This is a genomic window from Pseudomonas sp. GM_Psu_1, assembly GCF_026544185.1.
Taxonomy (GTDB): Bacteria; Pseudomonadota; Gammaproteobacteria; order Pseudomonadales; family Pseudomonadaceae; genus Chryseomonas; species Chryseomonas oryzihabitans.
The window spans coordinates 1-55,206 of sequence record NZ_JALNUX010000017.1; the positions used below are offsets into that span (position 1 = coordinate 1).

Below are 55,206 nucleotides of genomic sequence, written 5' to 3' on the forward strand. Positions count from 1 at the left end.
GCTCCTCCCCTGTCCAAGGACCGCCCATGACCACCGCCCGCCCCATCGCCCTCGTCACCGGTGCCTCCCAGGGCATCGGCCGCGCCGTCGCCCTCGGCCTGCTGCAGGACGGCTTCCGCGTGGTCCTCGCCGCTCGCCGCGCCGAACCCCTGGAGGCCCTCGCCGAAGAGGCGCGGCAACAGGGCGGCGAAGCCCTGGCGGTACCCTGCGACGTCACCGATGCCGCCAGCGTCGAGGCGCTGTTCGCCCGCATCCGCGACACCTATGGCCGCCTGGACCTGCTGTTCAACAACGCCGGCGTCGGCGCCCCGGCGGTGCCCATCGACGAGCTGGAGCTGGACGCCTGGCACCGGGCGGTCAACACCAACCTCACCGGCGTCTTTCTCTGCAGCCGCGCGGCCTTTGCCCTGATGCGCGCACAATCGCCCCGCGGCGGGCGCATCATCAACAACGGCTCGATCTCCGCCCACACGCCACGCCCCTTCAGTGCGCCCTACACCGCGACCAAGCATGCCGTGGCCGGGCTGACCAAGGCCCTGGCCCTGGACGGCCGCGCCTTCGATATCGCCTGCGGCCAGATCGACATCGGCAACGCCGCTACCGAGATGACCGAGCGCATGGCCAACGGCGTACTCCAGGCCGACGGCAGCACCGCCGTGGAGCCGCGCATGGACGTCAGGCACGTCGCCGACGCCGTCCGCTACATGGCCAGCCTGCCGCTGGACGCCAACGTCCAGACCCTGACGGTGATGGCGACCAAGATGCCCTATGTGGGGCGGGGCTGAGGGGTTCCACGTGGAACCCGAGCAGACAGGGAGCACGCCATGAGTTCAGCCGAGATCCTCTCCTTCTGGCGCGCCGCCGGCCGTCGTCAGTGGTTCAACGGCGGCCCTGCCTTCGACGCCGAGTGCCGTGTGCGCTTCGCGGACACGCACCTGGCTGCCAGTCGCGGTGAATGGGACGGCTGGGCCGCCAGCGCCGAAGGCGCCCTGGCCCTGTGCCTGCTGCTCGACCAGATCCCGCGCAATATCTATCGCCACAGCGGCCACGCCTTCGCCACCGACGGCCTGGCCCTGCAGCACGCGCGACAGGCGATAGCCGCCAGCCTGGATCAGCAGGTCGAAGCCGAGTTGCGCGCCTTCTTCTATCTGCCGTTCGAGCACTCCGAGAACCTGGCCGATCAGCAGCGCTCGCTCGAACTGTTCGAGGCCCTGGGCATCGAGCACTACCGGCGCTATGCCGAGGCCCATCGGGAGGTGATCGCCCGCTTCGGCCGCTTTCCCCATCGCAACCGGGCGCTGGGCCGCATCAATACGCCGGACGAACAGGCCTGGCTGGATGCCGGCGGCGGTTTCTGAAGACCCAGGGTTCAGGCCAGGCGGCGGGCATCGCGGCGGATCATCTGCGGCGGTACGCCGAAGCCGCGCATGAACACCTCGCGCAGATGACGGCGATCGCGAAAGCCGGTCTCGCGGGCGACCGTTTCCAGCGAATGACGAGTCTGCTCGATCATCAGCCGCGCCGCCTCCAGGCGCAGCCCCTCGATGGCCTTGGCCGGTGACTGCCCCGTCTCGGCGGTGAACACCCGGCTGAATTGCCGCGGGCTCAGATGAGCCACCTCAGCCAACTCCTCGACACTCAGGGCGCGGCTCAGGTGCTGCCGGGCGTAGGCGAGCGCGGTCTGGATACGATCCGACTTGGGCGCCAGGGCCAGCAGCTCCGAATGCTGGGTCTGACCGCCCGAGCGAAATTGCTGCATCACCAGGCGATGCGCTACCGAACGGGCCACGTCCATGCCCAGGTCCTTCTCCACCATCCCCAGCGCCAGATCCAGGCCGGCGGTCATGCCGGCGGAAGTCCATACCGGACCATCGACGATGAAGATGCGGTCTTCCTCGACGCGGATCTGTGGATAGCGTTCCTGCATGGCCCGGGCGAACGACCAGTGGGTGGTGGCCCGGCGCCCATCGAGAAGGCCAGCCGCCGCCAGGGCGAAGCCGCCGGTACAGATGCCGGCGGTGCGCCGCGCCTGGGCGCCGGCCTGGCGCACGAAGTCCAGCAGCGTCGGCGATGGCTCGGTGGCCAGGGGCGTCAGGTTGCCGACGATGAACCAGGTATCGGCGCGGCCCGGCGTACCCAGGGCTTCGGTCTCCACCAGCAGTTGCTGTGAAGAACGCACTAGGCCGCCCTGCTCGGAAAAGATCGCCTGGGTATAGAAGGGCTCGCCCAGGACCAGATTGGCGAATTCGAAAACGCTCTGGGTCGCCAGCGCCATCACCTGGAAACGCTCGCCCAATACATAGCCGATCCGGTGCATGGCTGCTCCTGATGTCCTAAATCATGACTATAAGCGTCATTTGCGCCATCGACCAGCGCGCTCATCATGGTCTCACACCCACCCCGGAGACACGATGATGACCCGCTCCCCACAAGGTACTGCCCTGATCACTGGCGCCTCGTCCGGCATCGGTGCCCACTACGCCGAACAACTGGCCCAGCGCGGTTACGACCTGATCCTGGTCGCCCGGGATCGCCAGCGCCTGGATGCCCTCGCCCAGCGCCTGACCGACACGACCCGCCAGAGCGTCCAGGTCCTGCCGGCCGACCTGGCCGACCCTGCCGCCCTGGCCGAGGTCGAGCGCACCCTGCGGGAAGACGCCAGCCTCACCCTGCTGGTCAACAACGCCGGGATGGGTACCCACACGCCGCTGCTGCAGAGCGATCCGGCGCAGATGCTGCGGATGATCGCCCTCAACGTCACCGCCCTCACCCAGCTGACCTATGCCGCCGTGCCCGCCTTCGTCGCCCGCGGCCGTGGCGCCATCATCAACGTCTCCTCCATCGTCAGCCTGGCGCCGGAGTTGCTCAACGGCGTCTACGGCGGCAGCAAGGCCTATGTCACGGCCTTTACCCAATCCCTGCAGCGCGAGCTGGCCGGGACCGGCGTGCGCGCCCAGGCCGTGCTGCCCGGCGCCACCGCCACCGACTTCTGGGCGCGCGGCGGCCTGCCGCTGGCGCACCTCGATCCGGAGATCGTCATGAGCCCGGCCGACCTGGTCGCCGCCGCCCTGGCCGATTTCGAGCGTGAGGTCGCCATCTCGATCCCCTCGCTGCACGACCTGTCCCGCTGGGAGACCTACGAAGCCAGTCGCCTGGCCATGGCCGACCAGTTGTCCAGCCGCCAGCTCGCCCCCCGTTATCACACCGCCCATTGATCTCGATCCCGAGAGGAGCACACCCCATGAAACTGACCGACAACACCGTCTTCATCACCGGCGGCACCTCCGGCATTGGCCGCGCCCTGGCCGAGGCCCTGCACCATCGCGGTAACCAGGTGATCGTCGCCGGTCGCCGCCAGGCGCTGCTCGACGAGATCGCCGCCGCCAATCCCGGTATGGATACCGTGCTGCTCGACATCGGCGACCCGGCGCAGATCAAGGCCGTCGCCGCCGAAGTCATCGCCCGTCACCCCAGCCTGAACGTGGTGATCAACAACGCCGGCATCATGCCCTTCGACGATGCCGGCGCCGGCGATCTGGACGATGCCCAGGCGGTCCAGCTGGTCACCACCAACCTGCTCGGCCCGGTGCGGGTGAGCGCCGCCTTCATCGAGCACCTCAAGCGGCAGCCGACGGCAACGCTGATCAACAACACCTCGGTGCTGGCCTTCCTGCCGCTGGCGGCCACGGCGCTCTACTCCGCCACCAAGGCGGCCTTGCACTCCTACACCCTGTCCCAGCGCTTCCAGCTGCGCGACACCTCGGTGCAGGTGCTGGAGATCGCCCCGCCGTGGGTGGACACCGACCTGGTCCACAAGAGTGGCGACAGCCGCGCCATGCCCCTCGACGATTTCATCGCCGAGACCCTGGACAAGCTGGCCACCGCCGAGACCGAGGTGCTGGTGGATCGCGTGGTGCCGCTGCGCGCCAACCCCGGTCCCCAGGAGCACGCGCTGATCAACCAGTTCAACCTCTCGCTGGTCGAGAACCCCATCCCCGTCGCCTGACCTCGGCACGCCGGCCGCCTTCTGCGGTCGGCGTGCGTTCTGGAGCCTCCCATGTCCCCACTTCCCTTGCCCGGGGCGCTGCGGCCCCTGAGCCTGGCCTACTTCGTCCAGGCGGTCGGGGCGCTGTCGGTCGTCGGCTGCCTGCAGGCGATTTCCCGCGAGTGGCACCTCAGCGACAGCCAGAGCGCCTACCTGCTCAGCCTCTTCGGTATTACCTTCGCCCTGGCGGCGCCCTTGCTGCAGATACTGCTCGGCCATTGGGCGCGGCGTACCCAGGTGCTCGGCGGGCTGCTGCTGTTCAGCCTGGCCGCCCTGCTGCTCGCCTGCGCCGCCGATTACCCGACCCTGCTGGTCAGCCGGGTGCTGATGGGTGTGGGCGCCGGTTTCATCGGTCCGGTGCTGGGCGCGCTGGGCGCCGGTCTGGTCAGCCGCGAGCAACAGGGCAGCGCCATCGCCACGGTGCTGCTAGGGCTGAGCCTGGCCAGCCTGGTGGGTCTGCCGCTGAGCGCCTGGGTCGCGACGGCCCTTGGCGTGCGCCCGCTGTTCGCCGGCATCGGCGGACTGGGGCTGCTCACCGCCTGGCTGATCTTCAGGCAGGTGCCCGATCGGGTCCCGGGCGAGCGCATCGCCCCGGCCGTGGTCGCGCGGCTGCTGACCACCGCCCACTCGCTGCACGCCTTCCTGGTGGTGTTCTTCATCGCCGCCGGGGTGTTTTCCACCTACGCCTTCCTCACCCCCATCGTGCGCCAGGACTTCCACGGCAGCGTCGCCGATGTCTCCCTGGCACTCGCGGTGCTGGGTGTCGCCGGGGTGCTGGGCAACCTGCTGGTGATCCGCGCCGCACGCCGCTTCAGTGCCGAGCGGCTGCTGCTCGGCGGCCTCCTGCTACTGGCCCTGGCGCTCTCGATCCTGGCCCTCGGCCAGGGCCGCTTCGTGGCGCTGCTCCTGGGCCTGGTGGTCTGGGCGCTGGCCACCGACATCCTCTGGCCGTCCCAGCAGAGACGTATCCTCGAACAGCTTGCCGAGGTACGGGGCATCGCCCTGGCGCTGACCGCCTCCTTCATGTTCTGCGGCATCGGCGTCGGCACCTTCGTTGCCGGGCAGGTCTATCCCCGCCATGGCTTCCAGGGACTGCTGCTGACGTCACTGGCTTTCCTGCTGCTGGCGCTGTTCAGTCTGCAGCGCTCCAGGCGCACGGCGACCGCGCCGCCGCTGCCGGCCTGACCCGGCCATGAAAAAGGCCCCTGACCGGGGCCTTTTTCATGCTCAGGCGGCGGGCGGAAAGTCCACTTCGGTCGCCGCCAGGTTGTTGAGGTAGTTGGTCAGGGTCAGCAGGCTGACCTGCGCCACCACCTCGACGATCCTGGCATCATCCAGACCGGCTGCGTGGGCGGCCTGCAACTGCTCGTCATGCAACTGGCCACGCTGCTCGGTCACCTCCCGCGCTAGGCGCGCCACGGCGCTGAGCGTACCCGCCCGGGCGGCGGCCAGCTCCGCAGCGGTCAGGCCGGTCTTGCCACCGAAGAATTCATGGGCCGCCAGGCAATAGTCGCAACCGTTGACCGCCGAGGCCGCCAAGGCCACCACCTCGCGCTCCTGGGCGCTGAGTCCGCTCCTGCCCAGCGCCTGGGCCAGCGCCAGATAGCCTTTGAGCGCTGCCGGCGAATGCGCCAGGGTTGCGAAGGCGTTGGGTAGGAAACCGAGGCCTTTCTGGATGCCCTGCAGGGCGGTTTGCGCCTCGGCGGAGGCCTGGTCGAGGGTAAGGGGGGCGATACGGGTCATGAGGGTGCTCCTTGGGTTGCGGCCTGGTCATCAGGCGTGGAACCAGATTAGGCGGGGCGACTTGACGCCTGGACGCCCAGCGTCCAAACATCGCGACAGATCGTCCAAATCGGTGCCTCGTCCATGGATCGCCTCGCCGTCTTGCTCGACCACTTCGCCTTCACTGCGGACAGCTACCACCAGGGCGCCTTCTGTGGCGTGAGCCGCCATGCGGACGGTGAAGCCACCGGCCAGGTCCACCTGCTGCGCGGCGGACGCCTGAGCTTCGCAACCGCACGGGGCGAGCGGCAGGACCTGGTCGAGCCCAGCCTCATGCTGGTGATCCGCCCGCGCGCGCATCAGCTGAGCACCCCGGACGATAGCCCTGCCGAGCTGGTGTGCGCCTCGCTGGCCTTTCGCGGTGGTCCGGATAACCCGCTGACCCGCGCCCTGCCGGATTACCTGGTCAGTCCACTGCGCCAGCTGCCAGGTCTCGCCGCCAGCGCCGACTGGCTGTTTGCCGAGGCCTTTGGCAACGACTGCGGGCGCGGTCTGGTGCTCAACCGCCTGTTCGAACTGATGATCATCCAGCTGCTGCGTGAACTGTTGACCCGCCCCAGCGCCACGCCTGGCATGCTCGCCGGCCTGGCGGATCGCCGGCTCGCGCGTGCCCTGACCGCCCTGCACGAACGACCCCAGCAAGCTTGGACCGTAGCCGAGCTGGCGGGCCTGGCCGGCATGTCACGCGCGGGTTTCGCCGCACATTTCCAACGTGTCGTCGGCAGTGCCCCAGGCGACTACCTCACCCGCTGGCGCATCGCCCTGGCGCAACAGCGCCTGCAGCAGCGCCGCCCCCTGGCGCTGATCGCCGACGAGGTCGGCTACGAAAGTCCCTCGGCCCTGGCCCGCGCCTTTCGCCGCATCATTGGCGCGAGCCCGACCGAATGGCAGCGGGCACAGGCCTAGGCCTTGCCGACAGCCGCCCCATCCCGCCACTCCACCACCAGATCCGCCCGCGCCCGGTCGCCGTCGATCAGGCGTGCATTGGGCTCGTCGGTGCTCGCCACCCAGGCCTCCGCGTCCGCGCGGCTGCGGCCGAAGTGCATGTGCCGGGCGACCAGCCGCTCGCGACGCTCCGCGGGATCGACGCGCACGTACCAGCACTCGTCGAACACCTCGGCCACATCGCTCCAGGGCGCCTGGGTCAAGAGCAGGTAGTTGCCCTCGCTGATCACCAGTTGGGTCTCGGCGTGGACCGGGATGGCATTGGCGATGGGTTCTTCGATCTCGCGATTGAACAGCGGCGCATAGACGGTCTCGCCGGCCACCGGCGTCTTCAGCCGCTGTAGCAGGGCGCGATAGCCGCGGGCGTCGAAGGTGTCCGGCGCGCCCTTGCGCTGGGCGCGGCCCAGACGCGCCAGCTCGCGATTGGCCAGGTGATAGCCGTCCATGGGCACCACCACGGCGCGCTCGCCGAGCGCCGCCGCCAGGAGCTCGGCCACCGTCGACTTGCCCGCGCCCGGCGTACCGGCGATGCCCAGCAGGCGGCGTCCCCCCTGGGCCAGCAGCGCCTCGGCGCGGGCGAGGAGTTCGGCGGGGAGTTGCAGGCCATCGACCGGACGCTGACTGCTCATGCCGGCACCCCCGGTAGCGCAAGGATGGAAACGACAGGCAGGCACGGGAGAGCGGTCATGGCGGAGGTTCCGGCAGTGGGGATCGCGGCACGCTAGCACCCCGCGGAGCGGGTCGTCGACTCGGCACCGACACCGCCGGAAAGCCATCACAGTCTGTGGCCCGGCGAGGCGATCCCGGCCGCTCCCCCTCGGCATCCACCCGGCGCTCTCGTACACTCCGCTTCCTATCGGCCGTGCGCCGCCGTGAGCCTCATGCAAAGGGATTTGGTCACCATGAAGAAACCGCTACTTACCACCCTCGCCGGTGTGGCCCTGGTCGCCGTCGGCACCGCCGTGGGCGGCGCCTGGTACACCGGCACCCGGCTGGAAGGCGAATTGCGCCAGGCCGCGAGCCAAGCCCAGCTGGCCCTGCAGGCGCAACTGCCCGAGTACCCCTTGCAACTGCAGCTGGTCGAGTTGCAGCGCGGTATCTTCAGCAGCACCGCCACCTTCAGCCTGAGCGTACAGGCCGAGGATCGACCGCCGGTGGAGGTGCTGCGGGTGCTCGACGACATCCAGCACGGCCCCTTCCCCCTGACCCGCCTCAAATCCCTGCAGCTGGCGCCGGTCATGGCGGTCAACCGCGTCACCCTGGCGCGCACGCCGCTCACCGCCGATCTCTTCACCCTGGCCAAGGGCGCCGAGCCCGTGCGGCTCGACGCCACCCTGGGCTACGACCGCACGGTGGACGGCGGTCTGACCCTGGCCGCCCTGCACCTGGACCAGCCCCAGGGCGCGGTGGCCTTCTCCGGCCTGACCGCCACCTTCGCTACCGACATGGAGGCCAGCCGGCTGCGCCTGGACAGCACGGTCGGCCAATTCAGCCTCAATGTGCGCACACCGGATGGCTGGGCCAAGCTGGAGACCGAAGGCTTCGGCCTGACCGGCGACAACCGTCGCAATGCCGATGGCTTCTGGCTCGGCCCGGGGCAGTTGCGCCTCGGCCGCCTGCTGCTGGCCATGCCCGGCAAGCCGGCAGTCGAGTTGCGGGATCTGCAGCTCCAGGGCGACACCCAGCAACAGGGCCAGCAACTGGCGGGCACGCTCAACGCCAGCCTCGGCCGGCTCGACATCGCCGGCCAGACCCTGGGCAAGGCGACCCTGAAAAGCCACTACAGCAATCTCGACAGCCCGGCCCTGGCCCAGCTCAATGCCCTGCTGCAGCACCTGCAGCTGGATACCGAGCAGGGCCTGGATCCCACCACCCAGGCGACCCTGCAGCAGCACCTCGGCGATGTGCTCGCCGCGCGTCCCCAGCTGGTGGTGGATGAGCTGCGCTTCGACACCCCTGGCGGCAGCAACCGCCTGCACCTGGACCTGACCCTGGCCAAGCCGGCGACCTACGATCTGCCGCCGGAGCAACTCGCGGCCCAGCTGCTGGCCGGTCTCGATGCGCGCCTGTCGGTGGCGCGGGGCAGCCTGGTGGATGGCGTGCTGTTCCAGGCGGGCGCCCAGCGCAGCCAGCCGGCCATGCAGCAACAGGCCCAGGCCACCGCCGAAGCCCTGGCGGGCATCGGCCTCAACAGCGGCCTGCTCAAGGCCGAAGGCGAGGATCTGGTGGCTACCCTGAATTACAGCGCCGGGCGGCTGCTGCTCAACGGCCAGGAAGTCCCGCCGGAACAGCTGCTGGCCCTGCTGGAACGCCCGCAACCCGCGGCACCCGCCAAACCCCAGGGCAAGGCGCCGAAGCGCTAGCGGATGCCGGGCGGTTGGGCTTCGACGATGGCGCCGTCTCAGCCCAACCTACACAGCTCCCGTGGGCTGGGTTGAGCCCAGCGAAGCCCAACAACGCCCGGCCACCCCAACCGCCCTACTTCAACTCCAGCCCGCCACTGGCCTTGTTTAGCTCGCGCAGGTGCTTGCCGAGCAGTTCCAGGTTGGCTTCGGTCAGGTCCAGGCCATCGCGGGCCTCCGGCGAGAGCAGCTGGCGAACCTCGTTGTTGAGGGTGTCCCGGAGGCTGCGCAGGTGCGCCTGGCGCTTCTGGCTCTCGGCGGTCAGCTGCTCCCACTCGCCCGGCTGCGGCAGGCCGTAGCCGTCGGTGCCGAGCAACTCGGCCGGACGACTCAGGTAGCCGCTGTCCTTGAGGATCTGCTCCAGGGCGCCACCGGCCTTGCCGAAGCGTGCCTTGTCCACCGCGTCCTGGCCCAGGTAACGATCCTTGAGCTCGGTCTGGGCCTGCAGCAGCGCCCGGCGATAGGCTGCCTGCTCCAGCAGCAGCAGGGCGGCGCTGGCGCGCAGGTCGGCACGCTGGAATTGCTCGCGACGCTGCTGCGGGGTCAGCGCCAGCCAGGCCTCGACATCCGCCTGGGGCAGCTGCAGGCGCTCCCGCGCCACCTTGAACATCGCCTGGAAACGCTCGCGGAAGCTGTCGAAGCGATAGCCCAGCCGCAAGGCCTCGCGCGGATCGTCGAGCACCGAGGTGTCCACCAGGTCCTTGAACCTCAGCGCATCCATCAGGCCCGTCGGGGTGATGACATCGAGCTGGGCATCGGCCAGGCGCGGCACCCCGTCGTGCAGCAGCTTGAAGGTCTCCACCGCGCAGTTGTTGGTCACGAAGTAGTACTGGCCGTCATAGCTCCAGTGCACCTGGGCGGTCCGCTCGAGGAAGTCGGCGATCTCCGGGCGGGTCAGCTTGAGCGGCACGGATTGCAGGCCGCGCAACTCCACCTTGGTGTACTCGTCGACCACCTGGGCCAGCGGCAGCACGAACAGCCGCGACGGATAGGAGCCGGTCAGGCCGCGCCAGCTGGAGAGCTGGACGTCGTTGACGAAGGCGCGGAACGACAGCACCAGGTGGTATTGCAGATCCAGCCGGCAATTCGGGCCACGCGGCCGACCGGGGGCGCAGACCACCAGGCGCAGCATGCTGTGCCCCCAGCGGCTCATGACCTTCTCGTTGCCCTCGGCCAGCAGGTAGTCCACCGCATAGACCCGCTCTGGATCGAGCCAGCCCAGGGGCGCCTCGCCGAAGTCGTTGCCGGCGTTGAGATAGGGATAGCGCCCCGGACAGGCATCGTGCTTGGGCGACCAGCCGAAGTGCTCGGCGAAATAGCGCTGCAGCGCCGGCCGCCGGCAGGCGTAGCTGGGGTCGAGCAGGAAGTACTCCATGTTCACCGCCACGAATTCCTTCGGGTTGGTGACTTCATAGAGATCGGGACTACGGGCGATGAAGAGATTCTTCGACTCGCGATTGCCGTGCTTGCGCGTCTTCACCTGCCAGCCGGCCAGGTCCAGCAGCCGTGGATCGTCGGACAGGGTATAGCTGCGCCCGGCCTGGCCCTGGCATTTCACCGGCAGCTGGTCGGAGGTCAGCCCCAGGCCGCCGCAGGAGAGGATCAGCTGGCGCTGCTCGGGCGTCCAGACGCGCTCGCGGTCATAGAAGTGGGTCAGCTCGTGCAGCACCGTGGCCAGCAGCTCGCGGTGCTGGGTGCCATGGGGCCGGCCGGTCTGGATGCGGGTGTCGCTACCGTCGACCAGGCTGGGCAGCAGGCGGCGATTGAGCAGCAGATTGCGCCGGTCCGCTTCGCCATAGGCTTCTTCCAGCAGCTCGCTGCTCCAGCGCACCGGGATGCGCTCGTCCAGCGCTGCCTTGAATCTGGGTGGCAGCAGGGCCTGGGCTTCATCCAGCAGTTGCTGGGTCGCCTGGATCTGCGCGGGCGTCAGGCCCTGGGTATCGAGTTCGAGGTGCAGGGCGGCCTGGGCCCCACCGAGGGCCAGGCCGGCCGCGAGGCCGGCCAGCCACTGCCGCAGCCGGCCGGCGCGGTTCTTCACAGTGCCAGGATGGCCTGGGCCAGCTGCAGGTCGTTGGCCTGGCGCGCGGCCGGGAACTGGTCGCGCAGGCTGCGGAAGGCTTCTTCCAGCTGGACGCCACGGATGTCGCCGTCGGTGGCGACAAAGCTGGCGGCATCGCCACGCGCGGCCTGGATCATCTTGGCGTCGCGGATGGAGGTGGTGGTATCGGAGGTGAAGTCGATGCTGCGCTGCAGCGCCCGCACCACGATGTTACTGGTGGCCACCAGGGTCTGGGCCTGAGCCAGGCTCGAAACGCCCAGGGTCAGGGCAGCGGCGATAAGCAGGGAACGGCGCATGGATACTCCAGGGATGTCACGGAATTGAAACGGACTACTGACTCAGAATCGCCTGGGCGAGTTCCCGGTCTGAGGCGTGCAGCGCCGGATCGGCTGCGCGCAGGGCGCGGAGGGTTTCCTCCAGCTGAGCGCCGCGCAGGGCGCCGTCGGTGGCGACGAAGGCCGCGGCATCGTCACGCGCCGCCAGGACCAGCTTGTTCTGGAAGGGGCCGGTGGTGAGCTGGCTGGTGCCGTAGATGGTCTTCACCAGACCCTCGGTGGTGGAGTCGAACGCCAGGACCGGCGTGGCGAGACAGAGGCCGAGCAACAGCGCGGCAGAACGACGGATATGCATGGATGACGACCCTCCGGTGGCAGATGGTCGCCAAGGCTAACGCAGCCCCCCGCTCCGGGCTAGCAGCCACGGGGTACGGGGGTATCGCGGTGTTGCCCGTCAGATGGCGAGAATCGCCTGGGCCAGCTGGTCATCGCTGGCCTGCCGCAGTTCGGGCGCCTGGCTGCGCAGGTGGTCCAGCGCCGCTTCCAGGCGTACGCCGCGGATGTCGCCGGCGCTGCCGACGTAGGTAGCCGCATCGTCACGGGCTTCCTGGACCAGCTTGTCGTTCTTGAAGGAGCCGGTGATGGACGAGGTGGTGTCCGAGGTCGCATCGATGGCGTTGACGATGATGTCGGTGGTGACATAGAAGCTCGACGCCGAGGCGGCGGTGGACAGGCAGAACAGCGCCGCGGCGGCGCCCAGGTGCAGGGTTTTCATGGGGGACTCCCGTCTGGATAGGCCTGAGTGAGACTACCGTCAGCCCGAGGAAGTCGCATCCCGGCGCAGATTTTCACTCGCGCCAGAAGGGTTTGTCGCCTTCCCGCCGCTGATCCGCCAGATTCAGACCCAGATCGCCCAGCGCCCGGCCGTCCAGCTGCTGCAATTGCCGCCGGCCCAGGGCACGCAGGCGCCAGCGGACGAGCAGCGCGAACAGGGCGCGGCATCCGCGCCGAGGGGAGATCGAGCGGGCAATGGCACTGTCGGGCGAGAGGCGATCCATGGCGATATCCAGCGAAGCGGTGGAGGAGACTCAGCTTCGCCGCTGGCGTGGAACCAGACCACTTACAGCTGCAAATAACTGTATCCGTACAAAACTCAAAATCTAGAATCTGTACCTATTCCTTCTCGCCGAACCACTCTGGCACGGCTCACTGCGCCGGTCGGACGGGATACGGCTGTATCACCTGCCTGCGGCGTATGCCTGATCTGTCCGAGTCGCTACAATCGAGGCTTTCAGCGCCCATCCGCGAGAGGCACCGCCATGAGCTTCAAAGTTTTCGTCGACGGCCAGGAAGGCACCACCGGCCTGCGTCTGCTGGACTACCTGACCGGCCGTTCGGACATCGAACTGCTGCGCATCGACGAGAGCAAGCGCAAGGATCCGGCCGAACGCGCGCGCTTCCTCAATGCCGCCGACGTGGCCTTCCTCTGCCTGCCCGATGCCGCCTCCCGCGAAGCGGTGAGCCTGGTGACCAATCCCAACACCTGCATCATCGACGCCAGCACCGCCTTCCGCACCGACAGCAGCTGGACCTACGGCCTGCCGGAACTGGCGGCCGGTCAGCGCGAAGCGCTGCGCGCCAGCAAGCGCATCGCCAACCCCGGTTGCCACGCCACCGCCTTCATCCTGCTGGCCCGGCCGCTGGTGGATGCCGGTCTGCTGGCCCCGGACACCCCGCTGTCGGCCTTTTCCCTGACCGGCTACAGCGGTGGCGGCAAGCAGATGATCGCCGCCTACGAAGCCGGCGGCGATGAGCGCCTGCTGAGTCCGCGCCCCTATGCCATGGGCCAGGGCCACAAGCACCTGCCGGAAATGCGCGTGCAGAGCGGTCTGACCGCCGCGCCGGTGTTCAGCCCCATCGTCGGCCCCTTCCTCAAGGGCCTGGCGGTGACCATTCCGCTGCATGCCAGCCAGCTGCGCCCGGGCACTACCGCTGCCGACCTGCAGGCGGCGCTGGCCCGTCACTATGACGGCGAAGCCTTCATTCGGGTGGCCCCGGTGGCCGCCGAGGAGGAGCTGGACAATGGCTTCTTCGACGTCCAGGCCAGCAATGACACCAACCGCGCCGATCTCTTCGTCTATGGCAATGCCGAGCGGATGACGCTGGTGGCGCGCCTGGACAACCTGGGCAAGGGCGCGGCAGGTGCTGCGGTCCAGTGCATGAACGTGCACCTGGGCGCCGACGAGGGTCTGGGGCTCGCCAGCGGCCGCTAGTCAGGGCACCGGCTTTCTGCTCGGACGGGGCGAACCTTTTTCCTGGCGCCCCGTCTGAACTGCTGAACGGTTTGGATAGCCGTTCTGCTCCTTTGCTGTTTAGTGTTGGCAGATGCTGGACCCCTGCTTGGCGGTCCAGTCTTGAACTCCGGACTTCTCCCCTCCCCCGATGGAAGTCCGGAGTTTTTTTATGCCTCGGCGACGGGCTCGTCGAGGCCCAGCCAGCGGGCCAGCACACGCTGGGCGTCTTCCACGCCCTGACGCTTGGGCGCCGAGAACAGCTGGATGCTGGCGGTATCGCCCCAGCCCTGGCGTACGTCGCGCTGCACCTTGAGCAGGGCATTCTTCTGCGCCCCGAAGGCCAGCTTGTCGGCCTTGGTCAGCAGGATGTGCAGCGGCATGGAGCTGGCCTGGGCCCAGTCCAGCATCAGGCGGTCGAATTCGGTCAGCGGATGACGGATATCCATCATCAGCACCACGCCGCTGAGCGAATTGCGGCTGCTCAGATAGGCCTCCAGGTGCTCCTGCCAGTGCTGCTTGAGCGGGATCGGCACCTTGGCGTAGCCATAGCCGGGCAGGTCCACCAGGCGCCGCTCGTCGTCGAGGCTGAAGAAGTTGAGCAGCTGGGTCCGCCCCGGCGTCTTGGAGGTACGCGCCAGATTGGCGTGGGTCAGGGTATTGAGCGCACTGGACTTGCCGGCGTTGGAGCGCCCGGCGAAGGCCACTTCCAGGCCGCTGTCGAGCGGGCACTGATCGACCTTGGCGGCGCTGATGAGAAAGGACGCCTGCTGGCACAGACCGACGATGGGATTCTTGAAGCTGGACATGGGGGTACTCGCGAGCGCGCGGCAAAGCCAGCAGTATATCGGATGCGCCGGGCGAGAGCCGTGCCCCCGGCAACCTGAACGAAGCCTGAACATGGCCGGCCTCGGGCGCGTCGGCGACTAGGCGCGGCGATGCACCCGGCTACAATGCCCGCAATCCGTCATGCCCGGTTGGTGGGCGTGCCTTCTTCCAGGAGTAGTCCCATGCGCAACCTGCTTTTCTCCGCCGTGTTCGCCGCCGCCAGTCTGTTCGGCGCGGCCGCCCATGCCGACGACATCCAGGCCGGCAAGCAGTACACCGAACTGAGCAGTCCGGTTCCGGTGTCCGAACCCGGCAAGATCGAAGTGGTTGAGCTGTTCTGGTACGGCTGCCCGCACTGCTATGCCTTCGAGCCCACCCTCAACGCCTGGTCCAAGAAGCTGCCCGACGACGTCGCCTTCAAGCGCGTGCCGGCCATGTTCGGCGGCATCTGGAACGTCCACGGTCAGCTGTTCGTGACCCTGGAAGCCATGGGCGTGGAAGCCAAGGTGCATGACGCCGTCTTCGCCGCCATCCACAAGGAGCACAAGAAGCTGGCCACCCCCGAAGAGATGGCCGACTTCCTCGCCACCCAGGGCGTGGATCGCGACAAGTTCCTCAGCACCTACAACTCCTTCGCCGTGAAGGGTCAGGTGGAAAAGGACAAGAAACTGGCCATGGCCTACCAGATCACCGGCGTACCGACCATGGTGGTCAACGGCAAGTACCGCTTCGACCTGGGCTCCTCGGGTGGTCCGGACGAGACCCTGAAGGTCGCCGACTTCCTGATCCAGAAAGAACGCGCCGCCAAGTAAGCGTTACCCGCCGCCGCGTCCCGCGGCGGCGGCTCCTCAGCTCGTCCCTCTCAAGCGGCCTCCGGTCGTCCTGCTCAAACTTTCCCCGAAACCGCCGATACCCTAGCCACTATCAAGTCGGCTGGCCGCCCCGTCGTGCCTGCCTGCTGACCACCCTCAAGCCTTTGGAGCGGGCGGATGGAGCGCGCGGACGTCGAACGCTGGAAAAGCAAATACCTGGAGAGCCTCGAGAATCTCGAACGCCTGGAAAGCCGGTGGGAAAACCGCCTGGACCTGGTGCGTCGTGGCCTCGTGCGCAGCAGCCTGGCCGCCGAAGGCAACGACGCGGCGGTGGATGCCTGCCTGGTCGAATTGCGCGACATCCTCCGCCGTGACGACAGCGACGCCGACCTCGCCAAGCTGATTCCGCGCCTGGAGCGCACCGTGCTCGATTCCGAGCAGCGCCGGGAAATGCGCGCGCGCCAGGTGGCCGAGGCCTTTGCCGAACTGTGCCGGCTCTTGCAGACCCTGGAGTTGCCGCGCGACCAGCGCAAGGCGCTCAAGGGTTTCGCCAAGCGCGCCCAGGCCGCGGCCGACCAACCGGGTGAATTGCCCGCGCTGCTCGGTGAATTCAGCCGTCTGCAGCAACAGGCGCTGAGTCAGCTGCACCCCGAACAGCCCGCCCGCGCCGGTTTCCTGCAGCGCCTGCTGGGCGGTCGGGGCGAGGCGGCGGAAGAGGCGCCGGCGACCGCGTCGAGTCCGCTAGCTGAAGACGCCTCGCCGGCGCCAGTAGCCTCGCCAGCGACGGAAGCGCTGGCAACGCCCGAACCGCCGCCGCTGCCGGTCGAAGGTATAGCCGCTGCGCCATCTGAAGCCCCTGTAGAGCCCCTGGCAGTCCAGGCCGATCCGGCCTATGCCCTGCCCCCGGTGCCCGAACCCGGCTACAGCGCCATTGCCCCGCACCTGGAAGCCACCCTGCTGCGGCTGCTCGACGACCTGGCGCTGCCGGACAGCCACAAGCCCCAGGCCGAGCACCTGCGCCAGCGCATCCAGGGCAGTCTGAACTGGTACGAACTGGTGCCGGTGCTCGACGATCTGTCGGTGCTGGTGCTGGCGCTCAACCATTCCGGGCAGAGCGAATTCCAGCTCTACCTGCGCCGCCTCAACGAACGCCTCGCCGCCTTCCAGACCGGTCTGCAGGACGTCCACGTCGGACGCCAGGACGGCCAGACCCAGGAGCGCGCCTTTGGCGACGCCCTGCGCGGCCAGGTCAATGAATTGCAGACCGAGGTGCAGGAGGCGACCGACCTGGACAGCCTCAAGCTGTCGCTCGACAGCCGCCTGGAAGGCCTGCTGACCAGCCTGGCCGACCAGCAGAGCCAGCGCGAGACCCGCGAGCAGGAAGCCAGCGAAAGACTCAGCGCCCTCACCGAGCGCGTCGCCGGCATGGAGCGCGAGGCCCAGCAGTATCGCGGCCACCTGGAAGAACAGCGGCAGAAGGCCCTCTGCGACCCCCTCACCGGGTTGCCCAATCGCGCCGCCTGGAGCGAGCGCCTGGAGCTGGAGGTGGCCCGCTGGCAGCGCCACGGCGGCGATCTGCTGCTGGCGGTGCTCGACGTCGATCTGTTCAAGCGCATCAACGATGGCTACGGCCACCTGGCCGGTGACAAGGTACTCAAGATCATCGCCAGCGAATTGCAGCGCCGCCTGCGCAAGACCGACTTCATCGCCCGCTTCGGCGGCGAGGAATTCGTCATGCTGCTGGGTGCCACGCCGGTCGCCGGCGGGGTCACCCTGATCGAGCAGCTACGCGCCGCGGTCGCCGCCTGCCCCTTCCATTTCAAGGGCGAACGGGTGGTGATCACCCTGTCCGCTGGTCTCGCGGCCTTTGCGCCGGGCGAGGATGCCGATACCGTATTCGAGCGTGCCGACCAGGCGCTCTACCGCGCCAAGCGCGCCGGACGCGATCGCCTGGACGTGGCCTGACCCCTTCCACGTTCGCGAGGTAATCGTGCGAAAGCCCTTCAAGCTCCTCCCCTGGCTGCTCTGCGGCCTGCTCCTGGCCGGCTGCTCCAGCGGCCCCCGCATCAATGACGACTACACCGCCCGCGATCAGGACAGCCGGGTGCAGTACATCGTGCTGCACTACACCGCAGCCGATTCCAAGCAGTCGCTCAAGCTGCTGACCCAGGCCGGCGTCAGCGCCCACTACCTGATCGATACCGACGGCACCATCTATCGTCTGGTGGACGAGAATCGCCGCGCCTGGCATGCCGGCGTGAGCGAATGGGAAGGCCGCACCTGGCTCAATTCCACCTCCATCGGCATCGAGATGGTCAACCTGGGCTTTCGCGACACCCCGGCCGGACGCCAGTGGTATCCCTTCAGCGAAGCCCAGATCAAGGCGCTGATTCCGCTGCTCAAGGACATCGAACAACGCCATGGCCTGGATCGCCGCGCCATCGTTGGCCACAGCGATATCGCCCCGGGGCGCAAGCAGGATCCGGGTCCGCTGTTTCCCTGGGCGCGCCTGGCCGCCGCGGGCCTGATCAACTGGCCGGATCCGGCGGTGGTCGCCCAGCGTCAAGCCAGCCTGGGCGGCGTGCTGCCACCCCCGGCCTGGTTCCAGGACCAGTTGGCACGGATCGGCTATACGGTGCCCCGCACCGGCGTGCTCGATGCGGCCACCCGCGATGTGATCGGCGCCTTCCAGATGAAGTACCGGCCGGGCCGCTTCGACGGCCAGCCGGATCTGCAGACGGCGGCGCTGCTGCTCAGCCTGCCCAGCGGTCGCTAGGCGGCCGCAGGCGGCTTACAGCCGCACGCTGGCAAAGGTGGATTCGCCCTGGGCCTGGCTCAGGGCCGCCAGCGCGGACGAGGCCGGCATCAGCGACAATTCCTGGGACAGCGGCATCAGCGCGATGGGCTGCTGGATGGTCGGACCCTGGCGCTCGTCGCGCGGCGGAATGCCGAAGTATTCGCGGTAGCACTTGGAAAAGTGCGGGGTAGAGACGAAGCCACACACCGAGGCCACCTCGATGATCGACAGGGTGGTCTGCTTGAGCAGCTGCCGGGCGCGGATCAGCCGCAGCTTGAGGTAGTAGCGCGACGGCGAGCAGTGCAGGTACTTCTGGAACAGGCGCTCCAGCTGGCGTCGGGACACGTCCACGTAGACCGCCAGTTCGTCGAGGTCGATGGGCTCTTCGAGGTTGGCTTCCATCAGCGCCACGATTTCCTGCAGCTTGGGCTGGTTGGTGCCCAGCATGTGCTTGAGGGGTACGCGCTGGTGATCCTGCTCGTTGCGGATGCGCTCGTAGATGAACATTTCCGAGATCGCCGCCGACAGCTCGCGGCCATGCTCGCGACCGATCAGGTGCAGCATCATGTCCATCGGCGCGGTGCCGCCCGAGGCGGTGCAGCGATTGCGGTCGATGGTGAACAGGCGGGTGCTGAGCACCACGCGCGGATAGGCTTCCTGCAGGGCCGCCAGGGTTTCCCAGTGCACGCTGCAGTCGTAGCCGTCGAGCAGGCCGGCCCGGGCCAGGGCCCAGCTGCCGGTACAGACCGCGCCCAGCTTGCGGCCCTGGCGCGCCTGGCTCTGCAGCCAGGTGCAATGTTCGCGCGACACGCTGCGCTGGATGCCCACGCCGCCGCAGACGATCACCATGTCCATCACCGGGGCGGCGCTCACGGCGCTGTCCGGGGTGATCTGCAGGCCATCGCTCGCCCGCACCGGTCGGCCGTCCAGGCTCAGGGTGCACCAGCGATAGAGTTCCCGTCCCGACAGCTGGTTGGCCATGCGCAGCGGCTCCACCACCGACGCCAGGGAGATGAGTGTGAAGTTGTCCAGCAGCAGAAAGCCGATGGACTGGATCGCACGGGCCTGTGACGAGGTGGGAATGGGCGACATGGTTTGAATCTCCTTCACGCAGGCTGGGGCCCTTGGCTGGGCTCTAATGAGGTGCGACGGACAACGTTGGGTGAAAGATGTGTCGCGGACGCATAAGTCATGTCGCAATTCCCATGCCGAAACTGGGTGAACCCCTGCCCGGGCAAGCTGTCTGGCACGAACAACCCATTCAGCAGCGCTCAATGACGTTGATTAGCTAGGGTTTTTATTTGCGACCTTTCTGATCCGAGACCGACCCTTTGCCGATGGCACTTCGCCAGGTGGACGCCATCGGTAACACCGAGACGTAACCGACGCGCGCCAAAATGTGGCATGGCGACTCAACGGGCACGGTTGTAGGTCAGGCCCGGCGACCGTCCGTCGCCCTTCTGGCCACTTATGGCGAAAAGCCACCAGCCCCCGGGCCAGACGGACCGGTACGTGCAGCGGCCAGCGGCCCTTCCCCTCGCGACCCCTGGAGTTCAGGATGAAAATCTACCCAGCGCTGTGGTTGTCCGGTCTGTTGCTGAGCGCTGCCGTACAGGCAGGCGAAGCCGAGAATTGTCAGCAGGTACGCCTGGCCGATGTCGGCTGGTCGGATCTCAATATCACCAACGCCACGGCCCGCTATCTGCTCAGCGCCCTCGGCTACGAGACCGAGGTGCTGCGCCTGTCCCTGCCGCAGACCTACGACGCCCTGGCCGCGGGCGAGGCCGATGTCTTTCTCGGCAACTGGATGCCGGCGCAGGCCAAGCTCAGTCAGCCGCGGGTCGATGCGGGTGCGGTCGAACGCCTGCACGCCAACCTGGAAGGGGCCCGCTACACCCTCGCGGTCCCCCAGTACGTCTATGACGCCGGGGTGAAGAACTTCGCCGATATCGCCCGCTTCGCCGAGCGCTTCGATCACACCCTCTACGGCATCGAGCCCGGCAACGACGGCAACGCCCTGGTGAAGAAGATGATCGCCAGCAACGCCTTCGGCCTGGGCGACTTCAAGCTCGATGAATCCAGCGAGCAGGGCATGCTCACCCAGGTGCGGATGAAGGAATTGCTGGACCACCAGTGGATCGTCTTTCTCGGCTGGGAACCCCATCCGATGAACGTCCGGCACAAGCTGGCCTACCTCGACGGTGGCGACGAGTATTTCGGCCCGAACCAGGGCGGTGCGACGGTCTACACGGTGGTGCGCAAGGGCTACGCCCAGCAGTGCCCCAACGTGGCCCGGCTGCTGGGCAACCTGGTGTTTTCCCTGGACATGGAAAACCAGCTGATGGATCGGGTGCTCAACGAAAAGGACAATCCGCGCCGCGCCGTGCGCAACTGGCTCAAGCGCAATCCCGAACGCCTCGAGGCCTGGCTCAAGGGCGTCGCCACCCGCAGCGGCGCGCCGGGTAACGTGGCGGTGAAGGCCAGTCTGGCCAACTGATACAGGGCCGCTCCGGCCGACGCCAGCGCCTCTGGCCAGCGTTCCGCCACGGCGAGGGACGCTGCTGCCCGCCTCTCTCGCTCTGCCACAACGCTCCGGGCGCGGACGTGCCCTGGGGCTCACGCTGGATACGACATCTCCGCTTCTGGTTACGACGCCGCGTACACTGGTAGCGACGCAGGCGGTAGGCGAGCCTGGGGGGATGGGTTACAGATAAATACACGTGGGGCGCACCGAAAGGTACCCCGCCAAACGCAAGGAGATGTGTCCATGAAAGGTTGTTCCCGTTGGCTCTTGAGTGCCGCCCTGCTGGCGCCACTCGCTGTTCAGGCGGCTGAACCGGCTTCCTGTGCCAAGGTGCGCTTTGCCGATGTCGGCTGGACCGACATCACCGTGACCACGGCCGTGACCAGCGAGGTGCTGCACGCCCTCGGCTACCAGACCACGACCAACATGATCTCCGTACCGGTCACCTACAAGTCCTTGCAGAACAAGGACATCGACGTCTTCCTCGGCAACTGGATGCCGAGCATGGCGGCGGATATCAAGCCCTATGCCGACAACGGCAGCGTCGAGACCGTACGCGCCAACCTGGAGGGCGCCAAGTACACCCTGGCCGTGCCCCAGTACGTCTACGACGCCGGGGTGAAGAGCTTCGCCGACATCGCCAAGAACGCCGACAAGTTCGACGGCAAGATCTATGGCATCGAGCCGGGCAACGACGGCAATCGCCTGATCCAGGGCATGATCGACAAGAACACCTTCGACCTGGGCAAGTTCAAGCTGGTGGAGTCCAGCGAGGCGGGGATGCTGTCGCAGATCCAGCGCGCCGAGCGCCGCCAGCAGTGGGTGGTATTCCTCGGCTGGGAACCCCATCCGATGAACACCCGCTTCAAGATGGCCTATCTCGAAGGCGGCGACGACGTCTTCGGTCCCAACTTCGGCGGCGCCACCATCTACACCAACGTCCGCAAGGGCTACGTCCAGGAATGCCCCAACGTGGGCAAGCTGCTGACCAACCTGTCCTTTACCCTGGACATGGAAAACCAGCTGATGGACAAGGTCCTCAACGAAAAACAAGCCGCGAGCGCCGCCGCCAAGGCCTGGCTCAAGGCCCATCCGCAGGTGCTCGACCAATGGCTGGCCGGCGTGACCACCCGCGATGGCAAGCCTGCGCTGGAAGCGGCCAAGGCCACCCTGGCCCCCTGACAGAACAATAACATTCGACTGTCCCGCGCCAGTTCGGGCGGGTACTGCCACAGCCGAAGCACGAATCCGCGGTTCTCGTGCTTCGACCTGTCCACTCCTACCTGACGGGCACCGTTATGTTACTTACCGACCACAAGCTCCCTCTCGGTCAGCAGATCGCCGACTTCATCGACTGGCTGACGCTGCATGGCGCCAGCGTCTTCGACAAGATCTCCGATGTGCTGTCAGGCCTCATCCACGGCCTCACCGCCGGCCTGATGTGGTTCAACCCGCTGGCCTTCATTGCCCTGGTCGCGGTAGGGGTCTATCTGTTGCAACGCAGCATCGGCCTGGTGATCTTCGCCCTCGTCTCCCTGCTGCTGATCCTCAACCTGGGGTACTGGCAGGAAACCATGGAAACCCTGGCCCAGGTGGTCTTCGCCACCCTGGTGTGCATCGCCGTCGGCGTACCGCTGGGCATCGTCGCCGCGCACAAGCCCTGGTTCTACACCGGCCTGCGCCCGGTCCTGGACCTGATGCAGACGGTCCCCACCTTCGTCTATCTGATTCCGACCCTGACCCTGTTCGGCCTGGGCGTGGTGCCCGGGCTGATTTCCACGGTGGTGTTCGCCGTGGCCGCGCCGATCCGCCTGACCTGCCTGGGCATCCAGGACGTTCCCGCCGAGCTGATGGACGCCGGCAAGGCCTTCGGCTGCTCGCGCTGGCAGCTGCTGACCCGCATCGAGCTGCCCCACGCCATGCCCAGCATCGGCGCCGGCATCACCCAGTGCATCATGCTGTCGCTGTCCATGGTGGTGATCGCCGCCCTGGTGGGTGCCGACGGCCTCGGCAAGCCGGTGGTGAACGCCCTCAACACCGCGGACATCGCCCTGGGCTTCGAAGCCGGCCTGTCCATCGTCCTGATCGCCATCCTGCTCGACCGGGTGTGCAAGCAACCCGCCCCTCGCGAGGTTAAGTAAATCATGACCGCCATACGTTTCGAACATGTCGATGTGATCTTCGGCAAGCAGAACAAGCGTGCCCTGGAGCTGCTCGACCAGGGCAAGGGTCGCAGCGAGATCCTCCAGGAGACCGGCCAGGTGCTGGGTGTCGAAGACGCCTGCCTGGAGGTGCAGAAGGGTGAGATCTGCGTGCTGATGGGCCTCTCCGGCTCGGGCAAGTCCAGCCTGCTGCGCTGCATCAACGGCCTCAACACCGTGAGTCGCGGCAAGCTGCTGATCGAGCACAAGGGCAGCGAGGTGGACATCGCCAATTGCTCCCCCGCGGTGCTCAAGGACATGCGCACCACCCGCATCGCCATGGTGTTCCAGAAGTTCGCCCTGATGCCCTGGCTGACCGTGGCCGAGAACGTCGGCTTCGGTCTGGAGATGCAGGGCCGCTCGGCCGCCGAGCGCAAGAAGTTGGTCGAGGAGAAGCTGGAGCTGGTCGGCCTGACCCAGTGGCGCAACAAGAAGCCCGACTCCCTGTCCGGTGGCATGCAGCAGCGCGTCGGCCTGGCCCGCGCCCTGGCCATGGACGCCGACATCCTGCTGATGGACGAGCCCTTCTCCGCCCTCGATCCGCTGATCCGCCAGCAGCTGCAGGACGAATTGCTGCAACTGCAGGCCAAGGTCAACAAGACCATCGTCTTCGTCAGCCACGACCTCGACGAAGCCCTCAAGATCGGCACCAACATCGCCATCATGAAGGACGGTCGCATCATCCAGCACGGTCGTCCCGAGGACATCGTGCTCAATCCGGCGGACGAATACGTGCGCACCTTCGTCGCCCACACCAATCCGCTCAACGTGCTCAGCGGCTACAGCCTGATGCGCGGCCTGGACAAGTGCGGCCGCGAGGGCAACGAGATCTGCCTGGAGCGCAGCCACGACATCTGGCTGGCCCTGGACAACCAGACGGTCAAGGCGCTGCGCCGCGGCGGCGAGAGCCTGGCCCTGCAACGCTGGATCCCGGGCATGCCGATCAACAGCCTGCAGCGCCAGCCGACCCTGGCACCGGCCGATATCCGCATGCGCGACGCCCTGGAGATCCGCTACCACACCGGGCACAAGCTGGTGCTGGAGACCGATGGCCGCGCCGTGGGCATCCTTGGTGACAAGGAGCTCTACCACGCCCTGCTGGGCAAGAACCTGGAAAAGGCCGGCGAAGACGTCGCCCCGCCCGCGGTCCGCTCCACCCTTTCCCAGGCGGGCTGAGCGTTCCCCGACCACCCGCCGCTCCCTGCGAAGGCGGGTGGTCAGGAGCCTGGCAGGACCACTATGCGGCCCTACCCTGAACGTTTATGAAGGCTTCAGGCCTAACGTTCTCGCCCCCGCCCCGTCCCTACCAGCCTGAAGCCCAAGCCTCTATGACCGACACGGCGCCTGTTCCCCGATGCAATGGGTAGCGGCTCAAGGCACCCCGTTCTGCATCTTGCGCGACCAGATAGCGCAAAAGGCACTACAGACGTCCGGCTCGTCATGCTCAAACCAGTGGAACGTCGTCAGGCGACGTGCAGTGGCTTCACCTGCTGGCGGATCAGCTCGCCCTTCGAGGTTTCCGCCACCCGCAGTTCATAGGTGGCCTGAAGGCCCATCCAGAAATTCGGCGTGGTATCGAAGGCAGCGGCAAGCCGCAAGGCCATATCCGCAGAGATTCCGCGACGCTCCAGTACCACGTCGTTTACCGTAGGTGCCGAGACGCCCAGCGCACGGGCCAGGGCCGATGGCGTCATGTTCATGGGGACCAGATAGTCTTCCCGCAGAATCTCCCCGGGATGAACCGGGCGCATTCCGTTGGTCAGCATGGCGTTACCTCTTTCTTTCCGGATAGGGCTAAGACATGGGTCGGATCTTGATCGATACCTGAGCCAGCGCCTGATTTGGCAAGAGCCGGCCTTTCAGTGATAGTCGACTATCTCGACGTTGGCTGGTCCTTGCGGCGTCCATTCGAAACAGATCCGCCATTGGTCATTTATGCGGATGCTGTGCTGACCCTTTCGCTTCCCTTCCAGGAGCTCGAGACGATTACCGGGCGGCGATCTGAGGTCGCGCAACTCCACCGCCTCACTCAGCGCCGTCAGTCTGCGTGTCGCCACATTGGCAATCTGGCTCCACTTCCGATTGTTGCCATCGGTAAACAGCGCCTGCGTATCCTTGCACTTGAAGCTCAGTATCATCAGGCCACCCTAACGCAGCTGGTCAAGAAAAATTTAACGAATAACGTTAAACGTTTCAATGGCAGTCATCGGTTGGAATCGACGTGGCGCAGAAGCGCTTTTGCCGCCATTGCCTCGATGACGATCGGAGTCATCGTCTTACGGCCATGGCAGCGACCCAGCCGGAAACCCTGCAAGGCTACCGGCAAGGGGCAAGGGGCGCTGCGAGCGCCTCGGCGATCTCACAGCCTGCCTGAAGAGGTAGCGGGAAGGCCTTAGAGCACCACCGTCCGCCCGGCGTTGAGGAAGACGCGGCGTTCCAGGTGATAGCCCACCGCCCGGGCCAGGGTCAGGCACTCGATGTCACGGCCGCGGGCCACCAGGTCCTCGGCGTAGTGGGCATGGTCCACCGACTCGACGCCCTGGGCGATGATGGGGCCTTCGTCCAGGTCGTTGTTGATGTAGTGCGCCGTGGCGCCCACCAGCTTGACGCCCTTGGCATAGGCCTGGTGATAGGGCCGCGCGCCCTTGAAGCCGGGCAGCAGCGAGTGGTGAATGTTGATCGCCCAGCCGTCGAGGCGACGGCACAGCTCGGGCGACAGCACCTGCATGTAGCGCGCAAGAATCACCAGCTCGGCACCGGTCTCCTGCAATACCTGCCAGACCTTGGCTTCCTGGGCCGGCTTGTCCTGGGGATCCAGGGCGAAATGGTGATAGGGAATGCCGTGCCAGGCCGCCAGGGGCTCCAGATCCGGGTGGTTGGAGATCACCGCCACCACGTCCATGGGCAACTGGCCGATGCGCTGGCGATAGAGCAGGTCGTTGAGGCAGTGGTCGGCCTTGGAGACCATGATGGCGACCTTGGCGCGATAGCCGGGCGGGGTCAGCTCGAAGGTCATGTCAAAGGGCGTGAAGCGCAGGTCCAGACCGACGCGAAACAGGCCTTCGTTGAAGTCGCTGGGTACCTGGAATTCCACCCGGATGAAGAAGCGCTGGGCTTCACGATCGTCGAAGCTGTGGTGCTGGGTGACATAGCAGCCCTGCTCGAACAGATAGCGCGTGACCACGTCTACGGTGCCGAGGCGACTCGGGCTCTGGGCGGTGAGAATCCAGGTATCGGGCGTGCGGCTCATGATGAATTCCTTTGCATGGAGATGAAGCCAGAATCACAAAACCCGACCTGCGCCTCACGCAGGTCGGGTTCGAGAGAACGACTGGACGCAGCGACCGGTCAGGCCTCGATGCGCAGTCCGTACTCGGCGCTCGCGTCCTGCAGCCACAGCCAGACGTAGTCGGCGAAGCTGCGTCGCACCACCAGCTCCCAGGTGTCTTCCGCGGTATGGCGGATCATCAGCTGGGACTTGGCGAACACCGTCCCCACCGCCTTGCCCACCGGGAAGTTGCTCGGATGGACATCGTAGGAGGTGGACTTCATCAGCACTTCACGCACCTTGGGGCCCTTGAGCTCGACCAGGGTCTGGCCACCGCCGACGTTGACGATGGCGACATGGCGCTCGCCCAGGGCCTGGCGCAGGGCCTGCTCGGTGGCGAACTCGCTGCCACCGGGCACCACCAGCAGCCACTCGTCCGGGCCGAGCCACTGCAGCGAGCTCTCGCCCTTCTGGGTGATTGCCAGGGGACCGGGCACTTCCAGGCCGACCACACTCTGCACCGCGCCGGTGAAGCCTTCGTCGTGGGCGTCGCCACGGATGACCAGATGCCCCAGCAGGGCCCGCTCGCGCAGGGTCACCCCGGCGGTGGCCGGGCCGCGGCCGGCGAGCTTGTTCAGCTCGGCGTGGAACAGCGGGGATTCGGCGCGCGCCGTGGCGGAGTATTGGTCGTAGACATTGATGTTGTTCATGGGGCGCTATCCTCGTTAGGCGACGTTCTGCCGCTCACCCTTGGGGTCGTAGAACACCGGCGAGACGATCTCGGCAGCGATGTAGCGGCCATCGGCCAGCGGGGCGTAGACGGTCTGGCCCATGCGGCCCAGGCCACCCTTGACCATGGCCATGGCGAAGCCGTAGCCCAGGGTCGCGCTGTGGTAGCTGGAGGTCACGTGACCGACCATGTCCATGGGGATCGGCTGGTTGCGCTCGAACACCAGTTGCGCACCTTCCGGCAGGACGTCGCGGGCATCCAGGGGCTTGAGGCCGACCAGCTGCTTGCGATTCTCGCGGACGCAATCCTGGCGATGCATGCCGCGCTTGCCGATGAAGGAGAAGCTCTTGTTCAGGCTCACCGCCCAGCCCATGCCCAGGTCCTGGGGCGTGACCGAACCATCGGTGTCCTGCCCGATGATGATGAAGCCCTTCTCCGCCCGCAGCACGTGCATGGTCTCGGTGCCATAGGGGGTGAGGTCGAATTCCTTGCCCGCAGCGACCACCTGCTCCAGCACGCCCATGGCGTAGTTGGCCGGTACGTTGATCTCGTAGGAGAGTTCGCCGGTGAAGGAGATGCGGAACACCCGCGCCGGTACCCCGCCCACCTGGCCTTCCTTCCAGGCCATGAAGGGGAAGGCGGCGTTGTCCAGATCGATGTCGGTCAGCTTGGCCAGCAGCTTGCGGCTGTTGGGACCGGACAGGGTCAGGGTCGCCCAGTGGTCGGTGACCGAAGTGAAGTACACCTCCAGCTCCGGCCATTCGGTCTGGTGGTACAGCTCCAGCCATTCGAAGACGCGCGCGGCGCCGCCGGTGGTGGTGGTCATCAGGAAGTGGTTGTCGGCGAGACAGGCGGTGACGCCGTCGTCGAAGACCATGCCGTCTTCCTTGCACATCAGGCCGTAGCGGGCCTTGCCGATGTCCAGCTTGGTCCAGGCGTTGGTGTAGACGCGGTTGAGGAATTCCCGCGCGTCCTTGCCCTGGATGTCGATCTTGCCCAGGGTGGAGGCGTCGAGCAGACCGACGCTGCGGCGTACGGCCAGGCACTCGCGGTTGACCGCGGCGTGCAGGTCCTCGCCCGCCTTGGGGAAGTACCAGGGGCGCTTCCACTGGCCGACGTCCTCGAACAGGGCGCCCTGCTTGAGGTGCCAGGCATGCAGCGCGGTGTAGCGCTTGGGCTCGAACAGGTGGCCGCAATGCCGTCCAGCGATGGCGCCGAAGGTGATGGGCGTGTAGTTCGGGCGGAACATGGTTGTGCCGACTTCCGGGATGGCCTTGCTCTGCACCCGGGCGGCGATGGCCAGGCCGTTGATGTTGCCCAGCTTGCCTTGGTCGGTGCCGAAGCCCATGGCGGTGTAGCGCTTGACGTGCTCGATGGACTCGAAGCCCTCGCGGCAGGCCAGCTCGATGCCGGCGGCGGTCACGTCGTTCTGCAGGTCGACGAACTGCTTGGGGGCCCGCGACGACGGCTTGTCGTGGGGCACCTGGAACAGCGCCAGACTCGGCTCTTCCTGACGGAATTCGGCCTGGGGCAGCTCGCCGCTGACGACCTTGGCACCGGCTTCGGCCGCGGCGGTGGCGCCGGCCTCGAAACCGTCGGCCAGGACATCGCCCAGGGCGAAGACGCCATTCACGCCACCGGCGCAGAGGCGCTTCTGCGGCGCCGGACCGGGCACGAAGGCCTGGATGTCATCACGCCACAGCGGACGACCGCCCAGGTGCGAGGCCAGGTGGACCACCGGGCTGTAGCCGCCGGAGGTGGCGATGAGGTCGCAGTCCAGCCACTCGCCGCCACCCAGGGTGCGGAAGGCGGTCAGGTCGATGGTGGCGATCTTGGCCCCGGTCACCCGGGTGTTGCCGCGGGCTTCGCTCACGGCGGTACCGCCCATGACGCGCACGCCACGCTTGCGCACTTCCTCGACCCAGGCGCCGCGGGGGTTGGGCCGCGCATCGGCCACGGCCACCACCTGGCGACCGGCTTCGAGCCAGTCCAGGGCCACGCGGTAGGCGTAATCGTTGTTGGTGGACAGCACCAGGCGCTGGCCCGGGGCCACCGCATAGCGGCGGATGTAGGTGGACACGGCGCCGGCCACCATGTTGCCCGGCAGGTCGTTGTTGGCGTACACCAGCGGCCGCTCGTGGGCGCCGGTGGCCAGCACCACGCGGGTGGCGCGGACACGGTGCAGGCGCTGACGCACCTGGCCATGGGGCGCGCGATCGCCGAGGTGATCGGTGAGTCGCTCGTGGATGGTGAGGAAGTTGTGGTCGTGGTAGCCGTTGACCGTGGCGCGCGGCAGCAGCACCACGTTGTCCAGGCCCTGCAGCTCGGCGACGGCCTTGGCGGCCCAGTCGGCGGCCGGGGCGCCGTCGAGACGCTCGCGGCTGTCCAGCAGGCTGCCACCGAATTCTTCCTGTTCGTCGGCCAGGATCACCCGGGCGCCGCTGCGACCGGCGGCCAGGGCCGCGGCCAGGCCGGCGGCGCCACCGCCCACCACCAGCACGTCGCAGTGCTGGTTGAAGTTGTCGTAGGTATCCGGATCGACCTGGGTCGGCGCCCGGCCGAGGCCGGCGGCCTTGCGGATGTACTTCTCGTAGGTCATCCACAGGTTCTGCGGATACATGAAGGTCTTGTAGTAGAACCCGGGCGGCATCATCTTGCCGCCGACCTTGCCGAGGATGCCCATGAGGTCGTTGTTGACGCTCGGCCAGCCGTTGGTGCTGGCGGAGACCAGGCCCTGGTACAGCGCCTGCTGGGTGGCCCGCACGTTGGGCACCTGGGTGGCCTCGGTGGCGCCGATCTGCATGATGGCGTTGGGTTCTTCGGCACCGGCGGCGACGATGCCGCGCGGCCGGGAGTACTTGAAGCTGCGGCCGATCACGTCCACGCCGTTGGCCAGCAGGGCCGAGGCCAGGGTGTCACCCTTGAAGCCCTGGTAGGTCTGACCGTTGAAGGTGAAGGTGATGGCCTGGCTGCGGTCCAGGCGACCGCCCTGGGTGAGTCGATGGACCTGGCTCATGTGCGCTCTCCTCGCTCGGCGGTGAAGCGGGGTTGCTCGCCGATCGGATAGGTTTCGAGAATTTCGTAGGTCTCGGTGTTACGGGTCGCGTTGAAGTACTGGCGGCAGCCCGAAGCGTGGACCCACAGCTCGTGACGCAGGCCGCGCGGGTTGTCGCGGAAGAACATGTAATCGCCCCACTCCGCGTCGCTGCAGGCCTCGGGATCCAGCGGACGCGGGATGTGCGCCTCGCCGGCGGCGTGGAATTCTTCTTCGGAGCGCAGTTCCCCGCAGTGGGGGCAATGGATGTACAACATGCTCGGGCTCCTTAGTGCGCGACGGCCGCTGCGCCGTGTTCGTCGATCAGCGCGCCGGTGTGGAAACGGTCGATGGAGAAGGGCTTGGCCAGCGGATGCATCTCGCCGGAGGCGAGCGACGCCGCGAAGACGTTGCCCGAGCCCGGGGTGGCCTTGAAGCCGCCGGTACCCCAGCCGCAGTTGAAGAACAGATTTTCCACCGGGGTCTTGGAAATGATCGGGCAGGCGTCGGGCGAGGTGTCGACGATGCCGCCCCACTGGCGGTTCATGCGCACCCGCGAGAGGATCGGGAACATCTCGACGATGGCCTGCAGGGTGTGTTCGATCACCGGGTAGGAGCCGCGCTGGCCGTAGCCGACCCAGCTGTCGATACCGGCGCCGATCACCAGGTCGCCCTTGTCGGACTGGCTGATGTAGCCGTGCACCGCGTTGGACATGATGACGCTGTCGATGATGGGCTTGATCGGCTCGGACACCAGCGCTTGCAGCGGGTGGGATTCCAGCGGCAGGCGGAAGCCGGCCAGCTTGGCCATGTGCCCGGAGTTGCCGGCGGTGACCACGCCGACGCGGCGGGCGCCAATGAAGCCACGGTTGGTTTCCACGCCGATCACCTTGCCGTCCTGCTTGCGGAAGCCGGTGACCTCGGTCTGCTGGATCAGGTCGACGCCCAGGGCGTCGGCGGCGCGGGCGAAGCCCCAGGCCACGGCATCGTGACGGGCCACGCCGCCGCGGCGCTGCACGGTGGCACCAAAGATCGGGTAGCGGGTGTTCTTGCTGCAGTCCAGGTAGGGGATCTCTTCGGCCACCTGGCGGGTGTCGAGCAGTTCACCGTCCACGCCGTTCAAGCGGTTGGCGCTGACCCGGCGCTCGGAATCGCGCATGTCCTGCAAGGTGTGGCAGAGGTTGTAGACGCCACGCTGGGAGAACATGACGTTGTAGTTGAGGTCCTGGGACAGGCCCTCCCACAGCTTCATGGCGTGCTCATAGAGGTGCGCCGATTCGTCCCACAGGTAGTTGGAGCGGACGATGGTGGTGTTGCGCGCGGTGTTGCCGCCGCCCAGCCAGCCTTTCTCGATCACCGCGACGTTCTTCACGCCGAATTGCTTGGCGAGGTAGTAGGCGGTGGCTAGGCCGTGACCGCCACCGCCGACGATGACCACGTCGTACACCGGCTTGGGCGTCGGGGTGCGCCACATCCGCTGCCAGTTCTCGTGATGGCTCAGGGAGTGCTTGAAGAGGCCGAAGCCGGAATAGCGTTGCATCTGGAGACTCCTGCAGACGACGCCCCTTTCCGCAAAGGGGGAAAGGGGTTGGATAAGGGTTGCGTCAGGCGCGTGGCGACTAGCGGTAAACCGGGTAGTCGCGGCACAGCGCGGCCACCTGGCGCGCCACCTGGGCTTCCACATCGGCATCGCCGAGGTGGTCGAGGATGTCGCAGATCCAGCCGGCGACGCGTTCGCTTTCGCTGACGCCCAGGCCGCGGGTGGTCAGGGCCGGGGTGCCGATGCGCAGACCCGAGGTCACGAAGGGCGACTGGGGATCGTTGGGCACGGCGTTCTTGTTCACGGTGATGCAGGCGCGCCCCAGGGCGGCGTCCGCGTCCTTGCCGGTGATGCCCTGCTTGATCAGGCTTACCAGGAACAGGTGGTTGTCGGTGCCGCCGGAGACCACGTCGAAGCCGCGGGCCTTGAACACGCCGGCCATGGCCTGGGCGTTCCTGATCACCTGCTGCTGATAGGTCTTGAAGCCCGGCTCCAGGGCTTCCTTGAAGCACACCGCCTTGCCGGCGATGACGTGCATCAGCGGGCCGCCCTGAGCCCCTGGGAACACCGCGGCGTTGAGCTTCTTCTCGATGTCGGCGTTGGCCTTGCACAGGATCAGGCCGCCACGGGGGCCGCGCAGGGTCTTGTGGGTGGTGGTGGTCACCACGTCGGCGAAGGGCACCGGGTTCGGGTAGACCCCGGCGGCGACCAGACCGGCCACGTGGGCCATGTCGACGAACAGGTAGGCACCCACGCTATCGGCGATGTCGCGGAAGCGCTGGAAGTCCAGGGTCTTGGAGTAGGCGGAGAAACCCGCCACGATCATCTTGGGCTTGTGCTCTTCGGCCAGACGCTGGATCTCGTCGTAGTCGATCAGCCCGGTGTCGGTGTCGATGCCGTACTGTACGGCGTTGTAGAGCTTGCCGGAGGAGCTGACCTTGGCACCGTGGGTCAGGTGACCGCCGTGGGCCAGGCTCATGCCCAGGATGGTGTCGCCAGGCTGCAGCAGCGCCAGGTAGACAGCCGAGTTGGCCTGGGAACCGGAGTGCGGCTGGACGTTGGCGTAGTCGGCGCCGAACAGCTGCTTGGCGCGCTCGATGGCCAGCTGCTCGACCTTGTCGACATGCTCGCAGCCACCGTAGTAGCGCTTGCCCGGATAGCCTTCGGCGTACTTGTTGGTCAGCACGCTGCCCTGGGCTTCCATGACGCGCTGGCTGGTGTAGTTTTCGGACGCGATCAGTTCCAGGTGATGCTCCTGGCGCCGCGCTTCCTCGCCCATGGCGGCGAACAACGCATCATCGTAGCCCTGGATTTGGTCCTGCTTGCTGAACATCGCGGCGCTCCTAAAGTCTGTGGCGGTGAAAACCACCCCCTTGGCCGCGATGGTAGGCCCGGCCCCAGACCCCAAGATGCCTGTTTACGCCCCGGGCCGGCGCGTTTGCGACAGCCACTCAACGGCCGAGTTCTGCCGTTCGCCGGGTGCCATCAAGTCGCTCCGATCCGCGCCGATAGGCTGACTACCTCTCCCCCGGCCAGCGAGTTCTGCCATGTTCAATGCGCACCACAAGAAGACCATCGCTCGGCTGGAGGCCGAGTTGCACGCCAACCAGGGCCTGACCCAGGCGCTGGAGCGGTCCATGGCGGTGATCGAGTTCGATCCCGACGGTACCGTCCTGCGTGCCAACGACAACTTTCTCCGCCTGACCGGCTATCGTGCCGACACCCTGGTCGGTCAGCACCATCGCCGGCTCTGTCCGGCCAACGTGGTGCAGGGTCGCGACTATGGCGATTTCTGGGCCCGCCTTAAGCGCGGCGATTTCGTTTCCGGCACCTTCCAGCGCCTGGACGCCCAGGGCCGTACCCTCTGGCTGGAAGCCAGCTACAACCCGGTGCCCGACAGCAGCGGCAGGATTGCCAAGGTGGTGAAGTACGCCCTCGACGTCACCGCCCAGGTCGAGCGCGACAGCGAAGCCCAGAGCAACCTCAAGGCCTTGGACCGCGCCCTGGCGCGCATCGAATTCGACCTGGACGGGCGCATCCTCACGGCCAACGACAATTTCCTGGCCACCCTGGGCTACAGCCTCAAGGAGATCCAGGGCCAGCAGCATCGCCTGTTCTGCGAGCCGGCCCTGGTCAATAGCAGTGAATACGCCGACTTCTGGCGCCGCCTCAATGCCGGCGAGTTCTTTCGCGGCCAGTTCAAGCGGCTGGGCAAGCACGGCCGGGTGGTCTGGCTGGAGGCGAGCTACAACCCGGTGTACGACGCCACCGGTCGGCTATACAAGGTGGTCAAGTACGCCAGCGACATCAGCGAGCGGGTGGAAAAGCACGAAAGCGACAGCCGCAGCGCCTCGCGGGCCTATCACATCTCCGCCGAGACCGAGAAGGTCGCCGAGCACGGCACCCGGATCATCCAGGCGGCCGCCGGCGAGATGCGCGAGATCGCCCACAACGTCAGCGCCTCCGCCGAGGTGATCGGCCAGCTGGGACAGCGCTCCGAGCAGATCACCGCCATCGTCAACACCATCCGCGGCATCGCCGACCAGACCAACCTGCTGGCGCTCAACGCCGCCATCGAGGCCGCGCGCGCCGGTGACCAGGGGCGTGGCTTCGCCGTGGTCGCCGACGAGGTCCGCCAGTTGGCGGGACGCACCAGCGGCGCCACGGCGGAGATCGCCGAGATGATCGGGCGGATCCTGAGCGAGACCCAGCAGGCGGTCGCCAGCATGGAAAGCACCCAGGGTCGAGCGGTCAAGGGCGTCGAGCTGGCCGACCAGGCCGGTGCGGTGATCGTGCAGATCCGCGATGGCGCCAGCGACGCCGTGGAAGCCGTGAGCATGTTCGCCAGCAAGCTGGACGAATCCGAGGTGATTCCCAAGGGCGCGCGCAACTGGGTGGGGCATTGAGGCCGCGGGCTTGATCGGGATCAAGCGTCCCTGACAGCCAGGGTCTAGCATGAAGGCATACCCCTCTCGTGGAGATGCCCCATGCACAATGTCCTGGTCGCCTACGACGGTTCCCCCAGCGCCGACAACGCCCTGCGCTACATCCTCGACCTGGTGAAGGCCGGGCTGTCGCTGGAGCTGCACCTGCTCAACGTCCAGAACGAGCCGGAAATCTACGGCGCGCCCTTCGACGACCGCATCCTGCGCGAATGGCGCGGCAGCCTGCAGGACAAGGCCGAAGACATCCTGGTCCGGGCGCGCCCGGCCCTGCTCGAAGCCGGTATCGAGGCCCAGACCCACGTGGGCTTCGGCGGCATCGCCGAGACCATCGGCGAGACGGCGCGGCGCCTGCAGGTAGACACCGTGGTCATGGGCACCCGCGGCCTGGGCTCGCTCAGCGGCCTACTGCTCGGCTCGGTGGCCCATCGCGTGGTCCATCAGGTGCCGCTGCCAGTGATCCTGGTGAAATAGTCGCCCAACAAAAAACCAGCCCGCGGGCTGGTTTTTTCGTTTCGGAGCAGCGTCTGGATCAGATGCTCAGGGTCCAGTCGTAGTCGACGATCAGCGGCGCGTGCTCGGAGAAGCGCGGTTGCCGCGGCAGGCGCGCCGAGCGGACGAAGCGGCGCAGACCCGGGGTCAGGATGTTGTAGTCGAAGCGCCAGCCCAGGTTGAGGTGCTCGGCCTGGTCGCTGTCCGGCCACCAGCTGAACTGGTCGCCTTCGCGGCTCACTTCGCGCAGGGCATCCACATAGCCCATGTTGCCGATCACCTCGTCCATCCAGGCCCGCTCGGGCGCCAGGAAACCGGGGATCTGCTGGCAGTCGCGCCAGTTCTTCACGTCCTGCTTCTGGTGCGCCACGTACAAGGAGCCGCAATAGATGTACTCGCGACGCTTGCGGCGCTGCTTGTTCAGGTAGTGGGTGAAGTCGTCCATGAACTTGAATTTCATGTTCAGGTCTTCGTCACCGCGCTTACCCGAGGGCAGCAGCAGGCTGGCGATGCTGACCTTGTCAAAGTCCGCCTGCAGGTAGCGACCGAAGCGATCGCAGGACTCGAAGCCCAGACCGCTGATCACCGCCTTCGGCTGGACCCGCGTATAGAGCGCCACCCCGCCCTGGGACGGCACTTCGGCGTCGCAGGCATAGAGGATGTAACCCTCCAGCGCATAGGCCGGATCGTCCATGTCGTAAGAAGAGGCGCGCGTATCCTGCAAGCAGATCACGTCGGCATTCTGCGCCTTAAGCCAGGGCAACAGGCCCCGCTCCACAGCGTCCTGAATACCATTGACGTTCAAGCTGATGATCCGCATAAATGGCCCCCAAAAAATCGTGGATGTATGATACCCGAGCTAAACCGGTTTAGCTAAATACAAGCCGCGCAAGGACTTATATGCAGGCGTATCAGCGTAATTTCATTCGTTTCGCCATCGAGCGCGGAGTTCTGCGCTTTGGTGAATTCACCCTGAAATCGGGTCGTATCAGCCCCTATTTCTTCAACGCCGGCCTGTTCCACAGCGGTGCGGCCCTGGCCCAGCTCGGCCGTTGCTATGCCGATGCGCTGGTGCAGGCCAACCTGCCCTTCGATGTGCTCTTCGGCCCGGCCTACAAGGGCATCCCCCTGGCCGCGGCCACGGCGGTGGCCCTGGTCGAGCACCACGGCCGCGACGTGCCCTGGTGCTTCAACCGCAAGGAAGCCAAGGACCACGGCGAAGGCGGCCTGCTGGTGGGCGCGCCCCTGACCGGTCGGGCGCTGATCATCGATGATGTCATCACCGCCGGCACCGCCATCCGCGAGGTCATGCAGATCATCGAAGGCCAGGGCGCCAGTGCGGCCGGGGTGCTCATCGCCCTGAACCGCCAGGAGCGCGGCCGCGGCGAATTGTCGGCCATCCAGGAAGTCGAGCGCGACTACGGCATTCCGGTGCTCAGCATCGTCGCCCTGGATCAGGTGCTCGAATACCTGGCCGAGGACGCCGAGCTCAAGCGTCACCTCCCCGCCGTCCAGGACTATCGCGCTCAATACGGCATCTAGCCCCAGGAGAGACGGCCATGGTCGTACGTCGCGCCGCTGCCAGCCTGTTGCTCATCGCCCTGCCGCTGGCCGGCCAGGCGGCCGAGCTGTACCGCTATCTAGACCGCAACGGCACCCTGGTCATCGACCGCCAGGGCGTGCCGCCGGAATACGCCGGCAAGGGCTATGACGTGCTGAACGAACAGGGCCGGGTAATCCGCAAGGTCGCCCCGGCCCTGCCCGCCGCCGAACTCGACCGCCAGGCACGCGAGCGCCAGCAGGCCGTGATCGATGGCCAGCTGCGCAAGCTCTACAGCAATGTCGAGGACGTCGATCGCGCCAAGGCGCGCAAGCTGACGGAGCTCGATGGCCTGATGCAGATCAAGAAGGCTAACCTTGAGGCCGCACGCCAGCTGCAAAGCCAGTTGATGGAGCAGGCGGCGGTACAGCAGCGCAACGGCCAGGCGCTGCCGGCGGACCTCCAGGCCCGCCTCGACGCCGCGGCCGCCGATCAGGTGCGTCTGCAAGCCGACCTGCAGCGCTACGCCGAATTGCGCACCAGCACCAGCGCAGCCTTCGACGCCGATCGTGCGCGCATGCAGCGACTGGAAGCGGCTCAGGCCACGGATCGCTAGCCTTTCTGCGTTCACTGCCGGCGGCCCCCTCCGCCGATGGCCTGCTGGGCGGCACGACAAGGTTGCCGCCTCTTCACGCCATATTCTGGCACGTACCGTGCAATTCGATTTTCTACGTATTGTTGAACAATCGGGCGTGAAGACCTATGAGCGGCAAAGACGCAGGCGCGCTGTCCCTGGGGGCTCAACTGCTGCTGGAAATGCGCGAAGACATCATCGGCGGTCGCCTGCTACCCGGTACGGCGCTGGTCGAGGCTGAACTGGTCAAGGCCTACAACGCGTCGCGCAACACCATTCGCGAAGCCCTGCACCAGCTGGATCGCGAGGGCCTGGCCACCTATGTGCGGCACAAGGGGGTGATGGTGCGGCGCCTGGGCCTGGCCGAGGTGCGCGACCTCTTTACCGTGCGCCGCACCCTGGAACTGCAGGCCATCCTCACCAGCCGCCCGCTGCGCGAATACCAGTCCGATCGGATGCTGGACGCCCTGGAGGCCGCCGAACTGGCGCAGTCGCGTGAAGACTGGCGCGCCCTCGGCACCCATGGCCTGCATTTCCATCAGCACATCGTCGGCCTGCTGGGTAGTCCGCTGTTCGATGAATTCTTCGCCACCGTCGCCGCCCAGATACGCCTGCTGTTTTCCCTCGCGCCCGACGAGGAGCACTTCCAGCGGCCCTGGATCATCCGCGACCGCCAGATCCACGACCTGCTCGCCGCCGGACAGCGCCAGGCGGCGGCCGAAGCCATGGCCAGCTATCTCGACGATTCCGAAAACCGGCTGCTGGATCTGCTGAGCGCAGCCAGGCCGCTCTGACCGAGGAGACCTCCCATGTACAAGGACTACCCCGCCGCCTACCAGTCCACCCAGGGTTCCGCCCTGCAGGTCGACCAGGCCTTTTACGATCGCCTGCGCGAGGACAAGGACGCGCGTACCCTGATCGAGCAATTCGAGATCCCGATCCGCACCGGTCGCGCCTGGAAGGTCCCGGCGGGCCATCTGTTCCGCGTCACCACCCCGCACGGTCCCCAGGTGGGCGACTTCAACGTCTGGAACGCCGAGGATCCCCGCGAGCGCATGTGGGCCGCGCGCACCCGGCAACTGCAGGGCGCCCACGTCAGCACCTACGACCGCCTCTGGTCGAACCTGCCCTTCCTGCGTCCGCTGTTGACCATCACCGACGACAGCCTGGCCGGCTACGGCATCGACGAACACGGCGGCCGCCTGCATGACCTGCTCGGCACCCGCTGCGATCCCTACGTCAACAAGATGCTCACCGGCGAGGACTTCCACCACCACTGCCACTCTAATCTGACCCGCGCGGTGCTGCCCCACGGTCTCACCGAATTCGATGTCCACGACGTGCTGAACATCTTCCAGTGCACCGGCCTCAACCATGACGACCTCTACTTCATGAAGGCCTGCCCGGCCAAGCCCGGCGACTACCTGGAATTCTTCGCCGAGATCGACGTGCTCTGCGCCCTGTCCACCTGCCCGGGCGGCGATCTGTCCCTGGCGATGTGGGGTCCTGACGCCGAGGACCCGCTCAAGGTCTGCCGCCCGCTGGGCGTGGAGATCTACCGGGTCGAGGAGGCGTTGCTGCAGGGTTGGGAATCGCCCAAGCGGGCGGCCTACAACGGCCAGCATGGCCTGACCCTGCCCAAGGCCAGCTGGGAGCAGTGAGTCCGGGCCTGCAATGAAAACGGCGCCCTGGGGCGCCGTTTCTGGTCCGACCGAAAGCGCTCAGCGCTTGCGGTTGGAGATCAGGGTACCGACGCCGACGTCGGTGAAGATTTCCAGCAGCACCGCGTTGGGCACCCGGCCATCGATGATGTGGGCGCTCTGCACGCCGCCCTGCACCGCTTCCAGCGCGCAGCGGATCTTTGGCAGCATGCCGCCGTAGATGGTGCCGTCGGCGATCAGCGAATTGACCTGCTCGGTGGACAGCCCGGTGAGCACCTGGCCCTGCTTGTCCATCAGACCGGCGATGTTGGTCAGCAGCATAAGCTTCTCGGCCTTGAGTGCCTCGGCCACCTTGCCCGCCACCAGGTCGGCGTTGATGTTGTAGGACTCGCCGTCCGGACCCACACCGATGGGCGCGATGACCGGAATGAAGTCGCCGCGCACCAGCATGTTGATCAGGTCGGTGTTGACCCCGGTGACCTCGCCCACATGGCCGATGTCGATGATCTCCGGCTTGGTCATTTCCGGCGTCTGCCGGCTGACCTTGAGCTTGGTGGCGCGGATCAGGCCCGCGTCCTTGCCGGTCAGGCCGATGGCCTTGCCGCCATGGCGGTTGATCAGATTGACGATGTCCTTGTTGACCTGGCCGCCCAGCACCATCTCCACCACGTCCATGGTCTGGGCGTCGGTGACGCGCATGCCATCGATGAAGTGGCTTTCGATGGACAGGCGCTTGAGCAGGTCGCCGATCTGCGGACCGCCGCCGTGCACCACCACCGGGTTGATGCCCACCGCCTTCATCAGCACGATGTCACGGGCGAAACCGGCCTTGAGCTCGTCGCTCTCCATGGCGTTGCCGCCGTACTTGATCACCAGCGTCTTGCCGACGAACCGGCGGATATAGGGCAGCGCCTCGGACAGCACCTCGGCGACGTGCGAGGCATCCTCGCGGCTCAGGGTCATGGCTCACCTCTCAAGGTCGACATAGAAAAGACAAAGGGCGCCTAGGCGCCCTCTGTGCTACCGCTGACCCGAGGTCAGAACGGCAGATTCAGATCCGGCTGTACCGCCAGCAGCTGCTTGCGGAACACCGTCTTGATGCGCTCCAGCTCTTCGAGGGTTTCCGCCTCGAAGCGCAGCACCAGCACCGGCGTGGTGTTGGACGCACGCACCAGGCCCCAACCGTTCTGGTAATCGACGCGGACGCCGTCCAGGGTGGTGATCTGGGCATCGCCCCACTGGGCGTCGCGCTGCAGGGTTTCGATGATGCCGAACTTGTTCTCTTCGGTCACCTGGATATTGATCTCCGGGGTGGAGATGTCTACCGGGAAGGTATCGAACACCTGTTGGGCGCTGTTCTTCTCCTGGCTGAGGATCTCCAGCAGACGCACGGCGCTGTAGATGCCGTCGTCGAAACCGAACCAGCGCTCCTTGAAGAACACGTGGCCGCTCATCTCGCCGGCCAGCAGCGCGCCGGTTTCCTTCATCTTCTTCTTGATCAGCGAGTGGCCGGTCTTCCACATGATGGGACGACCGCCGTAGCCGGCGATGAGGTTGTTCAGGCGACGGGTGCATTTGACGTCGAAGATGATGTCGGCGCCCGGGTTGCGGGAGACCACGTCCTTGGCGAACAGCATCAGCAGCTGGTCGGGATAGATGATCTTGCCTTCGTTGGTCACCACGCCTACGCGGTCGCCGTCGCCGTCAAAGGCCAGGCCCAGGTCGGCACCGGTTTCCTTGACCTTGGCGATCAGGTCTTCCAGGTTCTCGGGCTTGCCCGGATCCGGGTGGTGGTTGGGGAAGTTGCCGTCCACCTCGCAGAACAGCGGGATGACCTCGCAGCCCAGGGACTCGATCAGCTGGGGCGCGTTGACCGCGGCGACACCGTTGCCGGCGTCCACCACCACCTTGAGCTTCTTGGCCAGCACCACGTCGTTGCGGATGTAGTCGGCGTAGCTCTTGAGCACGTCGACCTGCTTGATCTGGCCCTGGCCGCTGGCCACGTCACCGGTCTCGATGCGCTCGCGCAGACGCTGGATGGATTCGTTGGCCAGGGTCTCGCCGGCGATGACGATCTTGAAGCCGTTGTAGTCCGGCGGGTTGTGGCTGCCGGTCAGCATGACGCCGGACTTGCCTTCGAGCACGTTGGCGGCGTAGTAGAGCACCGGGGTCGGCACCATGCCGACATCGCTGACATTGGCGCCGCTGTCGGCCACGCCCTTGATCAGTTGGGCGACCAGCTCGGGGCCGGACAGGCGGCCGTCACGGCCGACGGCCACGTTGGGCTCGCCACGTGCCAGGCTCTCCGAGCCGATGGCGCGCCCGATCCAGTAGGCGGCTTCGGCGGTCAGGGAGTCACCCACCACGCCACGGATGTCGTAGGCGCGGAAGATGCTGGCGTTGAGTTGGGGGGCTTGCGGGGTAGTGCTCATCGGGGGTTTCTCCAATCCCAGGAGATCCTGGTCTTCGTCGAGGATACTGATATCGAGGATGTCGGTGGTCTGGAACAGCGGCTCGCTCTGCTGAGAGCGGCCCCTGTCGGCAAACTCCGCCAGGGTCTTGGCCACCGCATCGCTGGGAGCGGTGGCGTACAGGTCCGGCGACGACCCGGCCGATCGGCTGGCCAATCGGGCCGTCGACTTGGCCACGGGTTCCATTACCGCCAGGCGCAAAGTCGGGCTTTTGGCTATCTGATTGGCTTCTAGTTCCTCGGCATAGGCCGTCAGACTGCGGACGTCGTCACGGAGCCGGCGTGACAGCTCCCGGGAAAACAGCCAAAAGCCCGCCAGCACGCCAAACAGCGCCAGCAGCAGCGCCACCAGGGGGATACCCAAGGGCGTATCGGCGCCGGCCTCGGCGGCGGGTGCCAGCTCCAGCGTCCAGAGTGGGCTGCCGGTGGCGAGCCGCCGCATCAGCGCTGGATCACCCGGGCTGCCGCCACTGGCCAGCACCTGCACGCTGCCACCGGGAAATTGCTGCAGCAGGCGCCACTGGCCGACGTTCGCCGGTGGCGTGGCCCAGCCCTGCAAGACGGCCGGGAGTTCTTCCACCAGTACGGCGCTGCCAAGCAGTTGATCGCCGCGGCGGATGGGTTGGGCGCTGTAGACCAGCCAGCGATCGCCCAGTCGATAGGCTTCCGGCGGGGTCCGCTGGCCGCTTTCCAGGCGCTTGAGCAAATCGAGGGCGGCATAGTTGAGGGGGCCGGGACGATCGTCTTCGATCTGGCGCATGCCGGCCGGCACCACCAGCACGTCGACCACGCCGAGGCGCTCGCGCAGCTGGCTTTCCGCCGCCGCGCGCGCCGCCGGATCGTTGCCCTGCAGGGCCTGCAGCACCAGGGCATCCCCGGCGACACCCTGCAGCCGGCGGGTCAGGCCGACCAGCAGCTGATTGAGGGAGGTCGCCTGCGCCTGCAGCGCCTGGTCCGCCTGCTGCTCCTGGTTGCGCGCGCCCTGCGGCTGCAACACCAGGAACCACAGCAGCAGCGCGGCCAGCAGCAGGCCGGCGAGCGCCAGCAGCAGTCCCGCGCCCATGCCGGGCAAGCCAGCGACCCGCGGGGCCGCCTTGCGCACATCCTTGTCGTTCTTGCCCCTTGCCATGCCGTTCTTCTCCTTTATGTCACGGCGCGCCTTGCGTGTCTGGCGTCAGCGGGTACCGGAGTGGCCGAAGCCGCCAGCGCCCCGCTCGGTCTCGGTAAAGCTGTCGACGATATCGAAGTGTGCCTGCACCACAGGTACGAGCATCAGCTGGGCGATACGTTCGCCCACGCTCACGGTGAAGGTGGTCTGGCCGCGATTCCAGCAGGAGACCATCAGCTCGCCCTGGTAGTCCGAGTCGATCAGGCCGACCAGGTTGCCCAGCACGATGCCGTGCTTATGGCCCAGGCCCGAGCGCGGCAGGATCAGCGCCGCCAGCGATGGATCGGCCACATGGATGGCGAGCCCGGTGGGAATCAGCGCGGTCTGCCCCGGCTCCAGCACCAGATCCTCCTGCAGCATGGCGCGCAGGTCGAGGCCGGCCGAGCCGGGGGTGGCGTAGGACGGCAGCGGGAAATCGCGCCCCAGGCGCGGGTCGAGGATCTTGGCTTGAAGGCTATGCATGGTTCGGGGTGGTGTCTTTCAGGTGGGTGGAAATCAGGGCGATGAGCTGCCGGGCGATCTTGCCCTTGCTGGTCTGCTCGAAGCGGATCTCGTGCAGGCCACGGTCGATCACGGTGACCGCGTTGTCTTCGCTGTTGAAGCCGATGGCTGGATTGGCCACGTCGTTGGCGACGATGAGATCGAGATTCTTGTCGCGCAGCTTGCGCTGGGCGTACTCCAGCAGATTCTGGGTTTCCGCGGCGAAGCCGACGCTGAAGGGCCGATCCGGGCGCCCCGCCAGGGTGGCGAGAATGTCCGGATTGCGCACCAGCTCCAGCAGGAGACCGTCACCGCGGGTGGGGTCCTTTTTCAGCTTGTGCGGCGCGATGACCTCGGGGCGATAGTCCGCCACCGCCGCCGAGGCGATGAGCACGTCGCAGGGCATCAGCGCCTCGCAGGCGGCCAGCATGTCGCGGGCGCTGATCACGTCGATACGCTCGACGCGATCGGGGGTCGGCAGGTGCACCGGGCCGCTCACCAGGCTGACGCGCGCGCCCGCCTCCGCCGCCGCTTCCGCCAGGGCGAAGCCCATGCGGCCGGAACTGTGGTTGGTGATGTAGCGCACCGGGTCGATGTTTTCCTGGGTCGGGCCGGCGGTGATGACCACGTGGCGGCCGGTCAGGTCGAGGCGCTGGAAGCAGTCGGCGGCGAGCTGGGCGAGGTCATTGGCCTCCAGCATCCGGCCGGGACCAACGTCGCCACAGGCCTGGCTGCCGCTGGCCGGACCGAACAGCTTGATGCCACGGCTGCGCAAGAGCTCGGCATTGGCCTGGGTGGCCGGATCGCGCCACATGGCCTGATTCATGGCCGGTGCCAGGGCGACCCGGGCATCGGTGGCCAACACGATCGTCGTGAGCAGATCATCCGCCACGCCCTGGGCCAGGCGCGCCATGACATCGGCAGTGGCCGGCGCGACCAGCACCAGATCGGCCCAGCGGGCCAGCTCGATATGCCCCATGGCCGCTTCGGCGGCCGGGTCCAGCAGATCCAGATGCACCGGCAGACCCGACAGTGCCTGCAGGGTCAGCGGCGTGATGAATTCGCGACCGCCGCGGGTCAGCACCACCCGCACTTCGGCGCCCTGATCCTTGAGTCGGCGCACCAGCTCGGCGCTCTTGTAAGCGGCGATGCCACCTCCGACGCCCAGCACGATGCGTTTACGATGGAGCCGCTGCATATAGCCTTTCCGTTCTCGAACCGTCTAGAACGGGCATCGCACGGCCAATCGAGGCCTGCGCGCACCCGCGAATGATCCGGTTAAGATAGCACAGCGCCTGCAGGACGCAGGCGCCCCGCCAGACAAGGAGCGCCCATGAGCATCAAGGATTGGCCGGCCCAGGAACGGCCGCGGGAGAAACTGCTGGAACAAGGCGCCCAGGCCCTCACCGACGCCGAACTGCTGGCGATCTTCTTGCGCACCGGCGTGGCCGGCAAAAGCGCGGTGGACCTCGCCCGCCAGCTGCTTGGGGAATTCGGCAGCCTCAGGGCCCTGCTGGAAGCCGATCTCACCGCCTTCAGCGCCCACCTCGGCCTCGGCCCGGCCAAGTTCAGCCAGTTGCAGGCGGTCCTGGAGATGGGCCGCCGCCACCTGGCCGAAGGCCTCAAGCGCGACTCGGCCCTGGAAAGCCCGCAGCAGGTCCGCGACTATCTCAAGGCCCGCCTGCGCCACGAACCCCACGAGATCTTCGGCTGCCTGTTCCTCGACACCCGTCACCGGGTGCTGGCCTTCGAAGCCCTGTTCCACGGCACCATCGACGGCGCCAGCGTCTACCCCCGCCAGGTGGTCAAGCGCGCCCTCGCCCACAACGCCGCTGCCGTCATTCTGACCCACAACCACCCCTCCGGCGTCGCCGAACCCAGCCAGGCCGACCGCCTGCTCACCACCCGACTCAAGGACGCCCTGGCGCTGATCGATGTGCGGGTGCTGGATCATTTCATCGTGGGGGATGGGGAGCCGCTGTCGATGGCGGAATATGGTTGGCTTTAATAGCTTCGCGAACAGGCAAGCCCGGCCCAACTTAAAATATAACTTTATAGTTGTGACTTATCATATCTTTTAAAACTGACGATGACTGTCAGGTTTTCACAGTTAGTTCGGACAATTTTTGTCACTTCACTAAATAGGCTTATTTTTCATTAAGAATTAAGCAATAAAAATTGGACATAGATCACAATTTTTTGCTACCAAAGCTCATAAAACCGCTCTAGGATGCGCCTCTCAAACATTTTGAGCCAATAGCTGCCCAGCAGCAGGCGAAAAAGCTCTCCAGTAGTTTTCGCCTTAGGAAGTTCAAGGAATGGAACTTCAATCCTGTGAGGTCATGGATGACTTTATTGTCTTCGCTCGCCCAGAACTATATAGCGGTCGCCGATCAACCCATTACCACCGACAACTTCGCCGGGGACGATCGCCGCTATAGCCCCGAGTTCGAGAGACTCGAAGCGGTCTGTCAGAACACCCAGGCGCTGCATCGCGACGTCATGCCGGACTGGGAGTCCACGGCCGAGCAGGCGACCACCTTTCTGCGTGAGCACTCCAAGGACCTGCGCGTCGCCGTCTGGCTGACCTGGGCCCTGTACTGCACCCGGAGCTGGACGGGGCTGGAAGCCGGCCTGGCTCTGCTTGAGCGATTGCTGGAGGCTCACTGGCAGGACCTTTACCCCCGCAAGGAGCGCACCCGCGCCGCGGCGCTCGGTTGGCTCCAGATCCGCCTGGAAGGCGTCTTCGATACCGCCGCCCTGACGACGCTGGAAGCATCCTGGCTACAGACCTTCAGTACCCAGCTCGGCCAGTTGGAGGCACTCCTCCAGCCACGCCTGGGCGAGGCCGCTCCGCTGCTGTTGCCGTTGGTACGTCGCCTCGATGAGCAACGACGTCGCCAGATCCAATTCACCGCTCCGGCGGAGTCGACCATCGCAGCCCTGTCACCCAACCCGGTCGTGACCGCTCAGGCACCCCAGGGCCCGCTGGACTCGGACAAGGACGCCCATCGTCTGCTGCGCCAGCTGCAGGAAAGCGCCCGCACGCTGAGCGGCTGGTGGCTACGTCAGCGGAGCGGCGACCACCGCGCCCTGCGGCTGAATCGCGCCTTGCTGTGGAGCGGCATCGACAGTCTGCCCGCTCATGATGCCCGGGGTGTCACCGGCTTGCGCGGCCTGCCAGCTGATCGCCTGAGATATTTTCAGGAGTCCCAGGCCGCTGGTGACTTTTCTCTGCTGCTCGGCGAACTGGAGGTCAGCCTGACGCGGGCGCCTTTCTGGCTGGATGGCCAGCGGCTGGCCTGGGAGTGTCTGCAGGCCCTCGGTGCGACAACGAGTTGTCGAGAAATCGAGTGGCCGCTGATGTTGCTGCTGGAGCGGCTGCCAGGTCTGGAAGCCTTGGCCTTCCATGACGGGCAACCCTTTGCCGATGCCCAGACCCGCCTCTGGCTGTCCGGCCTGACGGCGGCTAAGGCGACGCAACCCGTCTCCGCCTCAAGCGAGGCGTGCCAGGACAGCTGGAGCGAAGCCCTTGCCGAAGCCCTTGGGGAGTTGCGCGCGAGCGGCCTCAGGAGCGCCGTGCGCCATCTGCGGCAGCGCAGCTGCAGTGCCCAGGGCGAACGCCAGCGCCTGCTGTGGGATCTGGCCAGCGTCCGGCTGCTGATCCAGGCCCGCCAGTTCGAACTGGCGCACCTTCAGCTCGCGGCCGTGGATGCCGAACACGGCGCCCTGCTGGCGCACTGGGAGCCGCAACTGGCGCTGGAGATCCTGCAGGCCCGCCGCCAGTGCCTGGAAGCCCTCCCCGCCACCGCCGACAGCCGGATGCAGCTGCAACAGCTGCGTCCGCGACTCTGCCGCCTCGATCTCGAAGCGGCTCTCGACTGAGGCTTGTCCTCATACCCAAGGAGAAACACATGGCCAAAGAAGGCTCGGTTGCCCTGAAAGAACGCATCAACGTTACCGTTCGACCTGCCAGCGGCGGTGCCGAGGAAGAACTCGAGCTACCCCTCAAGCTCATGGTGCTGGGCGATTTCACACAACGTGCCGACGACCGCAAGCTCGAAGATCGCAAGCCGGTAGCCGTCGACAAGGACAACTTCGATGAGGTGATGGCCAAGCAGCAGCTGGGCCTGACCCTGGCGGTACCCAATCGCCTGCAGGACGACAGCCAGGACGATCTGGCCGTCCAGCTCGACCTCAAGGCCATGGCCGACTTCAGCCCGGCGCGGCTGGTGCAGCAGGTGCCCGAACTCAAGCAACTGATGGATCTGCGCGATGCACTGGTGGCGCTCAAGGGGCCGCTCGGCAACGCCCCGGCGTTCCGCAGGGCCATCGAGCAGGTGCTCGCCGATCCGGTCGCCCGGGCCACGGTGCTCGGCGAACTCGGCTTGCCGAATCAAGACGTCTGATCAGGAAGATCATCATGACCGCTACCCTGCTCCCGCAACCCGCTGCCGACATCGCTGAAGACCACGGCATCCTCGACCGCATCATCGCCGAGACTCGCCTCGCGCCCCACGACGAGGGCTATGGCGTGGCCAAACGCGGCATCTCCGCCTTTATCGAAGAGTTGCTCAAGCCGCAAAACGCCCAGCAACCGGTCAAGAAGGCACTGGTCGATCGCATGATCGCCGAGATCGACGAGAAGCTCAGCCGCCAGGTCGACGAGATCCTCCACCACGCGGAGTTCCAGTCGCTGGAGGCGGCCTGGCGCGGCCTGCACCTGCTGGTGGAGCGCACCGACTTCCGCGAGAACAACAAGATCGAGATGCTCAACGTCTCCAAGCAGGATCTGCTGGAAGACTTCGAGGATTCGCCGGACATCGTCCAGTCGGGCCTCTACAAGCACGTCTATACCGCCGAATTCGGCCAATTCGGTGGCGAGCCGGTCGGCGCCATCATCGCCAACTACGACTTCGATCCCACCGCACCGGACATCCGCACTCTGCAACAGGTGGCAGCGGTCTCGGCCATGGCTCATGCGCCCTTTATCGCCGCCGCCGGTCCGCGCTTCTTCGGCCTGGAAAGCTTTACCGGTCTGCCCGACCTCAAGGACCTCAAAGATCACTTCGACGGTCCGCAATTCGCCAAGTGGCAGAGTTTTCGCGAGCAGGAAGACGCGCGCTATGTCGGCCTGACCTTGCCGCGCTTCCTGCTACGCACGCCCTACGATCCGGAAGAGAATCCGGTCAAGACCTTTGCCTATCGCGAAAACGTCAGCCGGGACCATGCCCACTACCTCTGGGGCAACACCGCCTACGCCTTCGCCACCCGCCTGACCCACAGCTTCGCCACGTACCGCTGGTGTCCGAATATCGTCGGTCCGCAAAGCGGCGGCGCGGTGGAAGACCTGCCGCTGCATCACTTCGAGAGCATGGGCGAGATCGAGACCAAGATCCCCACCGAGGTGCTGATCTCCGATCGTCGCGAATACGAGCTGGCCGATGCCGGCTTCATCGCCTTGACCATGCGCAAGGGCAGCGACAATGCCGCCTTCTTTTCCGCCTGTTCGACGCAAAAAACCAAGTTCTATGGCAACAGCGAAGAAGGTCGGGCAGCTGAGCTGAACTACAAGCTGGGTACCCAGTTGCCCTATTTGTTCATCGTCAGCCGCCTGGCCCACTACCTCAAGGTGCTGCAGCGCGAGCAACTGGGTGGCACAAAGGAGCGCACCGACCTCGAGCTGGAACTCAACAAGTGGATCCGTCAGTTCGTCGCCGATCAGGAAAACCCCAGCGCCGAGGTGCGTGGTCGTCGACCGCTGCGTGCGGCCAGCATCCGCGTCAGCGATGTCGAGGGCAATCCGGGCTGGTTCCGCGTGGGCCTGAGCGTGAGACCGCACTTCAAGTACCAGGGCGCCGATTTCACCCTGTCGCTGGTCGGCAAGCTGGACAAGGAGTAACGGCTCATGAGTTACGGCAGTCTGTTCGAACGCCTGGCCGGTCCGGGCAGCGCGCACAGCCTTGGCGCGTCCGCCGACCCCTTGAGCGCCTCGGTGGCCGCTCACCTGGCCAAGATGCTCAGCACCCGTGCCGGCAGCGTCCCGATCCAGGTCGACTACGGACTGCCCGACCTCAATGACTTGCGGCTGTCGCTGCACGACTCGCTACAGCGTGCGCGGCTGGCCATCGAGGCGTTCGTGGCCGCCTACGAGCCGCGCCTGTCCGGTGTGAAGGTGCTGCCGCTGCAGCGGGAAGGCACCACCCTGGCGTTCGCCCTCGAAGGCCAGCTCGAACTCGACGGCCAGCGGTGCCCCATCCGTTTCACCGCGAGCCTGGATGGCAGCGGCCAGGTCAAGGTCAGCCAAGGATAGGTCCATGTCCTTCAATCACTACTACCAGAGCGAGCTGGCCGAGTTGCGTCAGCTGGGCGCGCGCTTCGCCGAACGCAATCCTGCGCTGGCACCCTTTCTGGGCCAGGCTGGTCAGGATCCGGATGTCGAGCGCCTGCTGGAAGGCTTCGCCTTTCTCACTGGTCGGCTGCGGCAGAAGCTCGACGACGAGTTGCCGGAATTGACTCATTCGCTGCTCAACCTGCTCTGGCCCCATTATCTGCGGCCCCTGCCGAGCTGCGCCATCCTCGAATTCGATCCGCTACCAGCATCAGGTGCGGCCATTCAGGTTCCACGTGGAACGGAAGTGGAATCCCGGGCGCTGGACGAGGTGAGCTGCCGCTTTCGAACCTGCTTCGCCACCGCCATCCAACCGCTACGCGTGGATGAGCTGAGCCTTGCCCAGCAGGGCAGCGGCGCGCGCCTGACGCTGCGCCTGCAGATCACCGGCAATGGCACCCTGGACGCCCTGGACCTGCATCAGTTGCCGCTGCATCTGGCGGGCGATCGCACGCTTAGTCAGGATCTCTATCTCGCACTGCTGCACAACCTGGCCGGTCTGAGCCTGGTACCCCTGGATGCCGAACGCCAGCCGCTGACTGACCTCCAGGGCGGCGAACTCGTCCTGCCGCTCGCTCGCGACCAGGTCCAGCCGCTGGGCTTCGGCGAAGACGAGGCGCTGCTGCCCTATCCACCCAATGCCTTCCGCGGCTATCGCCACCTGCAGGAATATTTCGCCTTTCCGGAGAAATTCCTCTTCGTCTCGATTCAGGGAATGACGAAGCTGAAGCAACTGGCAGACCCGGTGCGCCGCCAGATCCGCGGGCTGGAGGTGCGCTTCGACATCGCCCGGATCGCCCGGCAGCCGCGGCTCCCCAGTCGCGACAACCTGCGCCTGCACTGCGTCCCGGTGGTCAATCTGTTCCGCCATGACGCCCTGCCGATCCGCCTCGACGGCAAGCGCGACGAGTACCCGTTGTTTCCGGCCGGCCATGGCCGCGAACACCTGGGGGTCTTTGCCGTGGAGCGGGTGACCGGCTGGCAACCGGGCGGCCTGGGCCATCGTGACTATCTACCCTTCGAATCCTTTGCCCACGACCTGAGCTTCGGCGGCCAGAGCTGTCGGCCGCACTACGCCGTACGCCAGCGCAGTGCCCTGCTGCACGGCGGCATCGATACCTATCTGGCGTTTGGCGATCCGGGTACCGATCAGGACACCCTGTCCATCGAACTGACCTGCACCAACCAGAACCTGCCCCAGCGCCTGCGCGCCGGTGATCTGTGCCTGCCCACCGAAAATACCCCGGGTGGCCTGGGCTTTCGCAATCTGGCCGCCCCAACTGCCTGTCATGCGCCGGTGCTGTCCGGCAACCGGCTGTGGCAGCTGGTTTCCAATCTATCGCTCAATTATTTGTCGCTCACCGATGTCGCGGCCCTGCGTACGGTGTTGGCCAGTTACGACCTGCCCAGTCAGCACGACCGGCAGGCCGAGCGCGTCAGTCACCAGCGCCTGGCCGCCCTGCAGGGCATCAGCCATCGCCCGGTGGATCGCCTCTACCGGGGCCTGCCGATCCGCGGTATCGCCACCCAACTGGACATGGATGCCAGCGGCTTTCGCAGCGAGGGCGAGCTGTACCTGTTCGCCAGCGTACTCAACGAGTTCTTCGCGCTCTACGCCAGCCTGAATTCCTTCCATCAACTCAGTGTTCGCAGCCTACAGGGAGAGGTGTATCTATGGACACCGCGCATGGGTCAGCAGCCGCTGATCTGAATCGCTCGGCGCTGTGCCGCGAGATTCGCGAGTACTCGCTGTTCCAGGGTATCGGACAGGTGCTCCTGCAGTTGCAGCGCCTGATGCCGAGTCTCTCGGAGGAGCAGCTCTATGAACGGCTGGAGTTCCACGCCAACCCCAGCCTGGCCTTTCCGGGTAGCGATATCGAGTGCCTGCACTTCGTCGAGGACGCCGACGGGCTGCGCGCCCGCCTGCAACTCAACCTGGGCGCCCTGATGGGCAGCGGTTCGCCGCTGCCGGCCTTCTACAGCGAACAGGCGCTGAGCGATGGCGAACAAGGGCGTACCACCCGCGACTTCCTCGACCTCTTCAATCACCGGCTGCACCGGCTGCTGCTGCCGATCTGGCGCAAGTATCGCTATCACGCCCGCTTCCGGGAAGGCGCGCGTGACGAGTTGTCGGCCCGGCTGTTCAGTCTGATCGGCCTGGGCGACAGCAGCCTGCGCCAGGCGCCGGAGCTGAACTGGAAACGCCTGCTGCCCTATCTCGGCCTGCTCAGCCTCAAGGTGCATTCGGCGACGCTGATCGAAGCGGTGCTGCGCTATTACCTGGAGCAGCCCGAGCTGCAGCTGGAGCAGTGCCTAGAGCGCGCAGTGGTCATTCCCCCAGAACAACGCGCGCATCTCGGGCAGGCCAGCGCCCAGCTCGGAGAGACAGCCGTCCTGGGTGTGCAGGTGCGCGATCGTGGCGGCAAGTTTCGCCTGCACCTGCTCGAACTGGACTGGGAAGCCTTTCATTCATTCCTGCCCGGGGGCAGTCGGTACGCCGCCGTGCGCGCCTTGCTGAATTTCACCCTGCGCGACCAGCTGGACTACGACCTGCGCCTGCATCTGCGGCGGGACGCGTTGCGGCAATGGCGGCTGGAAGCCGTCAGCCCCTGCCGTCTCGGCTGGACCACCTGGCTCGGCCTCGGCCGAGCCAAGGGCCAGGTCACCCTGGCCTGCCACCGTTAATCAAGGACGATCAACATGCTCACCCTGGACCTGAACCTCCTTATCAACAGCCTTTCCGTGACCGCGCGCCAGGACCTGGAACAGGCGGCGCAGCGCTGCGTCCGTCGGGGCGGCCGGCAGATCCTGATCGAAGACCTGCTGGCGGTCCTGCTGGAATCCCGCGACGGACTGCTCACTCGCGTGCTGAAAGCGGCTGACCTGGACCCGGTGGATTTCGCCGCGACGCTGCAGCCGCGCCAGGGCAATGGAGAAGGCGGCGACCCGGTCTTCGATCCTGCACTGCTGCTGTGGCTGCAGGATGCCGTGCTGCTCGCCCGTCTCGAACTGGAACAGGCTGAGACCGATAGCGCCGCCCTGCTGCTGGCGTTGTTGCGCCATCCCGAGCGGCTGTTGGGCACAGGTTACGGTCGCCTGCTGGAGCGGGTGGATGCCGCGCAGCTCCTGGACTTCATCAGGGCTCAGCGGCCCGAGGGGTCACCGGTCATCAGCGAGTCCCCTCTGGACCGCTTCACCCATGACCTCAGCGGCCAGGCCCGTGCCGGGCGCCTGGATCCGGTGCTGGGCCGCGAGGCCGAGATCCGGCAACTGGTGGACATCCTCTCGCGGCGGCGCAAGAACAATCCCCTCGTGGTAGGCGAAGCCGGCGTTGGCAAGACCGCCATCGTCGAGGGGCTGGCGCTGCGCATCGCGGCAGGCGAGGTGCCCGACAGTCTGCGCCGTGTGGAAATACGCAGTCTCGATCTCGGGCTGCTGCAGGCCGGCGCAAGCGTCAAGGGCGAATTCGAACGCCGCCTGCAAGGCGTGATCGATGCCGTACGCCAGGCACCGCACCCCATCATCCTGTTCATCGACGAGGCCCATACCCTGATCGGTGCGGGTGGCCAGCCCGGGGGCTCGGACGCGGCCAATCTGCTCAAACCGGCCCTGGCGCGCGGCGAGCTGCGCACCATCGCCGCCACCACCTGGGGCGAGTACCGGAAGTACTTCGAAAAGGACCCGGCCCTGGCGCGGCGCTTCCAGCCGGTAAGGCTGGACGAATTCGACGTCGCCACCGCCATCACCGTCCTGCGTGGGTTGGCGCCGACCTATGCCGAGGGCCATGGCGTTTATCTGCGCGACGATGCGGTGGTGGCCGCCGCCGAGCTGGCCGCCCGCTATCTGAGCGGGCGCCAGTTGCCGGACAAGGCCGTGGATGTGCTCGACACCTGCTGCGCCCGGGTGCGTATCAGCCTGGCCAGCCCGCCTCCGGCCCTGGATGCCTTGAGCGCACGCCTGGCCGCTACCGAGCGCACGCTCTCCGCCACCCGCCGCGATGCCGATCTCGGTCTGCCCGTCGCGCCCGGCCATCTGGATAGCCTTACCGCCATGCGGGACGCCGAGCACCTGGCAGCCACTGCGCTGCAGGCCGACTGGGAACGCCAGCGAGAGCTGGCCGAGCGCATCCTGACCCTGCGTACGGCCTCGGTCAGCGCTGCGCTGGCAGCGACCCAGGCAGAGCTGGAGCAGCTGCAACGCCAGCATGGGCGCCTGGTCAACCTGGAGGTCTGCCCGCACCTCGTGGCGGAGGTGATCGCGGCCTGGACCGGCCTCCCGGTCGACCAACTCGCCCGTCGCCATGACCAGCGCCTGGCCCGCTTTGCCAGCGATCTACGCGGACGCCTGCGTGGCCAGGAGCAGGCGGTGGTCGCCCTGGATCGCGCCCTGCGCGCAGCCGCGGTGGGTCTGAACGCTCCCGAGACGCCGGTCGGCGTCTTCCTGCTGGTCGGCCCCAGCGGGGTCGGCAAGACCGAGACCGCCCTGGCGCTCGCAGAATTGCTCTATGGCGGAGAGCGCTTTCTCACCACTCTCAACCTGTCGGAATTCGCGGAAAAACATAGCGTGTCGCGCCTGATCGGCGCACCGCCCGGCTATGTCGGCCATGGCGAAGGAGGTCTGCTCACCGAGGCCGTGCGCCGCCAGCCCTATTCGGTGGTCTTGCTGGATGAAGTGGAAAAAGCGGATCCCGAGGTACTCAACCTCTTCTACCAGATCTTCGACCGTGGCCAGGCCACCGACAGCGAGGGCCGGCAGATCGACTTCCGCAACGTGCTCTTTCTGCTGACCTCCAATCTGGCCAGCGGCGAGATCCAGCGGTTGTGCGCCGACGTACGTCCGGACGTGGCCCAACTGACCGAGGCGATTCGCCCCACCCTGACAGGCTACTTCAAGCCTGCCCTGCTGGCGCGGATGCGCGTGGTGCCCTACTACCCGCTAGATGCCGAGCTGCTGCGTGAGCTGATCGTGCTCAAGCTCGAACGACTCGGCGTCCGGCTGGCGGCCCGCCAGGTCGCCTTCAGCTATGCCCCGGCCCTGCTGGAGGACCTGGCGGCACGTTGCTTGGACGCCGACAGTGGTGCTCGCCGGATCGACCTACTCCTGGAGCAGCGAGTGCTGCCGCTGCTTACCGACCAGTTGCTCGACGCCCTCGCCCGTGGTCAGACGCCAGGGCGGCTGCACCTCACCTGCAACGACCAGGGTGATTTCCGCTGTGAGGTGGCGGCATGATCCCGTCCCCCGCGCCAGAAGCCATGCTGCCCCTGTTCATCGCGCTCGGCCAGCACGAAGACCCCGCCCAACTCGCCCTCGGCCTGGTGGAAGGCATCCAGCGTCTGGCCCGGCTCGACCTGGTGCAGTACTACCGTCTGGACGCCACTCATACCCAACTGGTGTGCCTGGCACAAAGTCTGGACAGCACCGCCGCCATGGCCGGTAACACCCTGCCGCTGGAGCAGGAGAGTCTGCTGCACTACTGCCTTTCGCAGAATCGCAGCCTGCACCTGCGTGAGCTGGACCCGCTGCTGCACACCACTACCTTCCTGCCTGGCGACGGCTGGCGCAGCCTTGGTTGCCTACCCCTGACTGGCCCGTCGGGCAGCGTCGAGGGTCTGCTGGTACAGGCCAGCCGCTGCCGCCGCGAACTGGAAACCCATGCAGAGGTACTGACACCGCTCGGATGCTTCGCCCTGGCGCAGAGCCAGCTGCTAGAGCGCGCCCAGACTCAGCCATTGGGCGCCGTAACGGAAAGGCCAACGTCACCGGCAGTGGGCGATGGCTTCGGCATGCTTGGCGATAGCGGCGCCATGCGGCAGGTCCATCGCTTGATCAGCAAGATACTGCACAGCCCCATCACCGTGCTGCTGACCGGTGAAACCGGCACCGGCAAGGAACTGG

At 66.6% G+C, this 55,206-nt stretch carries 53 protein-coding genes (1 of these 53 only partly in view); 30 read left to right on the forward strand and 23 right to left on the reverse strand.

The genetic code is table 11. From position 1 onward, the window contains the following. Nucleotides 1-26 precede the first annotated feature (26 nt). The gene (locus OXS31_RS21130) at nt 27-785 is read left to right on the forward strand and encodes an SDR family oxidoreductase (RefSeq protein ID WP_074583444.1); all 759 of its coding nucleotides are present in this window, start codon (nt 27-29) and stop codon (nt 783-785) included. A gap of 39 nt (nt 786-824) precedes the next feature. Next, the gene (locus OXS31_RS21135; protein ID WP_267401846.1) at nt 825-1,358 is read left to right on the forward strand and encodes a DUF924 family protein; all 534 of its coding nucleotides are present in this window, start codon (nt 825-827) and stop codon (nt 1,356-1,358) included. 11 nt (nt 1,359-1,369) lie between these two features. Here OXS31_RS21135 and OXS31_RS21140 read toward each other — a convergent pair whose 3' ends face one another. Further along, the gene (locus OXS31_RS21140; protein WP_145249068.1) at nt 1,370-2,317 is read right to left on the reverse strand and encodes a GlxA family transcriptional regulator; all 948 of its coding nucleotides are present in this window, start codon (nt 2,315-2,317) and stop codon (nt 1,370-1,372) included. A 97-nt stretch (nt 2,318-2,414) separates the two neighbouring features. Between OXS31_RS21140 and OXS31_RS21145 the strand changes: the two genes are divergently transcribed. The 3 genes from OXS31_RS21145 to OXS31_RS21155 are packed head-to-tail and all read left to right on the forward strand — an operon-like array spanning nt 2,415 to nt 5,230. Next, complete coding sequence (locus tag OXS31_RS21145) at nt 2,415-3,215, forward strand: SDR family oxidoreductase (RefSeq protein WP_267401924.1); 801 nt, start codon at nt 2,415-2,417, stop codon at nt 3,213-3,215. Nucleotides 3,216-3,241: 26 nt separating this feature from the next. Beyond that, nucleotides 3,242-4,006 (forward strand): SDR family NAD(P)-dependent oxidoreductase, encoded by a 765-nt coding sequence (locus OXS31_RS21150; RefSeq protein WP_145249066.1) that lies wholly within the window; start codon nt 3,242-3,244, stop codon nt 4,004-4,006. Nucleotides 4,007-4,057: 51 nt separating this feature from the next. Further along, on the forward strand, nt 4,058-5,230 hold the full coding sequence (locus OXS31_RS21155) for an MFS transporter (RefSeq protein ID WP_145249064.1): 1,173 nt from the start codon (nt 4,058-4,060) through the stop codon (nt 5,228-5,230). Between the two features lie 42 nt (nt 5,231-5,272). Here the strand turns inward: OXS31_RS21155 and OXS31_RS21160 are convergent, their stop codons facing one another. After that, nucleotides 5,273-5,788, reverse strand: coding sequence for a carboxymuconolactone decarboxylase family protein (locus tag OXS31_RS21160; RefSeq protein ID WP_144945671.1), 516 nt, complete (start codon nt 5,786-5,788; stop codon nt 5,273-5,275). Nucleotides 5,789-5,911: 123 nt separating this feature from the next. Between OXS31_RS21160 and OXS31_RS21165 the strand changes: the two genes are divergently transcribed. Next, entirely contained in the window at nt 5,912-6,733 is an 822-nt protein-coding gene (locus OXS31_RS21165) for an AraC family transcriptional regulator (RefSeq protein WP_044343151.1), read from the forward strand. Here OXS31_RS21165 and OXS31_RS21170 read toward each other — a convergent pair. Further along, nucleotides 6,730-7,401, reverse strand: coding sequence for a nucleoside/nucleotide kinase family protein (locus tag OXS31_RS21170; protein ID WP_074583437.1), 672 nt, complete (start codon nt 7,399-7,401; stop codon nt 6,730-6,732). The genes OXS31_RS21165 and OXS31_RS21170 overlap by 4 nt on opposite strands. Nucleotides 7,402-7,674: 273 nt before the next feature. Here OXS31_RS21170 and OXS31_RS21175 point away from each other — a divergent pair, with 273 nt between their 5' ends. Continuing rightward, nucleotides 7,675-9,135 carry a YdgA family protein gene (locus OXS31_RS21175; RefSeq protein ID WP_074583436.1) on the forward strand — a complete coding sequence of 487 codons (1,461 nt, stop codon included), beginning with the start codon at nt 7,675-7,677 and terminating at the stop codon, nt 9,133-9,135. A 115-nt stretch (nt 9,136-9,250) separates the two neighbouring features. Here the strand turns inward: OXS31_RS21175 and OXS31_RS21180 are convergent, their stop codons facing one another. The 5 genes from OXS31_RS21180 to OXS31_RS21200 all read right to left on the reverse strand — a co-directional run bounded on the left by OXS31_RS21180 (nt 9,251) and on the right by OXS31_RS21200 (nt 12,566). Beyond that, on the reverse strand, nt 9,251-11,191 hold the full coding sequence (locus tag OXS31_RS21180) for a DUF4105 domain-containing protein (protein WP_267401925.1): 1,941 nt from the start codon (nt 11,189-11,191) through the stop codon (nt 9,251-9,253). Nucleotides 11,192-11,208: 17 nt separating this feature from the next. After that, complete coding sequence (locus OXS31_RS21185; protein WP_007160025.1) at nt 11,209-11,529, reverse strand: DUF2388 domain-containing protein; 321 nt, start codon at nt 11,527-11,529, stop codon at nt 11,209-11,211. A 34-nt stretch (nt 11,530-11,563) separates the two neighbouring features. Next, on the reverse strand, nt 11,564-11,863 hold the full coding sequence (locus OXS31_RS21190; RefSeq protein WP_037006567.1) for a DUF2388 domain-containing protein: 300 nt from the start codon (nt 11,861-11,863) through the stop codon (nt 11,564-11,566). Nucleotides 11,864-11,962: 99 nt separating this feature from the next. Beyond that, nucleotides 11,963-12,283: a DUF2388 domain-containing protein gene (locus OXS31_RS21195; RefSeq protein WP_007160027.1), complete on the reverse strand. Its 321-nt coding sequence runs from the start codon at nt 12,281-12,283 to the stop codon at nt 11,963-11,965. Nucleotides 12,284-12,356: 73 nt separating this feature from the next. Further along, nucleotides 12,357-12,566: a DUF1127 domain-containing protein gene (locus OXS31_RS21200; protein WP_150340196.1), complete on the reverse strand. Its 210-nt coding sequence runs from the start codon at nt 12,564-12,566 to the stop codon at nt 12,357-12,359. A 261-nt stretch (nt 12,567-12,827) separates the two neighbouring features. On the opposite strand from OXS31_RS21200, the gene argC reads away from it, so the two are divergent. Then, on the forward strand, nt 12,828-13,781 hold the full coding sequence (gene argC, locus OXS31_RS21205) for an N-acetyl-gamma-glutamyl-phosphate reductase (RefSeq protein WP_267401870.1): 954 nt from the start codon (nt 12,828-12,830) through the stop codon (nt 13,779-13,781). 188 nt (nt 13,782-13,969) lie between these two features. Here the strand turns inward: argC and yihA are convergent, their stop codons facing one another. Further along, nucleotides 13,970-14,608, reverse strand: a complete 639-nt coding sequence (gene yihA / locus OXS31_RS21210) for a ribosome biogenesis GTP-binding protein YihA/YsxC (RefSeq protein WP_027598614.1) — start codon at nt 14,606-14,608, stop codon at nt 13,970-13,972. 201 nt (nt 14,609-14,809) lie between these two features. Between yihA and OXS31_RS21215 the strand changes: the two genes are divergently transcribed. From OXS31_RS21215 to OXS31_RS21225, 3 genes are all read left to right on the forward strand, one after another. Then, a complete protein-coding gene (locus OXS31_RS21215) occupies nt 14,810-15,439 on the forward strand; it encodes a thiol:disulfide interchange protein DsbA/DsbL (protein WP_027598615.1) in 630 nt (209 codons plus the stop codon). Between the two features lie 177 nt (nt 15,440-15,616). Further along, entirely contained in the window at nt 15,617-17,404 is a 1,788-nt protein-coding gene (locus tag OXS31_RS21220; protein ID WP_027600428.1) for a diguanylate cyclase, read from the forward strand. Between the two features lie 25 nt (nt 17,405-17,429). After that, nucleotides 17,430-18,215, forward strand: a complete 786-nt coding sequence (locus OXS31_RS21225) for an N-acetylmuramoyl-L-alanine amidase (RefSeq protein ID WP_042134837.1) — start codon at nt 17,430-17,432, stop codon at nt 18,213-18,215. 15 nt (nt 18,216-18,230) lie between these two features. Here OXS31_RS21225 and OXS31_RS21230 read toward each other — a convergent pair whose 3' ends face one another. After that, nucleotides 18,231-19,328, reverse strand: coding sequence for a GlxA family transcriptional regulator (locus tag OXS31_RS21230; RefSeq protein ID WP_037006569.1), 1,098 nt, complete (start codon nt 19,326-19,328; stop codon nt 18,231-18,233). Between the two features lie 466 nt (nt 19,329-19,794). Between OXS31_RS21230 and choX the strand changes: the two genes are divergently transcribed. From choX to choV, 4 genes are all read left to right on the forward strand, one after another. Further along, complete coding sequence (gene choX / locus OXS31_RS21235) at nt 19,795-20,733, forward strand: choline ABC transporter substrate-binding protein (protein ID WP_044343158.1); 939 nt, start codon at nt 19,795-19,797, stop codon at nt 20,731-20,733. Between the two features lie 270 nt (nt 20,734-21,003). Continuing rightward, on the forward strand, nt 21,004-21,942 hold the full coding sequence (locus tag OXS31_RS21240; protein ID WP_027598620.1) for a choline ABC transporter substrate-binding protein: 939 nt from the start codon (nt 21,004-21,006) through the stop codon (nt 21,940-21,942). 116 nt (nt 21,943-22,058) lie between these two features. Further along, nucleotides 22,059-22,901 carry a choline ABC transporter permease subunit gene (gene choW, locus OXS31_RS21245; RefSeq protein WP_027598621.1) on the forward strand — a complete coding sequence of 281 codons (843 nt, stop codon included), beginning with the start codon at nt 22,059-22,061 and terminating at the stop codon, nt 22,899-22,901. Between the two features lie 3 nt (nt 22,902-22,904). Then, a complete protein-coding gene (gene choV, locus OXS31_RS21250; RefSeq protein WP_267401887.1) occupies nt 22,905-24,137 on the forward strand; it encodes a choline ABC transporter ATP-binding protein in 1,233 nt (410 codons plus the stop codon). A gap of 287 nt (nt 24,138-24,424) precedes the next feature. On the opposite strand, the gene OXS31_RS21255 is transcribed toward choV, so the two are convergent. The 8 genes from OXS31_RS21255 to glyA form a co-directional block, all read right to left on the reverse strand. Further along, the gene (locus OXS31_RS21255; protein ID WP_027598623.1) at nt 24,425-24,727 is read right to left on the reverse strand and encodes a HigA family addiction module antitoxin; all 303 of its coding nucleotides are present in this window, start codon (nt 24,725-24,727) and stop codon (nt 24,425-24,427) included. Between the two features lie 93 nt (nt 24,728-24,820). Further along, on the reverse strand, nt 24,821-25,099 hold the full coding sequence (locus OXS31_RS21260; protein WP_144945649.1) for a type II toxin-antitoxin system RelE/ParE family toxin: 279 nt from the start codon (nt 25,097-25,099) through the stop codon (nt 24,821-24,823). A 254-nt stretch (nt 25,100-25,353) separates the two neighbouring features. Further along, a complete protein-coding gene (locus OXS31_RS21265) occupies nt 25,354-26,211 on the reverse strand; it encodes a formyltetrahydrofolate deformylase (RefSeq protein WP_077171181.1) in 858 nt (285 codons plus the stop codon). Between the two features lie 98 nt (nt 26,212-26,309). Continuing rightward, complete coding sequence (gene soxG, locus OXS31_RS21270; protein ID WP_007160039.1) at nt 26,310-26,939, reverse strand: sarcosine oxidase subunit gamma family protein; 630 nt, start codon at nt 26,937-26,939, stop codon at nt 26,310-26,312. A gap of 15 nt (nt 26,940-26,954) precedes the next feature. Then, nucleotides 26,955-29,975: a sarcosine oxidase subunit alpha gene (locus OXS31_RS21275; protein ID WP_144954859.1), complete on the reverse strand. Its 3,021-nt coding sequence runs from the start codon at nt 29,973-29,975 to the stop codon at nt 26,955-26,957. Then, nucleotides 29,972-30,271 carry a sarcosine oxidase subunit delta gene (locus tag OXS31_RS21280; protein ID WP_017639232.1) on the reverse strand — a complete coding sequence of 100 codons (300 nt, stop codon included), beginning with the start codon at nt 30,269-30,271 and terminating at the stop codon, nt 29,972-29,974. Before OXS31_RS21280 ends, OXS31_RS21275 begins: the two co-directional genes overlap by 4 nt. 11 nt (nt 30,272-30,282) lie before the next feature. Further along, nucleotides 30,283-31,533 carry a sarcosine oxidase subunit beta family protein gene (locus OXS31_RS21285; protein ID WP_017639231.1) on the reverse strand — a complete coding sequence of 417 codons (1,251 nt, stop codon included), beginning with the start codon at nt 31,531-31,533 and terminating at the stop codon, nt 30,283-30,285. A gap of 79 nt (nt 31,534-31,612) precedes the next feature. Further along, on the reverse strand, nt 31,613-32,866 hold the full coding sequence (glyA, locus tag OXS31_RS21290; protein WP_074583431.1) for a serine hydroxymethyltransferase: 1,254 nt from the start codon (nt 32,864-32,866) through the stop codon (nt 31,613-31,615). A gap of 214 nt (nt 32,867-33,080) precedes the next feature. On the opposite strand from glyA, the gene OXS31_RS21295 reads away from it, so the two are divergent. Both OXS31_RS21295 and OXS31_RS21300 read left to right on the forward strand, forming a co-directional pair. Beyond that, nucleotides 33,081-34,439 carry a PAS domain-containing methyl-accepting chemotaxis protein gene (locus OXS31_RS21295; RefSeq protein ID WP_144954856.1) on the forward strand — a complete coding sequence of 453 codons (1,359 nt, stop codon included), beginning with the start codon at nt 33,081-33,083 and terminating at the stop codon, nt 34,437-34,439. Nucleotides 34,440-34,520: 81 nt separating this feature from the next. Beyond that, nucleotides 34,521-34,949: a universal stress protein gene (locus tag OXS31_RS21300; protein WP_007160045.1), complete on the forward strand. Its 429-nt coding sequence runs from the start codon at nt 34,521-34,523 to the stop codon at nt 34,947-34,949. A gap of 58 nt (nt 34,950-35,007) precedes the next feature. On the opposite strand, the gene OXS31_RS21305 is transcribed toward OXS31_RS21300, so the two are convergent. Then, complete coding sequence (locus tag OXS31_RS21305) at nt 35,008-35,787, reverse strand: exodeoxyribonuclease III (RefSeq protein WP_007160046.1); 780 nt, start codon at nt 35,785-35,787, stop codon at nt 35,008-35,010. Nucleotides 35,788-35,867: 80 nt separating this feature from the next. Between OXS31_RS21305 and pyrE the strand changes: the two genes are divergently transcribed. The 4 genes from pyrE (at nt 35,868) to OXS31_RS21325 (ending at nt 38,802) form a co-directional block, all read left to right on the forward strand. Continuing rightward, nucleotides 35,868-36,509: an orotate phosphoribosyltransferase gene (pyrE, locus tag OXS31_RS21310; protein ID WP_007160047.1), complete on the forward strand. Its 642-nt coding sequence runs from the start codon at nt 35,868-35,870 to the stop codon at nt 36,507-36,509. Nucleotides 36,510-36,526: 17 nt separating this feature from the next. Further along, the gene (locus tag OXS31_RS21315) at nt 36,527-37,123 is read left to right on the forward strand and encodes a DUF4124 domain-containing protein (protein ID WP_144945640.1); all 597 of its coding nucleotides are present in this window, start codon (nt 36,527-36,529) and stop codon (nt 37,121-37,123) included. A gap of 146 nt (nt 37,124-37,269) precedes the next feature. Further along, nucleotides 37,270-37,935 carry a GntR family transcriptional regulator gene (locus OXS31_RS21320; protein WP_027600434.1) on the forward strand — a complete coding sequence of 222 codons (666 nt, stop codon included), beginning with the start codon at nt 37,270-37,272 and terminating at the stop codon, nt 37,933-37,935. Nucleotides 37,936-37,950: 15 nt separating this feature from the next. After that, nucleotides 37,951-38,802, forward strand: coding sequence for a DUF1989 domain-containing protein (locus OXS31_RS21325; protein ID WP_027598633.1), 852 nt, complete (start codon nt 37,951-37,953; stop codon nt 38,800-38,802). 60 nt (nt 38,803-38,862) lie between these two features. Here OXS31_RS21325 and argB read toward each other — a convergent pair whose 3' ends face one another. The 4 genes from argB to coaBC form a co-directional block, all read right to left on the reverse strand. Continuing rightward, nucleotides 38,863-39,765: an acetylglutamate kinase gene (gene argB, locus OXS31_RS21330; RefSeq protein ID WP_007160051.1), complete on the reverse strand. Its 903-nt coding sequence runs from the start codon at nt 39,763-39,765 to the stop codon at nt 38,863-38,865. A gap of 74 nt (nt 39,766-39,839) precedes the next feature. Then, entirely contained in the window at nt 39,840-41,234 is a 1,395-nt protein-coding gene (gene algC, locus OXS31_RS21335) for a phosphomannomutase/phosphoglucomutase (protein ID WP_197027426.1), read from the reverse strand. A gap of 1,212 nt (nt 41,235-42,446) precedes the next feature. After that, nucleotides 42,447-42,902 (reverse strand): dUTP diphosphatase, encoded by a 456-nt coding sequence (dut, locus tag OXS31_RS21340; RefSeq protein ID WP_027598635.1) that lies wholly within the window; start codon nt 42,900-42,902, stop codon nt 42,447-42,449. After that, on the reverse strand, nt 42,895-44,118 hold the full coding sequence (gene coaBC, locus OXS31_RS21345) for a bifunctional phosphopantothenoylcysteine decarboxylase/phosphopantothenate--cysteine ligase CoaBC (RefSeq protein WP_144954850.1): 1,224 nt from the start codon (nt 44,116-44,118) through the stop codon (nt 42,895-42,897). The genes dut and coaBC overlap by 8 nt, the downstream gene beginning before the upstream one ends. Nucleotides 44,119-44,253: 135 nt before the next feature. On the opposite strand from coaBC, the gene radC reads away from it, so the two are divergent. The 9 genes from radC to OXS31_RS21390 form a co-directional block, all read left to right on the forward strand. Then, complete coding sequence (gene radC, locus OXS31_RS21350) at nt 44,254-44,928, forward strand: DNA repair protein RadC (protein ID WP_144954847.1); 675 nt, start codon at nt 44,254-44,256, stop codon at nt 44,926-44,928. Nucleotides 44,929-45,275: 347 nt separating this feature from the next. Continuing rightward, the gene (tssA, locus tag OXS31_RS21355; RefSeq protein WP_186381125.1) at nt 45,276-46,805 is read left to right on the forward strand and encodes a type VI secretion system protein TssA; all 1,530 of its coding nucleotides are present in this window, start codon (nt 45,276-45,278) and stop codon (nt 46,803-46,805) included. Between the two features lie 29 nt (nt 46,806-46,834). Further along, complete coding sequence (gene tssB, locus OXS31_RS21360; RefSeq protein ID WP_027598639.1) at nt 46,835-47,329, forward strand: type VI secretion system contractile sheath small subunit; 495 nt, start codon at nt 46,835-46,837, stop codon at nt 47,327-47,329. A gap of 14 nt (nt 47,330-47,343) precedes the next feature. After that, nucleotides 47,344-48,822: a type VI secretion system contractile sheath large subunit gene (tssC, locus tag OXS31_RS21365; RefSeq protein ID WP_144954841.1), complete on the forward strand. Its 1,479-nt coding sequence runs from the start codon at nt 47,344-47,346 to the stop codon at nt 48,820-48,822. A gap of 6 nt (nt 48,823-48,828) precedes the next feature. Continuing rightward, nucleotides 48,829-49,233, forward strand: coding sequence for a type VI secretion system baseplate subunit TssE (tssE, locus tag OXS31_RS21370; protein ID WP_144954838.1), 405 nt, complete (start codon nt 48,829-48,831; stop codon nt 49,231-49,233). Between the two features lie 4 nt (nt 49,234-49,237). Further along, nucleotides 49,238-51,022, forward strand: coding sequence for a type VI secretion system baseplate subunit TssF (gene tssF / locus OXS31_RS21375; RefSeq protein WP_144954835.1), 1,785 nt, complete (start codon nt 49,238-49,240; stop codon nt 51,020-51,022). Then, the gene (gene tssG / locus OXS31_RS21380) at nt 50,986-51,996 is read left to right on the forward strand and encodes a type VI secretion system baseplate subunit TssG (RefSeq protein WP_144954832.1); all 1,011 of its coding nucleotides are present in this window, start codon (nt 50,986-50,988) and stop codon (nt 51,994-51,996) included. Before tssF ends, tssG begins: the two co-directional genes overlap by 37 nt. Before the next feature lie 15 nt (nt 51,997-52,011). Next, nucleotides 52,012-54,540, forward strand: coding sequence for a type VI secretion system ATPase TssH (gene tssH, locus OXS31_RS21385; RefSeq protein WP_144954829.1), 2,529 nt, complete (start codon nt 52,012-52,014; stop codon nt 54,538-54,540). Nucleotides 54,541-54,563: 23 nt separating this feature from the next. Further along, nucleotides 54,564-55,206 carry the beginning of a sigma 54-interacting transcriptional regulator gene (locus OXS31_RS21390; protein WP_260984948.1) on the forward strand. The gene runs 827 nt beyond the window's last position, so the window shows 643 of its 1,470 coding nt (coding positions 1-643); the start codon lies at nt 54,564-54,566; its stop codon lies off the right edge, out of view.

Excerpts from the sequence above, each read along its gene's own strand:
- tssC (WP_144954841.1), top strand. The coding sequence starts at position 47,344 with ATGACCGCTACCCTGCTCCCGCAACCCGCTGCCGACATCGCTGAAGAC.
- OXS31_RS21140 (WP_145249068.1), bottom strand. The coding sequence starts at position 2,317 with ATGCACCGGATCGGCTATGTATTGGGCGAGCGTTTCCAGGTGATGGCG.
- tssH (WP_144954829.1), top strand. The coding sequence starts at position 52,012 with ATGCTCACCCTGGACCTGAACCTCCTTATCAACAGCCTTTCCGTGACC.
- OXS31_RS21215 (WP_027598615.1), top strand. The coding sequence starts at position 14,810 with ATGCGCAACCTGCTTTTCTCCGCCGTGTTCGCCGCCGCCAGTCTGTTC.
- OXS31_RS21130 (WP_074583444.1), top strand. The coding sequence starts at position 27 with ATGACCACCGCCCGCCCCATCGCCCTCGTCACCGGTGCCTCCCAGGGC.
- OXS31_RS21230 (WP_037006569.1), bottom strand. The coding sequence starts at position 19,328 with ATGTCGCCCATTCCCACCTCGTCACAGGCCCGTGCGATCCAGTCCATC.
- dut (WP_027598635.1), bottom strand. The coding sequence starts at position 42,902 with ATGCATAGCCTTCAAGCCAAGATCCTCGACCCGCGCCTGGGGCGCGAT.
- choX (WP_044343158.1), top strand. The coding sequence starts at position 19,795 with ATGAAAATCTACCCAGCGCTGTGGTTGTCCGGTCTGTTGCTGAGCGCT.
- OXS31_RS21195 (WP_007160027.1), bottom strand. The coding sequence starts at position 12,283 with ATGAAAACCCTGCACCTGGGCGCCGCCGCGGCGCTGTTCTGCCTGTCC.
- OXS31_RS21275 (WP_144954859.1), bottom strand. The coding sequence starts at position 29,975 with ATGAGCCAGGTCCATCGACTCACCCAGGGCGGTCGCCTGGACCGCAGC.
- OXS31_RS21135 (WP_267401846.1), top strand. The coding sequence starts at position 825 with ATGAGTTCAGCCGAGATCCTCTCCTTCTGGCGCGCCGCCGGCCGTCGT.
- tssF (WP_144954835.1), top strand. The coding sequence starts at position 49,238 with ATGTCCTTCAATCACTACTACCAGAGCGAGCTGGCCGAGTTGCGTCAG.
- OXS31_RS21280 (WP_017639232.1), bottom strand. The coding sequence starts at position 30,271 with ATGTTGTACATCCATTGCCCCCACTGCGGGGAACTGCGCTCCGAAGAA.
- OXS31_RS21175 (WP_074583436.1), top strand. The coding sequence starts at position 7,675 with ATGAAGAAACCGCTACTTACCACCCTCGCCGGTGTGGCCCTGGTCGCC.
- glyA (WP_074583431.1), bottom strand. The coding sequence starts at position 32,866 with ATGTTCAGCAAGCAGGACCAAATCCAGGGCTACGATGATGCGTTGTTC.
- radC (WP_144954847.1), top strand. The coding sequence starts at position 44,254 with ATGAGCATCAAGGATTGGCCGGCCCAGGAACGGCCGCGGGAGAAACTG.
- soxG (WP_007160039.1), bottom strand. The coding sequence starts at position 26,939 with ATGAACAACATCAATGTCTACGACCAATACTCCGCCACGGCGCGCGCC.
- tssE (WP_144954838.1), top strand. The coding sequence starts at position 48,829 with ATGAGTTACGGCAGTCTGTTCGAACGCCTGGCCGGTCCGGGCAGCGCG.
- OXS31_RS21220 (WP_027600428.1), top strand. The coding sequence starts at position 15,617 with ATGGAGCGCGCGGACGTCGAACGCTGGAAAAGCAAATACCTGGAGAGC.
- OXS31_RS21265 (WP_077171181.1), bottom strand. The coding sequence starts at position 26,211 with ATGAGCCGCACGCCCGATACCTGGATTCTCACCGCCCAGAGCCCGAGT.
- algC (WP_197027426.1), bottom strand. The coding sequence starts at position 41,234 with ATGAGCACTACCCCGCAAGCCCCCCAACTCAACGCCAGCATCTTCCGC.
- OXS31_RS21305 (WP_007160046.1), bottom strand. The coding sequence starts at position 35,787 with ATGCGGATCATCAGCTTGAACGTCAATGGTATTCAGGACGCTGTGGAG.
- pyrE (WP_007160047.1), top strand. The coding sequence starts at position 35,868 with ATGCAGGCGTATCAGCGTAATTTCATTCGTTTCGCCATCGAGCGCGGA.
- choW (WP_027598621.1), top strand. The coding sequence starts at position 22,059 with ATGTTACTTACCGACCACAAGCTCCCTCTCGGTCAGCAGATCGCCGAC.
- OXS31_RS21325 (WP_027598633.1), top strand. The coding sequence starts at position 37,951 with ATGTACAAGGACTACCCCGCCGCCTACCAGTCCACCCAGGGTTCCGCC.
- argC (WP_267401870.1), top strand. The coding sequence starts at position 12,828 with ATGAGCTTCAAAGTTTTCGTCGACGGCCAGGAAGGCACCACCGGCCTG.
- OXS31_RS21170 (WP_074583437.1), bottom strand. The coding sequence starts at position 7,401 with ATGAGCAGTCAGCGTCCGGTCGATGGCCTGCAACTCCCCGCCGAACTC.
- OXS31_RS21240 (WP_027598620.1), top strand. The coding sequence starts at position 21,004 with ATGAAAGGTTGTTCCCGTTGGCTCTTGAGTGCCGCCCTGCTGGCGCCA.
- yihA (WP_027598614.1), bottom strand. The coding sequence starts at position 14,608 with ATGTCCAGCTTCAAGAATCCCATCGTCGGTCTGTGCCAGCAGGCGTCC.
- OXS31_RS21255 (WP_027598623.1), bottom strand. The coding sequence starts at position 24,727 with ATGCTGACCAACGGAATGCGCCCGGTTCATCCCGGGGAGATTCTGCGG.
- OXS31_RS21295 (WP_144954856.1), top strand. The coding sequence starts at position 33,081 with ATGTTCAATGCGCACCACAAGAAGACCATCGCTCGGCTGGAGGCCGAG.
- OXS31_RS21260 (WP_144945649.1), bottom strand. The coding sequence starts at position 25,099 with ATGATACTGAGCTTCAAGTGCAAGGATACGCAGGCGCTGTTTACCGAT.
- OXS31_RS21315 (WP_144945640.1), top strand. The coding sequence starts at position 36,527 with ATGGTCGTACGTCGCGCCGCTGCCAGCCTGTTGCTCATCGCCCTGCCG.
- OXS31_RS21150 (WP_145249066.1), top strand. The coding sequence starts at position 3,242 with ATGAAACTGACCGACAACACCGTCTTCATCACCGGCGGCACCTCCGGC.
- OXS31_RS21300 (WP_007160045.1), top strand. The coding sequence starts at position 34,521 with ATGCACAATGTCCTGGTCGCCTACGACGGTTCCCCCAGCGCCGACAAC.
- tssG (WP_144954832.1), top strand. The coding sequence starts at position 50,986 with ATGGACACCGCGCATGGGTCAGCAGCCGCTGATCTGAATCGCTCGGCG.
- tssB (WP_027598639.1), top strand. The coding sequence starts at position 46,835 with ATGGCCAAAGAAGGCTCGGTTGCCCTGAAAGAACGCATCAACGTTACC.
- OXS31_RS21155 (WP_145249064.1), top strand. The coding sequence starts at position 4,058 with ATGTCCCCACTTCCCTTGCCCGGGGCGCTGCGGCCCCTGAGCCTGGCC.
- OXS31_RS21185 (WP_007160025.1), bottom strand. The coding sequence starts at position 11,529 with ATGCGCCGTTCCCTGCTTATCGCCGCTGCCCTGACCCTGGGCGTTTCG.
- coaBC (WP_144954850.1), bottom strand. The coding sequence starts at position 44,118 with ATGCAGCGGCTCCATCGTAAACGCATCGTGCTGGGCGTCGGAGGTGGC.
- argB (WP_007160051.1), bottom strand. The coding sequence starts at position 39,765 with ATGACCCTGAGCCGCGAGGATGCCTCGCACGTCGCCGAGGTGCTGTCC.
- OXS31_RS21285 (WP_017639231.1), bottom strand. The coding sequence starts at position 31,533 with ATGCAACGCTATTCCGGCTTCGGCCTCTTCAAGCACTCCCTGAGCCAT.
- OXS31_RS21200 (WP_150340196.1), bottom strand. The coding sequence starts at position 12,566 with ATGGATCGCCTCTCGCCCGACAGTGCCATTGCCCGCTCGATCTCCCCT.
- OXS31_RS21145 (WP_267401924.1), top strand. The coding sequence starts at position 2,415 with ATGACCCGCTCCCCACAAGGTACTGCCCTGATCACTGGCGCCTCGTCC.
- OXS31_RS21320 (WP_027600434.1), top strand. The coding sequence starts at position 37,270 with ATGAGCGGCAAAGACGCAGGCGCGCTGTCCCTGGGGGCTCAACTGCTG.
- OXS31_RS21190 (WP_037006567.1), bottom strand. The coding sequence starts at position 11,863 with ATGCATATCCGTCGTTCTGCCGCGCTGTTGCTCGGCCTCTGTCTCGCC.
- choV (WP_267401887.1), top strand. The coding sequence starts at position 22,905 with ATGACCGCCATACGTTTCGAACATGTCGATGTGATCTTCGGCAAGCAG.
- OXS31_RS21165 (WP_044343151.1), top strand. The coding sequence starts at position 5,912 with ATGGATCGCCTCGCCGTCTTGCTCGACCACTTCGCCTTCACTGCGGAC.
- OXS31_RS21160 (WP_144945671.1), bottom strand. The coding sequence starts at position 5,788 with ATGACCCGTATCGCCCCCCTTACCCTCGACCAGGCCTCCGCCGAGGCG.